Here is a 46,506-nt window from a genome sequence, read left to right as displayed (position 1 = left end):
TGACTGCAATTCCGAGTTCTCGTGCGAGTTCCGAGATATTAGTTCGCTCATTACTTAATTGAACGGCTTTGGTTTTAAAAGCTGGATCGTAGATTTTTCGCTCTCGTTTCATAAGTTAAAATTAAGGTTTTATGCTTAACTTTAACTGGAAGCTAAATTAGGATATCCAGGGTACAAGTGATGGATAAGGGGGCTGCTATAGTAATCGCAGCATCCATTACAACAATTGTAGACTTTTGATACTGGCAGTCTGAAGGTGAAGTAACGGTGACTTTGTAAGTACCTGGAGTTGTAACAGTGTTAATTGCTCCCGTAACCCCATTTGACCATAAAAATGTATCTCCGCTTCCCTGTGCTGTTGCTGTCAGTGTGGTGAGTATTATTCATTTAAGATGAATATTATACAGTGATTTATAGTAAATTACGACATTTATCAATTAAGAAGAAGAGGTCGTAGGAAAATAATTTTGTTATTTGTTTTTGATAGTCGTCTGATTTTTAGGCTATTAACGGTATTGAATCCTATTAAAATAAATTAATCACAAGGAAATTTTGTTTTATTTTATTAAGAGTTAAGTTTTTAACATAAATAGTGGTTATTTCATATGTAATTTGAATTAATTCTACCGTTGTAGTAATCGGTCTATTGGTGTTAATCGAAACAAATCTATTTTTTAATAATATAATTTGCGGATTACCAAAAAAATGCTAACTTTGCAACCCAAAATGAGATGTAAAATATGTTAATAATTCCAGTAAAAGATGGGGAATCCATCGACAGAGCATTAAAAAAATATAAAAGAAAATTTGATAAAACGGGTACAGTTCGTCAATTGAGATCTAGACAAGCGTTTATTAAGCCTTCTGTAACTTTAAGACAATCTAGACTGAAAGCCGCTTACAAACAAAGAGGGCTTAGCAAGGAAGAGCAGGCTTAAGATTTTTCTTAACCACATACTAAATTCACTTCTTAAATATTCGTATATTTGAGAGGTGAATTTTTGTTTTTATACCTTATGTGATGTTGAATAAATATTTAGAATATTTACAGTTCGAAAAGAGGTATTCGCCTCATACCGTTACAAGCTACAAAAAAGATCTTGAGGATTTTTCCCATTTCTACCTCAGGACAGAGGCTTCAGAAGATATTTCCCGGGCAGATAAAAAAGTAATCAGAAATTTTATCGTTGAATTGAGTGAAAATAATATTTCAAAAAGAAGTATCAACAGGAAACTGTCGTCACTCCGAAGTTTTTATTTATTTCTTTTGAAAATAGGGGAGATCAAAGTTTCTCCCACCGAAAGTATCCCTTCCCTTAAGTTTTATGCTGAAAAACAGATTCCTATCTCACAGGAAGAAATGCAGACACTTAGCGACCGTGTTCTCACAGATCAGCATGATCTGCTCGAAAAATGTATTATAGAAGTATTATATCAGACCGGTATCCGTAAAGCCGAGCTTTGTGGCCTGATGTTTGAGTATGTTAACTTAGACGGAAACGAGCTTAAGGTCATAGGAAAAGGAAATAAAGAACGCTTTATTCCTGTCTCCCAAGATTTGTCGGATCTGCTTAGAAGTTATCTCGAAATAAGGAAACCTGAAAGCGAATATAAATCATATTTTTTGGTAAATAAAAAGGGTAAAAAACTCTCAGAAAAATTTGTTTATGTGGTAGTTAATAAGTACCTTAGTCTTGTAACAACGAAAGAAAAAAGAAGTCCTCACATCCTTCGGCATAGCTTTGCTACGCATGTTTTGGATAATGGGGCGGAGATCTCCAAAGTAAAAAAAATATTAGGGCATTCCAGTCTTGCAAGTACTCAAGTCTATACGAATGCCAATATTGAACAATTGAAAAAAGTGTTTAATCAGGCTCATCCTAGAGCATCTAAAAAAGAAGAATTATGAAGATCACAGTTCAATCAATTGGTTTAACTCCACACGAACCATTAGAATCACACATTGACAAAAAAGTAAGCAAGTTGGAAACCTTCTATGATAAAATTCATGAGTGCAAGGTGTTCCTAAAAGTTGAAAACGCTTCGGATAGAAACAATAAAACTACCGAACTTATCCTGGCCGTTCCGGGTGACGATATCGTGGTAAAAAAGACATCTGAAACTTTTGAAGAAAGTTTGGACCTTTGTGTTGATACTGCTAAAAAGCTACTAATCAAGAAAAAAGAGATGGCGTAGAAAAAAAAGATAAAAAAAGTCATAAAAAAGTTTGAGAATTCAAAAAAACCGTTCTATATTTGCACTCGCAAAAAGGGAACAGCGTTCTTTTGAATTCTTTTTAATTATGCCTCCATAGCTCAGTTGGCTAGAGCAGCTGATTTGTAATCAGCAGGTCGTGGGTTCGAGTCCCTCTGGAGGCTCATTTAATATAAACTTTTGGGAAGATTCCAGAGTGGCTAAATGGGACTGACTGTAACTCAGTTGCTTCGGCTTCGCAGGTTCGAATCCTGCTCTTCCCACAATTTATATTAAAAAAAAGTCTTGCAGGTTTCAAGAAGTTTTCTTAGATTTGCAAACCGTTAAACCAATAGTTTTGGAAACAAAATTGCGAAAGTAGCTCAGTTGGTAGAGCGTCAGCCTTCCAAGCTGAATGTCGCGAGTTCGACCCTCGTCTTTCGCTCAAAGAGTCAGACTGAAAAGAATGATTTTTTTAACTACTGAAAAGCTTAGAGTAGAATTTTCTCAAAAGCTTTCAGTCACAACATTAAAATTGCCTCCATAGCTCAGTTGGCTAGAGCAGCTGATTTGTAATCAGCAGGTCGTGGGTTCGAGTCCCTCTGGAGGCTCAATTTTAATATAAACTTTTGGGAAGATTCCAGAGTGGCTAAATGGGACTGACTGTAACTCAGTTGCTTCGGCTTCGCAGGTTCGAATCCTGCTCTTCCCACAATTTATATTAAAAAAAGTCTTGCAGATTTAAAAGGATTTTCCTAGATTTGCAAAGCGTTTACCAATAGTTTTGGAAACAAAATTGCGGAAGTAGCTCAGTTGGTAGAGCGTCAGCCTTCCAAGCTGAATGTCGCGAGTTCGACCCTCGTCTTCCGCTCAAAGAAAATCATGCTTATTTAGTGTGATTTTTTTATTTAGTGCCGACTTAGCTCAGCGGTAGAGTGCTTCCTTGGTAAGGAAGAGGTCACGGGTTCAAGTCCCGTAGTTGGCTCTCGAAATTTCCCGAATTTTTTTCGGGATTTTTTTTTACCCATATATGAATGACAAGTTCATTTTAAATCCCTTCCCAGGGTTTTTATAAAATCAATTTTGCTGTTTTATTATTGACTGAAAAGAGTAAATAAGCGATTGAAAATTTAAGTAAGAAATTCCTCTTAAATATTTTATCGCTTCAGTACTTAAGCAGAAATCATAAAATTTTCGTTAAATTCGTATCAAATATATTTTTGATGAACATTCTTTTATTGGAAGATGACCTTATCCTATCGGCAGAACTCTGTAGGTTTTTGGAATCAAACAGCTTTACCTGTGATAAGATCTATGACGGAGAAACCTTTCTCCGCCAGATCAAAAACAATACCTATGACCTCTATCTGCTGGATATTAACGTTCCTAAAATAAATGGACTTGATGTCTGCCAGACCATTCGTTCTTTCGATAAAAATACGCCGATCATTATCATTTCGGCTTATGGAGATATCTCTGATAAAAAAGATGCCTTTACCAGGCTTGCTGATGATTATCTGGTAAAACCTTTTCAGTTCGAGGAACTGCTGTTAAGAGTCAATTCACTGTTGAGGCGAAAATCTCCTTCCGATGCTGCTGATCAGGATATCATCAGAGTAGATGACCTGATCATCAATAAAACAGAGCAGAAAGTCTATAGAGCAGGCAATGAAATAGCCCTCACCCTGAAAGAATTTCAACTGCTGGTTTATCTTGCCGAAGCACAGGGAAGAACGGTTTCCAAACAGCAGATTACAGAACACGTATGGGAACATAACTTCAATACGAATACCAATACCGTAGAAGTCTACATCAATTTTTTGAGAAAGAAAATCGATAAAGATTTTAAACTTAAACTTATTCATACCCGTTCCGGTTTCGGATATTACCTAAGTACATTGTAAATGTCTTTAAAAAGAAAGATAGCATTAACGATCAGTATCGCTTTTTCCCTGCTTTTTGCAATGGTAATGGCGGTGATCTACCTGTCTTTTAATGATTTCAGAAGAGATGAATTTAAAGAAAGATTCCGGCAGCGTCTGGAATTTACTTCAAACTTCATTTCAAAGTCTAAAGATTTTGAGGAAGAAGCTCCGATTTTTTTTAACGAAAACTCAGACAATATCCTTCTCAATGAAACAATTTTGATCTTTAACACAGATAAGGAGTTGATATACAGTACGATTAAAGATCGTAATGTGACCTGGGATAGTGCACTTCTCAAGGAGCTGGATGAAAAGAAAATCATTTACACCGAAAAAACAGTTCCCGAGATCTATGCCGCGCTTCGGAAGATCAATGGAGAAAATTACTATATTCTCACCAGTGCATTTGATACCAATGGAAAATCAAAACTAGAATTCCTGAAGTATCTTTTGATCACGGCCTATGTGATGAGTACGCTTTTGATCGGATTTTTCAGCTACTATTTTATGGGGCAGTTCCTGCGTCCTTTAGAAGATCTGAATACGGAAATTTCAGAGGTTACAGCCCACAAACTCACCAAACAGATTCCTGTTCAGGATTCGAACGATGAGATCAATGTTCTGGCAAAATCCTTTAACACGATGATTGCAAGGCTGGATGATGTTTTTCAGTCGCAGAAAGATTTTACAGCAAGTGCCTCGCACGAAATCAGAACCCCCATCACAAGAATGGCATTTCAGCTGGAAAACCTGATCAAATTCGAAAAACACTCTCCTGAAACACTTTCTTCTTTAAAGCAGATTCAGAAAGATGTTTATCAGTTATCGGATCTTACAAATTCACTTTTGCTTCTTACAAAATTTGACAAAGAAAATATCCAGAGTATATATGAAGAAGTGAGGATTGACGAAGTTATTTTTGAAGCTTTTGAAGCGGTGGAGAAAAGTTATCCTGCCCTGAAACTGGATTTCCTTATTTCTGAAGATACTTCGGAAAATGGCCTTCTTACAATTAACGGTATACATTCTCTGTTGACTATTGTCTTTATAAATCTTTTTAAAAATGCAGCGGTATATTCAGATGATGCCGAGGTCGATGTTTTGATCACAGAAAGCAATGATGAGCTTATGGTTGATATTACTTCTCGTGGAAATACCATTCCGGAAGAAGAGCAGCCAAAATTATTCGAAGCGTTTATGAGAGGTAATAATTCTCAGAATATCTCAGGTTCCGGTCTTGGACTTCGAATTGTCAAAAGAATCCTTGAATACCATGGCGCGCAAATCAAATATTCTTCTCCGGCTGAAAACGCCAATAAATTTGCGGTCACATTTAATAAACAGCTTTAATCTTATCCTGTTTTAGCACTTTACTCTGTAGTACCATAAGACGTGAAACATCTTAGTCTGTCTTAAATTATTTTTCACGTAAAAATTATGTCTGTCCTTTACTGTGTTTTTTAGCTGGTAATCTTAAATGGGTAGTGATAAATGTAGTATTTATCGCCATTCTAAACCAAATTTAATTTTTTTTTAAGGCTGCTTTAAGGTCATTTTAATCGTATAGGGGCAATTTTGTATCATAAAAAAAGATAGAATGAACAAAATTGCAGGACTGTTTATTGCCATTTCCTCATTCATGGCAGGGCAGCAGCAGATGTCACTATTGGATTGTGAAGAGGCTTTTCAGAAAAACAATCTTCAGCTTCTCGCAGAACAATACAACATTAATATGGCCGATGCGGATATTCTGCAGGCTAAGATTTGGGAGCTTCCGCAGTTAAGCGGACAGATTAATGCCTACAATCCTGAAGGTAAAAAAGCTTTTGATATAGGGCATGCTAAAGGAGCAGAGATTACCCAGCTCATCTATATGGGTGGAAAGAAGAAAAATGAAATTGCTTTTGCAAAATCAAATAAAGAACTGGCCCAGCTCCAGTTTTCACAGCTTCTGGTGGATTTGAGAACCCAGCTTCATACCGGTTACTTCAATCTGTATTACGAAAAACTGAAACTCGACAATACCAATAAGCAATTGGGATACATGAATGATCTCTTAAGTGCTTACCGTGCTCAATCTGCAAAAGGAAATGTTTCCCTTAAAGACGAAGTAAGACTTCAGAGTCTCGTGATCCAGCTCAATAATGATAAGCTGGGTATCAATAAAAATATTCTTGAATTTGAGCAGAATTTAAAAGTACTTACGGGAATTTCAGACGATATAGAACCACAGCTTTCTGATGCTGATGCCAAAGAAATTCTTGCAGCACAACCTTTCGGAGACGAAGATGAATTAAAGAAAAAGGCGCTGGAAAATAATTCTGATTATCAGTATTTCTTAAAATTAATTGACAATAGTAAATTATATGCTCAGTGGCAGAAATCACTGAATATTCCTGACCTTAATGTAGGAGCCGGATGGGATCAGAACGGAGGGACCTTCAAAAATGAGGTCAATCTTATGGTTGGAATTCCACTGCCGTTATGGAAATCCAATCAGGGAAATGTTGAAAAAGCAAATTATGCCATCCAACAAAATCAGAAAAATGCAGATTACCAGAAACTAAACCTTGAAACTAAAGTGCAGTCAGCATATAAAACCTGGAAAAGCCAATATGATCAGCTTGCCGAGATCAAAACCACAGACCTTAGTAATATGGAGCTTGTATACGACGGAATGCTGAAAAATTTCAGAAAAGGAAACGTTAACCTTATAGAGTTTACAGATTTCATGGACAGCTACAGACAAACGGCTCTCCAGATTTACGATATGAAGAATGAGATCATGCAGTCAGCAGAACAACTTAATCAACTAATACAAACGAAAATCTTCTATTAAGCAATGAAAAAATATGTAATCCCTGTACTGATAGCCCTGTCTTTGTTGTCATGTACAAAAAAAGAAGAAGAAAAAGCACCTCAGGCAAAAAAAGGTTTTGAACTGAGCAATACGATGCTGAGCTCGATCTCTTTAGCCAAAGTTGAGAAAAAAAATATAGAAGACCAGTATAGCTTTTACGGTAAAATATCTGCTGATAAAAACAGCTATATTGATGTATATCCTTTGGTCGGTGGAAATGTGTTAAGCGTAAATGCTGAGCTTGGTGATTATGTGAAAAAAGGACAGGTTTTGGCTACCATCAGAAGTACCGAGCTGGCCGAAGTACAAAAAGATGTAAGTGATGCAAAGACCGATATGGTTGTTGCTCAAAATAACCTGCGTGTAGCCAAAGAAATGTACGAAGGTAAATTGAATACGGAAAGAGAAGTTCTTGAGGCCAAAAGTGTATTGCAGAAAGCACAGGACCAGATGCAGAGAGCGACTGCTGTAAGTACAGTTTACAATGTGAAAAAAGGAAATATCTACAGTGTTGTGGCACCTATCAGCGGATATATTGTCCAGAAAAACATCAACAAAGACATGCAGCTGAGAAGTGACAGAAGTGAGAATATTTTTGATGTAGCCAACACCACCAATGTATGGGCAATCATGAACGTCAATGAAGCTGATATTGAAAAAATAAGCCTGGGAATGAAAGCACAGGTTTCTACACTCTCTTATCCCGATAAAATTTTTGATGGAAGAATTGATAAAATATTTAAAATCATTGATCCGGAAACCAATTCGATGCAGGCAAGAGTGGTGCTGGATAACGCCAACGGGCTGTTGATTCCGGAAAGCAAAGCAACCATCAAAGTTTCAAGTTCTGAAAACAGCGCGGCTCTGACGGTACCTTCCAAAGCGGTGATCTTCGATGATAACAGAAGTTTTGTAGTGGTTTTCAAATCGAGGACCGATATCAAGGTTAAAGAAATAAAAATATTAAAACAGGTAGGAGACATCACCTACTTAGCCGGAGGTCTTTCAGAAGGAGAAGAAGTGATCACAAACAATCAGTTGTTGATCTACCGCTCTCTGAACAGTTAACCAATCTTCATACCGAGTCAACAATGTATTGGATTCTGCCGGATGGAGCGTCGTTGCGCTTAAATAGGTATTATATGCACTTGCATTGAAGTTTTTATTATATCCAATATTTCTTTCAACGGCTTTTTTAGGTCATCAATTTAATCGATCATGAATAAATTCATTAAAAATATAATTGCTTTCTCGTTAAAAAATAAAGCATTTACCTTTATCTGGGTCGCTATTTTGGCCATTGCGGGTTTTATAAGTTTCAAAAATATGCCCATTGAAGCTTTCCCTGATGTTACCAATACCCAGATCGTTATTATAACCCAATGGAATGGGCGAAGCGCAGAAGAAGTGGAACGTTTCGTCACTACACCCATCGAGTTGGCTATGAGCCCGGTTCAAAAGAAAACAAGCGTAAGAAGTACCACGATGTTTGGTCTCTCTATTGTTAAAATTCTTTTCGACGATGGGGTGGATGATACTTTTGCCCGAAATCAGGTCAATAACCAATTAAGAACCGTAAGCCTTCCTGACGAGGTGGATCCGGAAGTTCAGCCACCCTACGGGCCTACCGGGGAAATTTTCAGATATACCCTGGAAAGTAAAACAAAAGATTCAAGAGAACTGCTGACCCTGCAAAACTGGGTAATCGACCGTGCTCTGAGAGGCGTTCCGGGAGTAGCAGATATCAATGTTTTCGGAGGCCAGGATAAAGTTTTCGAATTAAGTATTGATCCGAGAGCCTTAGATAAATACAACCTTACCCCTCTTCAGGTGTATGATGCCGTTACCAAAAGTAATTTGAATGTAGGAGGTGATGTTATTGAAAAAAACGGACAGGCTTATGTCGTAAGAGGAATAGGTCTTGTGAAATCTATTGCAGATATCGGAAATATTACCATCCAGAATGACAGCGGAAACCCTGTGCTGGTGAGATATGTAGCAGATGTTCATGAGAGTTCGATGCCCAGAGTAGGACAGGCCGGGCTTAACAAACATGAAGATACGGTAGAAGGAATCGTTGTAATGAGGAAAGGGGAGAACCCCAGAGAAGTTCTGGTTGGGGTAAAGGCCAAAATTAAAGAGCTTAACGAAAAAGTCCTTCCGAAAGATGTCAAAATGGTGACATTCTACGACCGTGACAACCTGATGGATTTTACGACACACACGGTAATGCATAACCTGATTGAGGGGATTATTCTTGTTACCGTGATTGTATTGATCTTTATGGCAGACTGGAGAACAACGTTCATTGTTTCTATTATTATACCACTGTCGCTATTATTTGCATTTTTATGTTTAAAGCTGGCAGGAATGAGTGCGAATCTGCTTTCATTAGGAGCGGTAGATTTCGGGATCATTATTGACGGAGCCGTCGTCATGGTGGAAGGCCTCTTTGTGATGCTCGACCATAAAGCCCTTAAATACGGAACAGAAAAATTTAATAAACTGTCAAAAGGAGGCTGGATCAAGCAGACCGGAACAGGTTTAGGAAAGGCGATTTTCTTTTCAAAATTAATTATCATCACCTCACTTATTCCAATCTTCTCTTTCCAGAAAGTAGAAGGAAAGATGTTCTCACCCCTGGCATTTACTTTAGGATTTGCCTTGATAGGAGCCTTGATTTTTACGCTGACTTTAGTTCCTGTTCTTTCGCATATTCTTTTAAATAAGAATGTAAAAGAAAAGAATAACCCATTTGTGAATTTCTGGGACAGAATTGTCCTGAAAGGATTCAACTATACGTTTAAACATAAAAAAATGAGTTTAATTGTTGCGGTTTCCTTCATGGTAGTAACATTATTCTCCGGGAAATTCTTAGGAACGGAATTCCTTCCGCAGCTGAATGAAGGCTCACTTTGGATCACAGCAGAAATGCCGATGAGTTCCTCATTGAAAGAATCCCTTAAAACAGCAGATCTTTTAAAGAAAGATATCATGAGCTTTTCTGAAGTTACGGATGTTCTGGCTCAGACTGGAAGAAGTAACGACGGAACAGATCCGAACGGATTTGGATTTGTGCAGTTTGCTGTCAACCTCAAACCTAAAGATGAATGGAAACGGAAGATCAGCTACGAGCAACTGATTGAAGAGATCGATAAAAAGCTTAGAACCTATCAGGGAATTACTTTTAATTATTCTCAACCCATTTCAGACAACGTTGCTGAAGCAGTAGCAGGTTTTAAAGCAGAAAATGGAATTAAAATTTACGGTGACAATCTGGAAACCTTAGATAAATTAGCTGATGAAGTATTAAAACAGATCAAAGATGTAGACGGAGTAAAAGATCCGGGTATCATTAAAAATATTGGGCAGCCGGAAGTAAGCGTTGTGCTGGACAGAGATAAAATGGCGGCTTACGGAGTGATGCCGGATGATGCACAATCTGTTTTGGAGATGGCTTTTGGAGGAAAAACAGCTTCAGAAATGTTTGATGGCGAAAGAAAATTTCCGATTCGTCTCCGTTATTCTCAGGAATATAGAAAAGATGAAAATGATATTGCTTCATTAATGGTTCCTACGCAGGACGGAGCAAAGATCCCGCTGAAAGAGATCAGTACCATTGTAAAAGACAACGGGGCCGCATTTATTTACAGAGATGATATTAAAAGATACATTGGGGTTAAATTTTCGATCCGTGACCGTGACTTAGGAGGTACCATTGCTGATGCACAGAAAAAAGTAGCCAATATAGATCTGCCGGATGGTTATTCCATCGGCTGGACAGGTCAGTTTGAAAATCAGCAGAGAGCTTCACACAGACTGGCGCAGGTGGTTCCGATCAGTATTCTTGGTATTTTCTTCCTGTTATTTATTCTGTTTGGGAATATGAAAGATTCGTTATTGGTATTGGCCAATGTACCTTTTGCACTGATTGGTGGAATTATAGCCCTCCATCTTACCAGAATGAATTTTGGAATTTCCGCAGGAGTGGGAATGATCGCTTTGCTCGGAATATGTATCCAGAATGGAGTCATCCTGATTACAGAGTTTCATCAGAATGTCAAAGATGGATTGACTTTAGATAATGCCATATTAAACGGGGTGAAATCCAGAACACGCCCTGTCATTATGACTGCGTTGATGGCTTCAATAGGATTAATGCCGGCAGCCCTGTCTACAGGGATTGGGTCAGAGTCTCAGAAACCTTTGGCGATTGTAATAATTGGAGGTTTAATTACTGCGACTGTATTAACCCTGCTGATTTTCCCGATTATATTCTGGATTTTCAACAGGACGAAAAAGTCCCAACAGATTTAATATTTCTTCTATCTATAATAAGTGAAGCGCGGAAAACATTGTTTTCCGCGCTTCTTGGTATCGAAATAATAATTATGAGTCTTTTAAAATCCTAATCCTACTGCAAAAGCTTTTACAGGATTTGGGTAATCCGAAAGAGGTGTAGCCGCTCCCGATGTCGTGTTGATCGTATAAAGCTTTGTGGAGGCTCCCACAGAAGCCATTAAATAAGCTTTCTGGCTTACGCTTCCAATATCAAACCCATTGGTATTCGTAATATTAATTCCCAAAGAACCGGTTTCCACTAAAGTTCCGTTGTTGGGTGGATTTTGCTGATACAGTTTATCTGTGTTATGATCAATCACAAATAGAGTAGTAGCTGTTGTTCCTGTGAAATTATTCGTGTATGCAGCTGCACTGATCATTGCTCCTGCAGGATTAATGGTTGTGTCCACTGCAGTAATACCTCCGGTAACAGGGTCTAAACGAAGGTTCTGTCCCGTATTGCTGACGACCCGTATTTTGTCAACGACCGGATTAAAATCAAATCCAAAGTCAGTTCCTGCAAGTAAAGTGGCAAAGGGAGAACTTCCCACTGCGGTAGCGGCACCTGTCCCCAGATTAATGGTGTAAATTCTGCTTGAACTTCCCAAAGCATACAGTTGACCGTTCAAAGGACGGAAATCAATACCTAAAATATTTTCCCCGCTTTGCAGGCCTGCTACTGTTTTAGAAACGGGCATTGGGCTGTTCGGATTAAATATCTGAAGATTATTGGAATTGTCAATGGCATAAGCTACTGCTTCAGTAGGAATGGCAAGATCAATAATAGGTTGTTGAAGAGATCCTATAAAAGTTGTTTTACCGTTATTAAGGTCTAAAATATGCAGCTTATCACTTAAAGCCAGTAATGCTGTGGTGTTATCGTATTTAATATCAAAGGCTGCCTGTCCGGAGAATGTCGCTCCAAGATTTCCTACTTCTACCAAAGTTCCGTTGTTGGGAGGATCCTGTTTAAATAATTTTCCGGCGGCAGGATCGATATCATATAAAACAGTAGAGGAAGCTCCGGCTTTGCTGTTGGTATATGCCACTCCGGTAATGCCTGTACCTGATGTATTGGTATCGGTAGCTGCGACAGCCCCTGTTTCTGGATGCAGTCTTAAATTTTGTCCGGAATTACTGACCAATCGAATTCTGTCAACAGTTGGATTAAAATCAATAGAAACGATGCTTCCGGAAACTGCTGGCGTGAATGCTGTAGAACTTACTGTTCTTGCAGAGGCGGAGGATGTATTGATGATATATAATTTACTCGCATTGGATAAAGCGTATAGTTCTCCTGTAGCAGGTCTGAAATCGATACTCATTAATTTTTCACCTGCGGGAATTCCTGTCACTGCTGTTTTTGCAGCAAATATTTTGGGATTATTGGCATTAAAAGAAACGAGTTCATTCATTCCTGTAAGGCCGTAAGCCATAAGATCGGGACCGGTCACATTGGGTTCCGGAATCATCATCTGATCGTCAGAATCATTGCATGAAAAAAAAGTGGTCATGGTAACGAGTACCAAAAAGAAGTGTAATAGTGCTCTCATAATATTATTTTTAATGGTTTATAATATGTACGAGAAAAGATATAAGGCGGTTTTTAAACCGTTAATTTTGATGAAAAAAAAATATTTTTGGGCTCTATATTATTAAGAATTAATCAGATACTTTATAATTTCAAATAAAATCGTTTATGATGATTTTTTTCAATCCGGAAATTTGTGTAAATTTGCAGTCTCAATACATTGAAATATAAGGTTTGTGCTTCTTTGATTTGAATATTGAAATTTTTTTTCAGGAAAAAGGTTTTGGTATTTAAAAAATCATTATATTTGCACACCGAAAAATTGAAAAATAATAAAATAAATAATTTTAAATCATGGCAAAGGAAACGTTTAATCGTAACAAACCACACTTGAACATTGGTACTATTGGTCACGTTGACCATGGTAAAACTACTCTTACAGCTGCAATTTCTGCTGTATTAGCTAGCAAAGGTCTTGCTGAGAAAAAAGACTTCTCTGCAATTGACTCTGCTCCAGAAGAAAAAGAAAGAGGTATTACTATCAATACTGCTCACATCGAATACGAAACTGAAAAAAGACACTATGCTCACGTTGACTGTCCAGGTCACGCGGATTATGTAAAGAACATGGTAACTGGTGCTGCTCAAATGGACGGAGCTATCGTAGTATGTGCTGCAACTGACGGTCCTATGCCTCAGACTAGAGAACATATCCTACTTTGCCGTCAGGTAAACGTACCAAGAATCGTTGTTTTCATGAACAAAGTTGACATGGTAGATGATGCTGAGTTATTAGAGCTTGTTGAAATGGAGCTTAGAGACTTACTATCTACTTACGATTTTGACGGAGATAACTCTCCAGTAATTCAAGGTTCTGCATTAGGTGCTCTTACAGCAGCTACAGCAGCTACTCCTGATACTGAAGACAAGTGGTTCAAGAGCGTTGAAGAATTGATGGATGCTGTTGATAACTGGATCGAGCAACCACCAAGAGATACTGACAAGCCATTCTTGATGCCAATCGAAGACGTATTCTCTATTACAGGTAGAGGTACTGTTGCAACTGGTAGAATCGAAGCTGGTATTATCAATACAGGTGATCCTGTTGATATCATCGGTATGGGTGAAGAAAAATTAACTTCTACTATTACAGGAGTTGAGATGTTCAGAAAGATCCTAGACAGAGGAGAAGCTGGTGATAACGTAGGTCTATTGTTGAGAGGTATTGAAAAAACTGACATCAAGAGAGGTATGGTAATCGCTAAGAAAGATTCTGTTAAGCCACACAAAAAATTCAAAGCTTCAGTTTATATCCTTTCTAAAGAAGAAGGTGGACGTCACACTCCATTCCACAACAAATACCGTCCTCAGTTCTACGTAAGAACTACTGACGTTACAGGTGAGATCTTCTTACCAGAAGGTGTAGAAATGGTAATGCCTGGTGATAACTTAGAGATCACTGTAGAATTGTTACAGCCAATCGCTCTTAACGTAGGTCTTAGATTTGCGATCAGAGAAGGAGGTAGAACAGTTGGTTCAGGTCAGGTTACTGAAATCTTAGACTAATCATCTTAAAATAAATAAAGCTTCCGGAAGGAAACTCTCGGAAGCTTTTTATCTACGGGCATCGTCCAATGGTAGGATACCGGTCTCCAAAACCGTTGATCAGGGTTCGAATCCTTGTGCCCGTGCAAATATTAATTATGAGTTCATTTGTTGATTTTTTAAAAGGTTCTTATAACGAATTCAGACATAAAGTTGAATGGCCAAAGTGGGCTGATCTTCAGTCTTCTACTATTGTAGTAACTATAGCTACAGTGATATTGGCGTTGTTTACCTTTGGAGTTGATGAATTGTTTTCAAAAGCAATCAGCAACATAATTGGAATGCTAATTAACGTGTTCAACTAAAAAAAGTATTTTCCCATAATGAGCGAATTGAAATGGTATGTGCTGAAAGCAATCAGCGGACAGGAAAATAAAGTGAAAAACTATATTGAGACAGAAATCAAACGTTTAGGGTTTGAGCAGTACGTTACTCAAGTGGTTATTCCTATGGAAAAGGTTATTCAGATAAGAAACGGTAAAAAAGTTCCTAAAGAGAAGCCTTACTATCCTGGATACCTGATGATCGAAGCTGATCTGATGGGTGAAATTCCACACGCAATTAAGAATATTCCGGGAGTAATTTCCTTCCTGAGTTTGACGAAAGGTGGTGATCCTGTTCCAATGAGAAAGTCTGAAGTAAACAGAATGTTGGGAAGAATGGATGAGCTTTCAGAATTTGCAAGCGATGTTGAGATTCCATACATTGTAGGTGAAAACGTTAAAGTAATTGACGGACCTTTCAATGGATTCAACGGAACTGTTGAGAAGATTCTTGAAGACAAGAAGAAAATCGAAGTGTCTGTATTGATCTTCGGTAGAAAAACTCCAATGGAGTTAAGCTATATGCAGGTAGAAAAAGTATAATTAATACTTTTAAAATATATTGAGACCGCTTTTAAGCGGTCTTTTTTTGTTTCCAATCCATATTATTTGAAATGTTTAAAAAATCCGTAAGTTAGATGTTGATTATTGCGAAGTTCCTAAAAATGGGGGTTTGTTTTAAATTAGTTTTCACGAATTTGTGATAATTCAGTATATTCTTGCTGTAATAAAGAATTATTTTTTGATTTATTCTCATGTGGCATGTTTCTTGTAAAGAAGTAACCGATTAATCCATAAAGTTTTATTTCTACAACTTTTTATACTATGCATAGCAAGTATAGTGGCTTTGTATGCCTGTTTAAGATTGAAGAAAGAATAACTATACCGGAATTAGTAAAAACAAACACAATACATAGATCCAATGACGAAAATTATTTCGACGGTGCTTTTAACAGGCACTGTACTCATGAATGCGCAGGTTGGTATAAATACTCCTAATCCTGAAAAAGAACTTTCAGTGAATGGTACCATGAAGACCTCCGGTATCGTATTTAAAAGTCCTTTAGAAAAATTGGGAACAGATGAGAATTATACATTCATTATTAAGTCTCCTGCTCCTGAAAATAAAATTACGGCCTACAATGATTCTTTTGTACCTAATTCTCCGGCGCCAATTAATCTTATTCAGTTTAAAATTACCTGCGACCCTACAGATAAAGACTGGGTCAACCAGTTTGATACCAAGATCAATTCGAACAAATTTCTTGTTGTAATTTCTTCTTTTGGATTTACACAGGCAGTACGAACGTATTCTGCAGACTGGCTTACTCCGGTACCCCAGATTTTTGCTTTTTCTTCCGGTGGAACCTGGAAACTGAAAGCTGATTATCAGGGCTTCGCCCCAGACAGTTCTTTTCCTACAGGTGTATGGACACTGAATCTGCTGGTTTTTGACAAAGCCTACGCCAAACAACTGAATACTACCCAAGATCTCGGATCTGCTACTACCGGTTCGGCAGCAGCTCCTTTAATTCAATAAAAACATAATATAATGAAAAAAATGACCACACTCTTCCTTATGGCCGGGACTTTTTTTGCCGCTAATGCGCAGGTGGGTATTAATACCACGACACCTCAGGGAACTTTAGATGTTGTAGGAGAAACATTGGTAGAATCTTACCTTGTAGATACTGTGAATTCTACGGCCAGAGGAAATTATTTTCTTCTGACCCGTTCAAAAGATACTTCTCCTGTGGGGAAAATCAAAATGCTGGATATTTCGCTCCGTAATGTAGCACCTGTCAATATATATACTATTGTTCTGAAAAATGTCAATATGGATAAAGTTGTTAATCTCAACACAGGTCTTGACGCCAGCAAATATGTTGTAGCCGTTACAGGCGGTGTTTTTACAAGTGCTGTTTCAGCTGCGGATACCTCGACGAATCCTAAATCTTTTGGAGCGTATTCTACAGAGGTCACTCAGGTGACCGTAGGAGGAAAAACATATCATGCTATTAATTTAGGTTTTAAAGGAGCCGGTACAGTGTCTTCTGCAAACGGAACCTGGACACTTACCCTGAATGTATTTGAAAAATCCCTGGTTAAAGATTGGGGAACATTCACAGGATCTGTCTCTGCTTCTGCTTCACCGGTGTATTCAGGAGTTTCTGCTAACACGCCTTTAGGGCTTCAATAATGATCAACATGCAAAGAAAAATTTATATTACGATAATTTTGTTTCTGGGAATAGTAATGAATGCTCAGTCGGGAAAAGTTGGAATAAAAACAGCTAACCCCAAAGAAACACTGGATGTGAATGGAGTGACATACACCAATTCACTGTATCTTAGAAATCCTGGAGAGCCTACCATGACAGGAGGGAGCTTTTTAGCGACATCTGAAAATGCACTTCAGCTGTATGATCCCAATTTGGAAAGCAGTGGACTTTTTAACTATCTTAAACTTTCCCTTACCGGAATTTCAGGTGCTGGTGTTACAGATTATGATACTAAAATAGATGCCGATAAATTCCTTATTGTCGTGCACAATTATTCATTTAAAATGAATGATGGTACAACCAATGTTGCTCTTGACTATGGAGATAATGGAACGAATGACAACAGACAGGGTTCTCCTGATGTAGTGGCCTTCAAAAGTAAAGGAACATGGCATATCAGAGCAAGGTTTACAGACAGTAAACTGATAGCTCTTACTTCTGCCAATCCCGGAAGAACGTATAATAATTTTACAATAGACCTCTATCTGATGGCTTATAAAAGGCTCATCACAAAACAAAATATCAATGATATTACGTCAGACCTTGGGGGAACTAACGGCTCCAGCAAGACTGTTAACAGGCCTTCAGGTTTTTAACCGTAGAATAATGATAGAACAAATCAGACGCGGCTGTCCCTTTTGGGACAGCCGCGTCTGAGTGTATGGAGTTCAAAATGGGTATTAATCTTTAATGATTTTTTTAGACAAAGGATTTCCGGACTGATCAGAGGCTTTTAAAATATAAACTCCTTTTGGCAGTTCAGAAATGTCTATCTGATTTCCTTTTGAATTTCTTTTTAAGAGTTGTCCGTCTATGGAATAGATTTCGATATCTTTTAATTCTTTTGAAAAGAACACTTTGTTTTTTACTGGATTGGGATAGATTTTTAAATCGTTTTTGTGAACCTCAGAAGTGGCAAGCATAAGACATTCCGGGTTGTAACTGTCATTGGTGATCGTCCAGTTCTTAGAGTTGGTTAAAGAATTTCTTGCAGCTACTGCCTGTGGAGAAGAATACACCAGTCCGGATGAGCCTATAGATATACTGTTTGGGGTGGCAGATCCGTTTGCCCAGCCAGATAAGGTAGAGTTATAATTAGCACAGGACAAACCGGATGCATCAAGCATAGAATTCATTTGCAGAGCAGAAAGTAAATTCCAACTTCCCAGATCCTGATTAAACATCGCGGCATTTTTAAACATAACACGCATATCTGTTACTACAGCAGTGTTCCAGTTGGAAAGAGGCTGGTTGAAGACCGGATTATCAGCAAACATAGAATACATATTAGTTACATTTGAAATATCCCAGCTTCCTATAGGCTGATTGAAAAGTAAGGCACGGCTAAACATATATCCCATATTGGTAACCATTGAAGTATTCCAGTTTCCGATCGGTTGATTAAATTTTTCTGCTGCAGCAAACATAGAATTCATGGTAGTCACATTAGAAGTGTCCCAGTTGGCTATCGCCTGATCAAAAGCTTTGCTTTCCCTGAAAACACCTTCCATATTGGTCACCGACGACGTGTTCCAATTTCCAACAGGCTGATTAAACTTTGTTGAATTAAGAAACATTCCCCGCATATTGGTTACACTGGATGTATCCCAGCTGGCAATCGGTTGGTTAAACATTGGTGTTGAACCAAACATAAATGACATATCTTTCACACGGGAAGTATCCCAATTTCCAATCGGTTGATTAAACAGCTTTGCATCCATAAACATACCGCTCATATTGGTAACGTTTGAAGTGTTCCAGTTGGCAAGAGGCTGATTAAACTGATGGGTGAAACCAAAAGTACCATCCATATTCGTGATATTGGAGGTATTCCATATTCCTATAGGTTGATTAAATTGCCCGGCATCAAAAAACATAGCCGAGATATCTGTAACATTGGAAATGTCCCAGCTGCTGATGGGCTGGTTAAATAATTTAGCAGAATAGAAACCTTCGTTCATATGAGTCACATGAGAGACATCCCAATTACTGAAAGAAGAATTACCAACTAATTTATAGCATCCTGCAAAAATGCCGGACATATCAGTTACATGTTCCAAAAATGGAAGATCGGTAGCGGTGACATCCATTTCAGTACAGTAATGAAAAGCTCTCTGCATGCTGGACCATTTAATAGCTCCCCACTGGACAACTTCAATGAGTTTATGAACATCTCCGCGCACAGTCAGGTCGGGACCATAAAAACAAATACGGTGAAAACTTCCGTTTTCAGGACTTACTTTTAAAGTATAGGTAGCATTGCCGGGTATGGGATTAAGAGGAGCTCCAAAATCGATCAGAAGAGGTACGCCTACAATTGTCGTTACGTCATTCAGTGTTCCGTTATGGGCAGGATGGCCAACTTCTTCCCAAAAAATTTCATAATCTGTTCCTACTCCGGGGAAGTAAATCTGGGTAGAGGTACTTACTGAAGGAATAAAGCCTGTATTGCTGGGTTTCCATACCGTAATAAACTCATTTTGTGCTTTGAGAATACAACAAAACATTAAAAATAAACTTAAAAGTAAATATTTCAGTTTCATAGATTTCAGTTTTCGTAAATGTAGGAAAAAAAAGTTTTATTACTAATTCTTTCTAAAAATCAACACATTCCATTGGCTAATTCAAAAATATTTCATAATTTTGCAGTCCGAAAAGTAGATTTACTGTATGTGAGTCGGTAATCTGCTGAATAATAAATGCTTCCAAACTCATTAATTATTCAAACTAAAAAAATTAAAAATGGCTAAGAAAGTCTTTAAAATGGTAAAGCTTCAGGTGAAAGGTGGCGCAGCTAACCCTTCTCCACCAGTAGGTCCAGCATTGGGTTCTGCAGGTGTGAACATCATGGAGTTTTGTAAGCAATTTAACGGAAGAACCCAAGATAAGCCAGGGCAAGTTTTACCTGTAGTAATTACAGTATACGAAGACAAATCTTTTGAATTCGTAATTAAAACTCCACCTGCAGCGATCCAGTTGATGGATGCAGCTAAAATCAAAGGAGGTTCCGGTGAACCAAACAGAAATAAAGTAGGTGCTGTATCTTGGGATCAGGTAAAGAAAATCGCTGAAGATAAAATGACAGACCTTAACTGTTTTACTTTAGACTCTGCACTTTCTATGGTAGCTGGTACTGCTAGATCTATGGGATTAAGAGTAACAGGAACTAAACCAACTAACGCTTAAAACTTATTGAAATGGCAAAATTAACTAAAAAGCAAAAAGAAGCTTTAAGCAAAGTAGAAAAAGGTAGAATCTATAACCTTGAAGAGGGTTCAGCTCTTGTAAAGGAAGTAAACACTACAAAGTTTGATGCTTCTGTAGATATCGCTGTAAGATTAGGTGTAGATCCAAGAAAAGCAAACCAAATGGTAAGAGGTGTAGTATCTCTTCCTCATGGTACTGGTAAAGATGTTAAAGTATTAGCTCTTGTAACTCCAGATAAAGAAGCTGAAGCTAAAGAAGCTGGAGCTGATTATGTAGGTCTTGACGAATATTTACAAAAAATAAAAGAAGGTTGGACAGATGTTGACGTTATCGTTACTATGCCAGCTGTTATGGGTAAATTAGGACCATTAGGTAGAGTATTAGGACCAAGAGGTCTTATGCCTAACCCTAAATCAGGTACTGTAACTATGGAAATTGGTAAAGCAGTAACTGAAGTGAAAGCAGGTAAAATTGATTTCAAAGTAGACAAGTATGGTATTATCCATGCAGGTATTGGTAAAGTATCTTTCGATGCTGCCAAGATCAAAGAAAATGCTCAGGAGCTAATCTCGACATTGATCAAAATGAAACCAACTGCTGCAAAAGGTACTTATGTGAAGAGTATTTATTTATCTTCTACAATGAGCCCAGGTATTGCAATTGATACTAAATCTGCTAACTAATAATAATCCTTAAGACAATGACAAAAGACCAAAAAGTTGTAGCAATACAAGAGATCAAAGATTTGCTTCAGGATGCGAAAGTAGTATATGTAGCAGATTTAGACGGTTTGAACGCTGCTAAATCTTCTGATTTCAGAAGACAGGCTTTCAAACAAAATATCAAAGTGAAAGTTGTGAAAAACACACTTTTACAAAAAGCAATGGAGCAAATGGAAGGAGTAGATTACTCCGAAATGTTTGAAACGTTCAAAGGAAATTCAGCATTGATGATTTCTGATACGGCAAACGCTCCTGCAAAATTAATTCAAGGGTTCAGAAAGAAAGAAGATAAGCCGGCTTTAAAATCTGCTTACCTTCAGGAAACTTTCTACGTTGGAGACGAAAACTTATCTGCACTTGCTAACATCAAGTCTAGAGAAGAAATGATCGGAGAAATCATCGGATTACTTCAATCTCCAATTCAAAGAGTTGTTTCTGCTCTTCAAAACAAATCTGAAACTGTAGAAGCTAAAGCTGAAGAAGCTGCTCCTGCGGTAGAAGAAACTCCTGCTGAGGCGGCTCCAGAAGCTCCTGCTGCAGAAAGCACGGAAGAAACTCCAAGTGCTGAATAATTACTCTCAAAAAATTAAATAAATAATCAACAAAAACATTACAACAATGTCAGATTTAAAAAATTTAGCTGAAACGCTAGTAAACCTAACTGTAAAAGACGTAAACGAATTAGCTACTATCCTTAAGGATGAGTACGGAATTGAGCCAGCTGCTGCTGCTGTAGTTGTTGCTGCAGGTGGTGGAGAAGCTGCTGAAGAAAAGACTGAATTCGACGTAATTCTTAAGTCTGCAGGTGCATCTAAATTGGCTATCGTTAAATTGGTAAAAGATTTAACTGGTGCTGGTCTTAAAGAAGCTAAAGATATCGTAGACGGAGCTCCTGCTGCAATTAAGCAAGGAATCTCTAAAGACGAAGCTGAAGCTCTTAAGAAGCAATTAGAAGAAGCTGGTGCTGAAGTAGAATTGAAATAATTCATTTTACGATAAAATAAGAAGCCCGGACAGTAATGTCCGGGCTTTTTTGTGCCATGATATTTCCAAACGGACAAAATTCCCTAAGTGTATTGAAATATGTTTGACACAAACTATTTCATATTCAATTATAATTATTTATTTGATATTAATTAACATAATTAAATACATATTATTCATAGAATTGCATATTTTAACTTAAAATTATAATTAAAATATTGTTTTTGTTGTAAATTAACTATATTTGTATCGAAAAAAAACACACATAACTTGAAAAAGAGTACCATTATTTTTAGTGGCTTTACATTAGCGTATTGCATGAGTATACTGCTTACAATGCAGATTAAAAATTTCGACCGTACATCTGTGGCTGTTCAGAAACCAGCCGTTCCATCGTCTTATACTGATAGGGCAGAATATAGTAGTGACTCTACAGAAAACCACAAAAAAGAGATGGATGCCAATTCTTATATGAAGTTTAGTTCGCCCGTTATTACTCATCTTAAAAATACACGACCAAGTAGGGAACGGAACATGAAAATTTGTAATTCTAAAAACTTAGACCATAATGTATTGCTTTATTCAAGCTCTATTCGTTCAGTAATGTTTTACAGTTCAACGCATAAAACACTTTCTTTTATAAAATCCTGTAAGCAGCGTATTAGTTTTTACTATTTGAATCCTCTATACATGGTTATAGAGGCCATACCACAAAGCCAGTCTGAAAAGTATTCTATAGAAGACTCTAAAAGTCTGGGAGGTTTTGATACGATTGTAGAATTTCCGGATAAATTATCTTAAGCATCCGGCAGGCAGATTCTACCCAATTACTTTATCAAAAAAATATTTCTTTCTTCTCCTTACAGAGTGAAAAAGGGTTTTCATGCTTTCTTTAAAAAAAACAAAAACACACAAAAAAAGACAAATATCAGTACAAATGAAAAACAGATTATTTACGATCGCCGCTTTGTTCACGTATCTTGGAATAAGCGCACAGGTAGGAATTAATACAAATCAGGGGCAGGCAACTCTTGATGTTGTAGGATTTCCTTCCAACACAAAAAAGTTAGATGGAATTATTGCACCCAGACTTACAGGAGATCAGTTAAGAGCCAAAACTTACACGTCTGCCCAAAGCGGAGCATTGGTATATGTGACCGCAGCGGATAGCAGTCCTGCTGGCCAAACAGTACATGTAAACGCTTCCGGTTACTATTATTTTGACGGTATGGTATGGTTGAGAAATTCTACTGGGGTCAATGGAGGAACAGTGACCAACTTTTCAGCTGGGGCTCTTAATCCATTATTTACAACATCCGTTTTGAATCCTTCCACAGCTCCGGCTTTGTCATTCAATTTATCTAATGCGCCAGCGAATACCATTTTTGGAAATAACGGTAGTTCTGCTGCTGCTCCGGGATATTTTTCGACAGGTTCTCTTTTGGTAAATGGAGATGTGGTGGGTGCCTTAGCAACTACAACCGTAGCTAAAATCAATGGTTCACCTCTGGGAAATACTGGCTCCGCGACCAATGGCCAGGTTTTAACATTCAATGGGACCAGTTGGGTTCCTTCCACCCCTATACCTCAGTCAGGAGACTGGAGGGTTAGTGGAAACTCAGACATTACTGCTGCCAATGTGAGTGCTTCAGTGGGAAGTGCAGCAAGTACAGTGACCAATCTTAAATATTTGGGAACTCAAAATGCCAATGATTTGGTTTTAGTGGCGAACGGAACTATTCGTGCAGTGATCAACAGTACCGACGGTTCTTTAACCGGTGGAGGAACGGATGGAGATTCTTATTTATCCTGGGGAAGCAAAAATACACTGACTAAATCTGCAACTTATAATAATGGAATTGTTTTAGGTTATAATAATACGCTGAATTCAAGTGGTCAGCCTTCCCATGCAACGACTGCAGTGGCTATTGGAAAAGGAAATACAATTAATCAGAACGGAACAGTGATTGGGTATGGGAACACAACTCTTGGAGGGTATGTTTTAGGAATTAATAATACAACACAGGGGGGCGTTACTATAGGAACCAAAAATAATTCCGGCGGAAATTTTAATATTATCGGACATGGTTTTAACTCAGGATCTTATCCGGTTAACAGTTTTGTAGGTCCGACAGGATCCAGTCCCGGATCTAATATTTACTCTAATAAATATCACATTTTTAACGCGCAGGATACCAGCACAGGAACTCCATTGACAGCATTTGTAGGGATCAACACATTATTAACAGCTGCTCAGGAGGCTGATCTTAAAGTGTCAAAAGCAGTACAGGTTATCGGAACTGTAGATACGGCAATGGTGTGCAATGGAACCAATGAGGGATCTATCAGATATGTTGTAACGGCTACCTCAGGTAATTTCCAGGGATGCAGAAAAACAGCGTCCGGTACCTGGAGCTGGGCTCAATTAAATAATTAAACAACACTTTATATAACAGAAAAATGAAACAAAAAATGACTAAAAAATTATTTCGGAAACTGACGGAATTAGTATTGATCCTTTTTTCGGCGGTCGTGATGGCACAGGGGTATACGCCTATACGTGGTATGGGGGTAGAAGCTAAGCCTGTCAACAATTCAGGTATATGTTTAGCCTGTTACAACGGAAACATGAATCCTGTAATAGATGCAAATCTTGATAACAGTGTAAGTTTGGGGAATTTTGCTTCTTTGGTGAGTGGTAATGGAATATCCGTAAAGAATACCAATACAATGTATCCTGCAGGGTATATTACAGGATTTAATGTGGATCTGGGGACTAGTTTTATCACGGTAGATCTCTTAAGCTCATTAAGAATCAGTACGTATAAGAATGGGGTACTTCAGGAATCTACGACCAGCGGGACACTTTTATCAGTGCCTGCGTTTGGAGGAAGCAAGAACCGGATTTTTCTTCATTTTAAAACAACCAGAGAGTTTAATGAGGTAAGGTTATATCAAACCAATGTGGTTTCTGTCTTTAGTGCGATGAATGTATATTATGCTTTTGCATTTGATCCTGCTAAAATGCCGGTTGATAACAATGGTATTTGTGATGATATCATTGCTGGAAGCGGTGTAGATGGTAATATATCTGGAAGCAGCAGTTTCCTTGCTCCGCTTTCTTATGTACAGAACAGAGAAAGAATAGGAGATGGAGATAAAAACTCTTATGGATCGATCGTTTTACCTGCAGGGCTTCTGGGGTCTTATTCAGTGGGTGTATTAGATAAAAATCAGGTGTATCCTGCCGGGAACAAAACAGGATTTGTAATCTCTCCTGATGACGAAGGAAAGCTGTTAAGTGCAGAATTTCTAAAAAATATAACAGTAGAAACTTACCTGTACGGTCAACTGCAGGATTCAAAAAGACTGTCAGATGGCGGTGGATTGATCAATATCAAAGTTTTAGGTTTTGGATCAGGAAAACAGAAAGTGGTGCTTACGTCTACAAAACCGTTTAATGAAGTGCGTTTAAAAATTACCCAGACATTAGGGGTTAATTTAGGATCGTTAAAAGTATATTATGCATTTGAAGAACCTGCATCATGCGACTGTAACGATAAGATTCAGACAAGCGGTTCTGCGATTGCCGGTAATTTGACTACGGGAATTAACTGGACTTCCGGTCCCGGACTGTTTGGTTTGATTTTAGCGAAAATGACAAATCCATCCAATATTGTTGATACCAATACCTCTAATTATGCGACTGCGACTATTCCTGCAGCATCATTTCTGAGTATTTTCTCAGCGTACGCGACAGTAGGTACGAATACTATGCTTCCAGCCAATACCTATGCCGGTTTTACATTAGAAAAATCAGCTAATCTGATCGGGGTGAGTGTTCTTGAAAATATTACGGTAACACTTTACAATAATAATACACAAACGGATACTTTTGTAAGTACAGGGAGTTTAATCAGTGGGAATTTTTTCACTACAGATTCCAATAAATTTTATGTAGGCGGGAAATCCACAAAACCTTTCAACCGTATAAAAGTTACTTTCTACAGCGGAACCGGAGTGCGTATTCCTCAGACCTATAATATCTACAATGCATTCGCAAGCAGAGATGATGATAATGATGGAGTCCCGAATTGTTTTGATCAGTGTCCTAACGGTAATGACAGTATTGATGCAAACGGTAACGGAATTCCTGACTGTGCAGAAGGATGTATTGCTGTAAATGACAAATCTCCTACGAGAGATTCTGATGGAGATGGAATTGCTGATGCGTGCGATGGTGACTCAGATGGTGATGGTATTTCGGATACTTCAGAGGAAGATACCAATAACAATGGAATTTATGAAGATGATGACGTGGATGGTGATCCTGCTGTCGTTGCTGTTTTAGGTGATGGTGTTGCCAATTACCTGGACCTGGATTCTGATAATGATGGTGTCTTGGATCTGTTTGAGTCCGGTATTCCAAATGCAGTGATCAACCAGATAGATACGGATCACAACGGAGTTATTGACAAAAACATTCCAGTTGGAAGCAATGGTATTGCCGATGTTTTGGAAACATCTCCGGATTCTGGGGTGATGAAATATGCAATCAAAGATACCGACGGAGATGGTAAACCTGATTTCCTTGATTTAACTTCAAATGGAATAAATTTCGATCTGTATGAAATCGGTAAGGGTAATCTGGATGCATTGGGGTATGGATTTATCTCTACGATCAGCGACTCCGATACAGATGGTATTCAGGCAGTTGTAGATACAGACCTTGTGAAGAGAGGATCACCGGATTCTCCACTTTCACCTTATGCTTCTCTATTAAAGAATGGACAGATGACATCTGCTGCAAAAGGAATCAAAGATTCTGATATTGCTGAAAAGGCTGGTGATATTAAAATATATCCTAATCCTGTAAAATCAGGCGAAAACCTGAATGTCAGATCTGAAGAGGGTGGCATTTATACTTTATTCTCTGCTCAGGGGCAGCTGGTAAAATCAGATAAGTTCTCTGGTAATGCTGAAATCAGCACGGCTTCATTACCGGCAGGTATTTATATTGTGAAAATAGAAACGAAATCAACAGTGAAATCTTATAAGATCATTGTAAAGTAATTTCCCATATTCTCTACAATTGAATGGCTGTCCGTAAAGACAGCCATTTTTATTTAAATAATTTTAACGTTCTCAAAATGAGGGGTTTTATTTGTCTATATAGATAAATTTTTGTACCTTTGTCCCTCTTTTGGCGCGAATAATTGTACGAAAATCTATAAAATATTGGAAATCAGCTCTTTCATGGAAAATAATGAAAGAGGTTTCTTGTGTATAGATACTGCGGCTCATTCTGCCTCAAAAGTAGTAAAAATATTTTGCATTACGCTGTGAAAAGATATACCAGCGTTGCAGTTAGGAATAAGATGATAAGAATAAAGAAAAAAGAGTAAAGACTATTTCTAATAGCGCCAAACATTTGAAGTCTTTTATCTTTTCTCCGTCAGCTTTTATTTTTTCTTGATATTTTTTAATGAATCAAAATATTTTTTAACCCTTTCTTAAAAGTTTTATGAGTAAAACAACAGCAACAACAAGGGGGAATCAGAGAATTAACTTCTCATCAGCTAAAGGAAAAATTATCACTCCTGACTTCCTGGACATCCAGTTAGAGTCTTTCAGAGATTTTTTCCAGCTTGATACCCTTCCAGAAGACAGAACAGACGAAGGTTTATACAGAACCTTCCAGGAAAACTTCCCAATTACCGATTCCAGAAATCAGTTTGTATTGGAATTCCTTGATTATCTGGTAGATTCTCCACGTTATTCAATTAACGAGTGTGTGGAAAGAGGATTGACGTATTCAGTTCCTCTTAAAGCAAGACTTAAATTGTATTGTACAGACCCTGAGCATGAGGATTTCCAAACTGTAGTTCAGGATGTGTATTTAGGCCCGGTTCCTTATATGACGCCTAGTGGATCTTTCATCATCAATGGTGCAGAGAGAGTTATTGTTACGCAGCTTCACCGTTCACCTGGTGTATTCTTCGGACAGACTTACCACGCAAACGGAACTAAACTGTACTATTCAAGAATTATCCCTTTCAAAGGATCTTGGATGGAATTTACAACAGATATCAACAGCGTAATGTACGCGTATATCGACCGTAAGAAAAAATTACCATTAACTACTCTGTTAAGAGCTATCGGTTATGAATCTGATAAGGATATCCTTCAGATCTTTGACCTTGCTGAAGAAGTGAAAGTTTCTAAAGCTGCCCTTAAAAAAGTGGAAGGAAGAACATTGGCTGCGAGAGTATTGAACACTTGGTTCGAGGATTTCGTAGACGAAGATACAGGGGAGGTAGTTTCTATCGAAAGAAACGAAATCATCCTGGACAGAGAAACGATTCTTGAAAAAGAACATTTAGATCTTATTCTTGATGCTGGTGTGAAATCTATCCTGATTCACAAAGAAAACAGCAATGAATTCTCTATCATTCAGAATACATTACAGAAAGACCCTACGAACTCTGAAAAAGAAGCAGTAGAGTATATCTACCGTCAGTTAAGAAACGCAGATCCACCCGATGAGGAAACAGCAAGAGGAATCATTGAAAAATTATTCTTCTCTGAGCAGAGATATTCACTTGGTGAAGTAGGACGTTACAGACTAAACAAAAAGTTAGGTCTTAATATTCCTACAACGACTGAGGTTCTTACAAAAGAAGATATCATTGCGATCGTAAGACACCTGATCGAATTGGTAAACTCTAAAGCAGAGGTTGATGATATTGACCACTTATCTAACAGAAGAATTAAAACTGTTGGAGAGCAATTAGCTGGACAGTTCGGTGTAGGTCTTTCAAGAATTGCAAGAACAATCAAGGAAAGAATGAACGTTAGAGATAACGAAATATTTACGCCACTTGATCTTGTAAATGCTAAGACATTAACATCAGTAATTAACTCGTTCTTCGGTACCAACCAGCTTTCTCAGTTCATGGACCAGACCAACCCACTATCAGAGATCACGCACAAGCGTAGACTTTCTGCACTAGGGCCTGGTGGTTTATCAAGAGAAAGAGCAGGTTTCGAGGTTCGTGACGTTCACCATACCCACTACGGAAGAATTTGTCCGATTGAAACTCCGGAAGGACCAAACATTGGTTTGATTTCATCTCTGGGGATCTATGCTAAAATCAATAGCTTAGGTTTCATCGAAACTCCATATAGAAAAGTAGAGAACAGTAAGATCGATCTTAATGCAGATCCTATCTATCTTAATGCAGAAGACGAAGAAGATAAAGTAATTGCTCAGGCTAACGTTGAATTGACGGATAGCGGAGAATTCTTAACAGACAGAATTATTGCAAGACTGGATGGTGATTACCCGGTAGTTGAGCCTTCTCAGGTGAATCTTATCGACGTTGCACCAAACCAGATCTCAGGTATTTCAGCTTCATTGATTCCATTCTTGGAACATGATGATGCAAACCGTGCATTGATGGGATCCAACATGATGCGTCAGGCAGTTCCTCTATTGAAGCCACAAGCTCCAATCGTTGGTACAGGTCTGGAACAGCAGGTTGCTAAAGATTCAAGAATCCTGATCAATGCTGAAGGTAGAGGTACTGTTGAGTATGTAGATGCTGATCAGATTACAATTAAATATGAAAGAAGTGATGACGAAGATTTAGTACAATTCGAGTCTGCTACGAAAACATATAAATTAACGAAGTTCAGAAAAACCAACCAGAGTACAACAATTACATTGAGACCAAACGTAAGAGTAGGGGAAACAGTGGAAAAAGGTCAGGTACTTTGCGACGGTTATGCTACTGAAAATGGAGAATTAGCTCTTGGTAGAAACTTAGTAGTAGCCTTCATGCCTTGGAAAGGATACAACTTTGAGGATGCAATCGTAATCAACGAAAAAGTTGTACGTGAAGACTGGTTTACTTCAATCCACGTAGATGAATATTCTCTTGAAGTTCGTGATACCAAATTAGGTATGGAAGAATTGACAGCTGATATTCCAAACGTTTCTGAAGAAGCTACCAAAGATCTTGATGAGAACGGTATGATCAGAATTGGTGCTGAAGTGAAGCCTGGAGATATTATGATCGGTAAGATCACTCCAAAAGGTGAATCTGATCCAACTCCTGAAGAAAAACTTCTTAGAGCAATCTTCGGTGACAAAGCTGGTGATGTTAAGGATGCTTCATTGAAAGCAGACTCTTCATTAAGAGGTGTTGTTATCAACAAAAAATTGTTCTCAAGAAACATTAAAGATAAAAAGAAGAGAACTGAAGAAAAACTTAAACTTGAAGAAATTGAAAACACTTACAAGGCTAAGTTTGATGAGTTAAGAAATACTTTAATTGAAAAATTAAACACACTGGTAGGTGGTAAAACTTCTCAGGGAGTTACCAACGATCTTGATGAGGAAATCATCGGTAAAGGTGTGAAATTCACTCACAAATTATTGACTTCAGTTGAAGATTATGTAAACGTAAGCGGTGCAGACTGGACAGTAGATAACGATAAGAATGAATTGGTTAAACAATTAATTCACAATTATAAAATCAAGTTCAACGATATCCAGGGAGTTAAAAACCGTGAGAAATTTGCTATTTCTATCGGAGATGAACTTCCGGCTGGTATCATGAAGTTGGCTAAGGTATATATCGCTAAGAAACGTAAGTTGAATGTAGGGGATAAAATGGCAGGACGTCACGGTAACAAAGGTATCGTTTCAAGAATCGTTCGTGAAGAAGATATGCCATTCCTTGAAGACGGAACACCGGTAGATATCGTATTGAATCCACTTGGGGTACCTTCTCGTATGAACATCGGACAGATTTATGAAACAGTTCTTGGATGGGCTGGTCAAAAATTAGGTATGACGTTCGCTACACCAATCTTTGACGGAGCTACTCTTGATCAGATTACGGAGTACACAGAGAAAGCAGGTCTTCCTAAATTCGGTAACACTCACCTTTATGATGGTGGTACCGGAGAAAGATTTACTCAGCCAGCTACAGTAGGTATTATCTATATGCTGAAACTGGGTCACATGGTTGATGATAAAATGCACGCACGTTCTATCGGTCCTTACTCATTGATTACTCAGCAGCCGTTAGGAGGTAAAGCTCAGTTCGGTGGTCAGAGATTTGGAGAGATGGAGGTTTGGGCTCTTGAGGCATTCGGAGCTTCTAACATCTTGAGAGAGATCTTGACAGTGAAGTCTGATGACGTGATTGGTAGAGCAAAAACTTATGAAGCAATTGCAAAAGGTGAATCAATGCCTGAACCAGGTATTCCTGAATCATTCAATGTATTACTTCATGAGTTACAAGGACTTGGACTTGATGTAAGACTTGAGGAATAATTTTAAATTTTGAGTGTTGAATTTTGAATCAATTCAGAATTTATAATCCAAAATTTATAATCCAAAATCTAAAATCTAAAAAATGTCAAATAAAAATAAATCAAGTAGATTTAATAAAATAACCATCGGTTTAGCTTCACCGGAATCGATTCTTCAGGAATCAAGAGGGGAAGTTTTAAAACCGGAAACTATTAACTACAGAACGCACAAACCTGAAAGAGACGGGTTGTTCTGTGAAAAAATCTTTGGTCCGGTAAAGGATTACGAATGTGCTTGTGGTAAATACAAGAGAATTCGTTACAAAGGGATCGTTTGTGACCGTTGTGGAGTAGAAGTTACTGAGAAAAAAGTAAGAAGAGAGAGAATCGGACACATCAATCTTGTTGTTCCTATCGCTCACATCTGGTATTTCCGTTCTTTACCAAACAAAATCGGTTACCTTTTAGGAATTCCCTCTAAGAAATTAGACATGATCATCTACTACGAAAGATATGTAGTGATTCAGCAGGGTATTGCTAAAAAATTAGACGGTTCGGATTTCGATAACATGGAATTCTTAACAGAAGAAGAGTACCTTGACATCATGGAAACTCTTCCTGTGGAAAACCAGTATCTTGATGATTCTGATCCAAACAAATTCATCGCCAGAATGGGTGCTGAAGCTGTTGAAGATCTGTTAAAAAGAATCAACCTTGATGCATTGTCTTTCGACTTAAGACACAAAGCTCACAATGAAGGTTCTAAGCAAAGAAGAACTGAAGCTCTGAAAAGATTGAACGTTGTAGAAGCATTAAGAGGTGCCAATACAAGAATGATCAACAGACCGGAGTGGATGATTATGCGTGTACTTCCTGTTATACCACCAGAACTAAGACCATTGGTTCCATTGGATGGAGGACGTTTCGCAACTTCTGACTTAAATGACCTTTACAGAAGAGTTATTATCAGAAACAACCGTCTGAAAAGACTATTGGAGATCAAAGCTCCGGAAGTAATCTTGAGAAATGAGAAGCGTATGCTTCAGGAATCAGTAGATTCATTATTCGATAATACAAGAAAATCTTCTGCTGTAAAATCTGAATCAAACAGACCATTGAAATCACTTTCAGATTCATTGAAAGGTAAGCAAGGTCGTTTCCGTCAGAACTTACTAGGGAAAAGGGTAGACTACTCTGCACGTTCCGTAATTGTTGTAGGTCCAAACTTACAGCTTCACGAATGTGGTATTCCTAAAGATATGGCAGCAGAACTTTACAAACCGTTCATCATCAGAAAACTGATCGAAAGAGGTATTGTAAAAACTGTGAAATCTGCAAAGAGAATCATCGACAGAAAAGAGCCTGTAGTATATGATATCCTTGAAAACGTGATGAAAGGTCACCCTGTTCTACTGAACAGAGCACCTACCCTTCACAGACTGGGTATTCAGGCATTCCAGCCTAAGATGATCGAAGGTAAAGCAATCCAGCTTCACCCGTTGGTAACAACAGCATTCAACGCCGATTTCGATGGTGACCAGATGGCAGTACACTTGCCGTTAGGCCCTGAGGCAATCCTTGAAGCTCAGTTATTGATGCTTGGTTCTCAGAACATCTTGAACCCTGCAAACGGTTCTCCTATTACTGTACCTTCTCAGGACATGGTACTTGGTCTGTATTTCATGACTAAAGAACTGAGCTCTACAGAAGATATGAAAGTGAAAGGTGAAGGCCTTGCATTCTATTCTCCGGAAGAAGCGGAAATCGCTTACGCTGAAGGAAGAGTATCTTTAAATGCTAAAGTAAGATGTAGACTGCCGGTTAAAGAAGACGGAGAATTGGTAACAAGACTTATCGAAACTTCTTTAGGTAGAATCCTATTCAACCAAATTGTACCAAAACAGTCAGGATACGTTAATGAACTATTGACGAAGAAATCACTGAGAAACATTATTGGTAGAGTTTTAGCGGATACTGATTTCCCTACAACAGTGAAGTTCCTTGATGCAATGAAGGACTTAGGGTATTCAAACGCATTCAAAGGAGGTCTTTCATTCTCACTTGGGGATATTGTAGTTCCTGTTGAGAAGAAAAAGATGATCGCTACATCAATTGAAACTGTTGATGAGATTAGAGCCAACTATAACATGGGTCTAATTACAGATACAGAACGTTATAACCAGGTAATCGACGTTTGGACAAATACCAACGCAGGATTAACTGAAATGATTATGAGCAGAATGAAATCTGACCAAGGTGGATTCAACTCTGTATATATGATGCTTGACTCTGGAGCGAGGGGTTCTAAAGAACAGATCCGTCAGTTATCAGGGATGAGAGGTTTGATGGCAAAACCGCAGAAAGCTGGTTCTACCGGTGCGGAGATCATCGAAAACCCGATCCTTGCAAACTTTAAGGAAGGTCTTTCGATCCTGGAGTACTTTATCTCTACCCACGGTGCCCGTAAGGGTCTTGCGGATACCGCACTTAAAACTGCCGATGCTGGTTACCTTACCAGAAGATTGGTAGACGTTGCTCAGGACGTTATCGTTACTGAAGACGACTGTGGTACTTTAAGAGGTACTGAAGTAACTGCACTTAAGAAAAATGACGAGATTGTTGAAAAAATCTCTGAAAGAATCTTAGGTAGAGTTTCTCTTCATAACATCTATGATCCGGAATCAGATGAATTAATCGCTGAAGCAGATCAGGTAATTAATGAAGTATTAGCTAAGAGAATCGAAGGAGCAGGTTTAGAATCTGTAGAAGTTCGTTCTCCACTTACTTGTGAAACCAAGAAAGGAATCTGTGCGAAGTGTTACGGTAGAAACCTGGCAACTGGTAAGATGATCCACATGGGTGAAGCAGTAGGAGTTATTGGTGCACAGTCAATTGGGGAACCAGGTACTCAGCTTACGTTGAGAACCTTCCACCAAGGGGGTACTGCAGGTAACGTATCAGAAAACCCATCTATCGTTGCAAGAAGAGACGGTATCGTTGAAATGGACGAAGTAAGAACAATTACTTCTGAAGATGAAAACGGTAAAACTGCTGAGGTAGTTGTTTCACGTTCAACAGAATTCAGATTGGTAGCGGATAACGAAACCAGAACACCATTGATGATTGCTAACGTACCTTACGGTTCTGAATTAGCAGTGAAGCCTGGTGATAAAGTGAAGAAAGGAGATGTGATCTGTAAGTGGGATCCGTATAACGCGGTAATCATTGCAGAAACTGCAGGTAAGGTTGAATATGAAGACATTATCCAGGGTATCTCATTCCAGCTTGAAATTGACGAACAGACAGGATTTGAAGAGAAAGTAATCTCTGAATCTAGAAATAAGAAAGCCGTACCTACTCTGAAGGTGGTAGATTCTAAAGGAGTTGAGCAGAAAGCATACAACTTACCGGTAGGAGCCCACTTAATGGTAAACGATGGTGAAAAAATTAAGGCTGGTAAAGTCTTGATCAAGATCCCAAGAAAATCTGCAAAAGCAGGGGATATCACCGGAGGTCTTCCGAGAGTTACCGAACTATTCGAAGCAAGAAACCCTTCAAACCCAGCGGTTGTTACTGAAATCGACGGGGTAGTTTCTTACGGAAAAATTAAGAGAGGTAACCGTGAATTGATCGTAGAAGCTAAAACTGGTGAAAGAAAGATTTACCTTGTAAAACTTTCCAACCAGATCCTTGTTCAGGAGAATGACTTCGTAAGAGCAGGAGCACCACTTTCTGACGGTTCTATTACACCGGATGATATCTTAAGAATCAAAGGTCCAACGGCGGTTCAGGAATATCTTGTAAATGAGATTCAGGAAGTTTACCGTCTTCAGGGGGTAAAAATCGACGATAAGCACTTCGAAATCATCGTAAGACAGATGATGACCAAAGTATCAATCGTAGATGGAGGTGATACTCAGTTCCTTGAAGGAGCTCTTGAGCATAAGTTTGACTTCCTGGAAGAAAACAACAGAGTATTCGGTCTTAAAGTAGTTGTGGAAGCTGGTGATTCTAAAGAATTCAAACCAGGTCAGATGATTACAGCAAGAGAATTAAGAGACGAAAACTCTAAACTGAAGCGTGAAGATCAAGCCTTGGTTGAAGTAAGAGAAGCACTTCCTGCTACAGCAACGCCTGTACTACAGGGGATTACAAGAGCGGCTCTTCAGACTAAGTCATTCATGTCTGCAGCATCGTTCCAGGAAACTACTAAAGTTCTTAACGAAGCAGCAGTAGCTGGTAAAGTTGACTTCTTAAGTGGTCTTAAAGAAAATGTAATTGTAGGACACAGAATTCCTGCAGGTACAGGTCTTAAAGAATATCAGAATGTAATTGTAGGTTCTAAGAAAGAATTCGAAGACCTTAACTAAAATTAATGATTTGAAATTTGAGGTTTGGATTTATTTTTATATTTTCACAATCTCAAATTTCGAATTTTAAAAACATATTTTATAACAATGGACAACAATCAAAATCCACAAGACGGAAACATCAACATCGAATTGAACGAAATGGTAGCTGCTGGAGTTTATGCTAACTTAGCATTGGTAAACCACTCTCCATCTGAGTTCGTAGTAGATTTCATCCAGTTAATGCCGGGGGTACAGCAGGCTAAAGTAAGATCAAGAATCATTCTTGCTCCACTTCACGCTAAAAGAGTATTATCTGCTCTTCAACAAAACATTGCTAACTATGAGCAGCAATTTGGAGAAATCAAAGAAGTTGAGCCTTTCGTATTAGGAGGTAACAACGTACAAGCATAAGATTTTTCTTACAATACATAAGAATGCCCCGGTTTTACCGGGGCATTTTTTTATGACATCAATGCTATATAAATTTAAAGTCAACGGATCACAGAATTTTACAGCCCAATCATACAAACATATAAGGTGAAAAAACTGCGAATATGTTTTTACTACAATTAAATTCTCACAGACATTAAGATTCTTTATTTAATATTTTAAACATTTAAAACCATTTTGATTGAAAAAATACTGACAAATTAATAGATTGTTAAATTTTAAATAAGGATAATCACTTAATGTTGTTTTTATGGTATGCAAATCCTTCAATTTTATATATTTGTTTGAAAATGATAAGCAGATATGGTTAATGATAAATTTATTCTAAATAAATTTGGGTTTTTAGGTGAAAATTTTTTAAACGAACTTCATGCAAATGCCGTTATAACATATATAAAGGCAAAAACCGAAATTATCAGAGAAGGACAAAAAAATAAGTATGTCCCTTTTCTGCTTAAAGGCTCTATAAGAGTTTTTACTCTTAATGATGGGAGAGAACTTATTTACTATTATATAAGGCCCAGCGACAGCTGTTTGATGACCTTCTCGTCGATCTTTACAGATTATACCAGCAGAGTCTATGCGGTTGCTGAAGAAGAGTCAGAAGTGATGCTAATACCAATCCCTGTCATCCATGAATGGCTGATTCGCTTTCCGGAGATCAACAGAGTATTCTACCATGAATATGATAAACGCTTCTCTGACGTTATGAACATGGTGAATGACGCTGTATTTCACAGACTGGATAAAAGGGTTTTGAATTATATAAAACAGCAGATTTTGGTAACCGGAAATAATCCTCTCAAAATTACTCATAGGGAAATAGCCAATAATTTGGGAACTTCAAGAGAAGTAGTCAGCAGAGTTTTGAAAAAAATTGAAAATGAAGGGGAAATTGTTCAGACCAAAGAAGGGATCAAAATTCCTGTAAATGAAAATGTTAGATCAGTGTAACATATCATGTTTTAATCATTTTATATTTATCATTGATAAAAACAATTTGTCCGGTGACTTTTATCACACATTTTTGACTTTATAACTCAATAAGTTTGTCATATCATAATTTAATTCAAATTGTATATGACAAAAACTCTCTTATTTTTGTCGGTATTGGCCTCAGGTCTTGCCTCAGCGCAGGAGGATCTGTTGAAAGATATTGACACACTCAAAACTAATCCGGAAGTATCACAACCTGCATTTAAAGCCCTGCAGATTGTCACAGGACAGTCCACAAAACTTTCTGCAAAAAAGGAATGGTATATCGTTGTAGCCCATCGTTTCGGGGATATCAGCACCGGATTCAAAAACTTTTTCGGTCTTGATGATGCATCCACCAAGCTGGGGGTGATCTACGGAGTTACTGACGGAATTTCAGTCAGCCTTTCCAGAGAAACCAATCTGAAAACATTCGAAGGCGCCGTCAAGTATAAACTTATAAAGCAGACCGAAACCAGTCCTGTCGATATCGTAGGCTATAATGTGATGGCTTTGAATACAGATCTGGATAAAGACAATTATCCTTATCTCAAATTCGGTGACAGACTTTCTTACCTTACCCAGGCTTTGATTTCAAGAAGATTCAATGATAAGTTTTCATTACAGTTCACGCCTTCATTCATTCATAAAAATCTTTATGATCCTGCCATTGAAGACAAAAACCAGTTTCTGACAGGATTGGGAGGACGTTATAAAATTTCCAAAAGAATTTCGATCAACGCAGAATATTTTGTGAATTTTGACAATCACAGTTTCTATAAAAATCCTTTGTCTTTAGGCATGGATATAGAAACCGGGGGACATGTGTTCCAGCTTTTATTTTCCAACTCCCAGATCAATTCGGATATCGGCTATCTCTCCAATGCAGTAGGAAAATGGGGAAAGGGACAGATATTTTTTGGGTTTAACCTTTACAGAGTTTTTTAAAATGAAAAAGATAATGTACTTATGGTCATCAGCAGTTTTGTTAATTGCCTGTGACAGCAGGACCTATGAAGAGATTTCGGATAATACACCCATTACGGTACCTGTGAGATACAATACTGAAGTGAAAACTATTGTGGATAATAACTGCCTCGGCTGCCATGGAGCAGGAAGCTTTAAACCATTGACGACTTACACAGATGTTAAAAATAACATCGAAGGCATTCTGGACCGGATACAGAGAGCCAATGGTGACCTGCAAAAAATGCCTCAGGGCGGATCCCTTTCACAGACCCAAATCAACACCTTCATCAAATGGAAAGCCGACGGGCTTACTGAAAATTAAAAAATATTGGATATGAAAAGATTAGTATTAATGAGTGCCGTATTGTTTTTCTCAGGCTTTGCTTCTGCCCAGAAATACAGTTCCAAAACAGGCAGTGTAACCTTTGAAGCATCCGTACCGCTTTTTGAAGATGTGTACGCGAAAGATGATAATAATGTCGTGATTCTGAATGCCGACAGCGGAGAAATGGCCTCTGTTTCAGTCGTGAAGAACTTCCATTTTAAAACCAAATTAATGGAAGAACATTTCAATGAAAGCTACGCAGAAACCGCAAAATATCCGAAAGCTACCTTTAAGGGCAAGATCATCAATTTCGACAAAACGAAACTGAGTACTTCTCCGCAGAAATATACCGTTCAGGGAACCCTTAATTTTCATGGAGTAGATAAAGCCGTTTCCTCTGCAGCTTCCGTTTATGCCAAAGATGGCAAGATTTATATGCAGGGAAGTTTTATGGCCAGACCTGTAGATCACAACGTGACTATTCCCAAAATGGTAACCAAAAAAGTCGCGGAAAATGTAAAAGTGGAATATAACTATGTAATGGTAAAGCAATGAGAAATGTCATCTTCATCATAAGTATATTCATGACCCTTTCTTTCATGACCGCTCAGGAAAAGGCAAAGTCCATATTTGATATTGCCAGAACCGGAACAGTAGCTGAAGTGAAAGATCTCATGAAACAGGATCCTGATATCATCAACAAAACCAATGAGAACGGCTTTTCACCGCTTATCCTGGCCTGTTACAGAGGGAACGTGGAAGTTGCTAAATTTTTAATGGATAACGTAAAAGATATCAATTATAAAAGTCAGGAAGGAACCGCACTAGCAGGACTTTCTGTAAAATATAATAAAGATCTGGTAACCTATTTATTAAATAAAAATGCCGATCCCAATATCACAGATTCTACCGGAGCCACACCCCTTTTTTGGGCCGTGAAATTCGGGAATAGAGAGCTGACAGAGCTGCTGATTAAACACAAAGCAGATCAATCTAAAAAAGATTCAATGGGAATGACCCCTTTTGAATATGCATTACAGACCAACAACAAAGACATCATCAACCTACTAAAAAATTAAAATGAAAAAAGTTTTACTAACATTCAGTTTAGCTCTTGCCAATCTGGTATGGGCACAGTTTTCGACAGGAACGGTCAATCTTCCGGCTGCCGGCATGACCGTAAAGATTGTAACAACGGCTACTCAGGTGACCCTTACTTTAACCGGTGACAGCAATTCGATGCTGGGAATAGGTTTTGGAGGAAACGGAGCAGATACAGGCGGAATGGCCAACGGATCAGATGGATTTATCTACAATTCAAATTCTGCCAGCAGAGATTTTACTTTTATTGGAATGACGACTCCGCCGGCAGATCCTGTACAGGACTGGACCGTTACCACTGATAATATTTCTGGAACTACAAGAACCGTCGTGGCAACCAGAAGCCTTACCGGGGGAGCAGGAGATCATGTGTTTACCAATGACGCTTCCACCATCAATGTATTCTATGCCCGAAGAGCAGGGAATCAGTTATTAGGTTACCATAACGCAGCCAGAGGATATGCTGCACTTACGAGAGGCGTACTGGGTACAAGTGAGACTGTTGCAGAAAGCAAGAAAGTGGGTCTTTATCCAAATCCTGCCAAAGAAAGAGTGAGCTTTAAAAATGCAGATAAAATAAAATCTATCGATATTTATGAAACTGCAGGCAGAAAGATCAGAACCGTGCAGCCTGACGGAGAAACCATAGAGGTCAGAGATCTGAAGCCGGGAATTTACTATTTGGAGATCACCTTAAAAGACGGGAGCCTTTCTTATGAAAAGCTGATCAAAGAATAAATTAACATACACTTAAAAAAGCTCTTGTAAATGCCTCTGTTTTCAGAGGCATTTGCTATATACGCCGCAATTTTAACAGGGCTGTCTGCTGAAGAGGGGTAATGGTTTTTATATCTTTGTTGCTAAGCAGTACACCATCGAAAAAGAATTGCAATCCGGTCAATAATTTTTTATACCCTATCACAATCAATATGAGAAAAGATTTAAAAGAAATAGCACATCAGTTCGCAAAGGCAACTGTTCTTAATGACTTTATAGAATACGGAGGCGTGGCAGCAGCGATAGAAACAGCCAAAGGAAATGTGTTTACAGGAATCAGCATTGATACCGTATGTTCTATGGGGTTCTGTGCAGAACACAGTGCGGTGGCTGAAATGTTGAAACATGGAGAGTCACATATTAAAGCGGTGGTAGCAGTTGGCAATGACGGCAATGCAGTTCCTCCATGTGGAAGATGCAGAGAACTGATGAGCCAGTTGTCTAAAGAAAATCTCAATGCAATAGTTGAGGTGAAGAACGGAATATTCTTAACCTTAAAAGAACTTTTACCCTATGACTGGAAAGAAGATCTTGATCGCAAATGGTAATCATTTATTTGGTAAATATTGAACAGTTAAAATTAATGTATGGAAATCAGAAATTTAAAAAATATTACTACAGAAGAACTCTTATCTGTGTTTAACAGGTCTTTTTCAGATTACGTCGTTCCCTTTCACCTTTCGCTGGAACAGCTTGAATTAAAAATCGAGGCAGAGGGTATTGACATGGAACTTTCCGCAGGTACATTCGAATCAGAAAAGCTGGTGGGGTTTATTCTAAGTGCAGAAAAGGAGGAAAATGGAAAACGAAGTATTTATAATGCAGGAACCGGCATTATTCCTGAATTCAGAGGGCATGGGCTGGTAAGAAAAATGTACGATGCGATGCTTCCGGTATTTAAAGAAAGAAAAGCAGATATCCTGATTCTCGAAGTAATTGTGGGAAATGATCCGGCTATAAGAGCCTATGAAAATTTGGGATTCAAGATCATGAGGAAACTTCTCTGTTTTAATGGAATTGTGAATGTTGAAAAACAGAATCCTGAAGTAGAAATAAAGGATATGGAAGATTTTCAGTGGGACCTGTTTCAGTCTTTTTGGGATATAGAGCCATCATGGCAGAGTTCAGTACCCGTTCTTGGCAAAATCAGAAAAGAATGCAGGATTCTGGGAGCCTATGTAAACGGACTGTTGGTGGGATATGTAATCTACAACCCCAAAGCAAGAAAAGTCTATCAGATTGCTGTCGATAAAAAATATAGAAAACAGGGAGTTGGAGCAGAGCTTTTCAGAAGGGTCGGGCATCTATTTGAAGGGCAGACGGTCTCTGTTAATAATGCTGAGGATACATCAGAGCATACTGCTGCTTTTCTGAAAACTGCAGCCGGCCTTGAAAACAGGGTGTCGCAGTTTGAAATGGAAAAGGAAATTTAAAAATGTAATCTGTTTTAATATACTTTTAATCTCAGAAACTTTTCCTGCACAGGGATAGGCCGTAACTTTGCCAAAAAATTTGATAATGAAGCGAGGAATACAAATTGTACTGCTGTTTTTTTCACTGGCAATATATGCCCAGCAAACCAATATAGATACAGCTCAGGTCGTGATACCCGGCCGTACCAACAGTAGTGAAGCCCAGGCTAAGCCTTATGTGATCATGATTTCCACAGACGGTTTCCGTTATGATTATGCTAAAAAATATAATGCGGAAAATTTACTGAAATTATCATCTGAAGGCATTCAGGCTGAAGCAATGATCCCGAGTTACCCAAGCATTACCTTTCCCAATCACTGGAGTCTGATCACAGGACTTTACCCTTCCCACCATGGTTTGATCGATAATTTCTTCTATGATTACAAAAGAAAAGAGACCTATGCCATGAGCAATAAAAAAAATGCTGAAGACGGAAGCTGGTATGGTGGAACTCCCCTTTGGGCGTTGGCAGAAAAACAGGGTATGGTTTCAGCTTCCCTGATGTGGGTAGGCTCTGCGAGTGATGCAGGGGGAATGAGACCTTCTTATTATTATCCTTATCACGAAAAATTTAAACCTTCAGAAAAAGTAGAAAAGGTTGTTAACTGGCTGAAACTTCCGGTAGAAACCAGACCTCATTTTATTTCGCTGTATTTTCCGGAAGTAGACGGAAGCGGACATCATTACGGTCCTGATACCCACGAAACAGAAACGGCTGTTCACCTGATTGATCAGGCAATAGGGGATTTAGTTCAGAAAGTAAAGGATTTAGGATTAAAAAATGTCAACTTTATTTTTGTTTCCGACCATGGAATGATCAAAGTAGACGGTGGAACTCCATTGGAGATACCAGCTGTACTTTTAGATAAAAACAGATTTGATTATTATAATTCCCAGACACTTCTCAGAGTTTATGTCAAAAATCCTGCTGAGGTTAAAGCAGTTTACAAACAACTGAAGTCCGGCAAAACAAATGACTACGAAGTCTATCTCGATAAAAAACTGCCTAAGTACCTGCATTTTGCCACTAGAGATGATAGATATGACAGAATAGGACAGATCCTGCTGATTCCGAAAGCCCCGAAAATATTTCTGGAAAAAGGAAAAAAAACATCTGTAGGAAAACACGGTTACAATCCCAAAATTGTCCCTGAAATGAAAGCTACTTTCTATGCGTGGGGACCTGAATTTAAAAGCAACATAGTTGTTGATGAATTTTCAAATGTTAACGTGTATCCTTTGGTGACAGAAATATTAGGTTTGAAAATCGAGCAGCCTGTTGATGGAAAATTGAAGGTCTTAAAGGAAATATTGAAAGAGAAGCAATAGGTTGAGTTTAAGATTCAGACTTAATTTTTGCTGAACACTTAACTGAGCGATTGATTTAAAGATAAAGTTTCGGCGCACCGCAGGTGCGCCGAAACTGTTTTATAGAAAAGCTGTTAATCAACAAGCTGGAAATTAATAGCAAAAAAATGCGGTACACGACACACAATTAGAGTCGAAGAACCCACGTTTAATTCGCGCGAGTTGAGGATTTTTAGCTTCTGATTCCAGTCTTGAACTTTTGATTCTTTTATTTCAAAACAAAAGTATTTGAAAATTTTAAGAATTAAATTTAGCAGAAAACTCTTTCGAAAACTCTTCTAATTTCGTCTTCCCATCAACAGAAGATCCATGCTCAATAAAGTCCTTCTGTACGACACCTGTTCTCACCCCTCTTCCCATTTCAGTATAAAGCTCGGCCATTTCCTGTGGAAGTCCAGCCTGAAGCATTCCATTTAATGAATCCGCATCCGAAAACTCTACCCATGGGAGTTCAGGTTTTCCAATAGCTGCACCAAAAACTTTGGCAAAATCAGCTGCTTTCCGGACATCGCTCACAATATATCTGATGTTTTTACCGACAGAAGTCTTAACCAGTTCTTCAGCTGCCGCCTGAGCAATGTCATTAGGGTGAACCAGCGGAATACTTATTTCTGCGGAATAATTTCCTCCGATAATTCCTGCACCTTTAACCAATGGAATATCATTAAAGAAATTAAAATAAAAATAACCAGCTCTCAGAAGAGTCACCGATGTATTGTCAAGTTCGGTATACAGCTTTTCAATATGATGAAGACTTTTAATAGGGCCGTTTTCTACCGGAGATTCTGCTCCGATACTGCTTAGCATAACCAGTCTTTTGACATTATTTATTTTAACAGCTTCCGCATAGTTTTTTCCTGCATTTACTGTATTTTCAACAATATTTACACCACCCATATTAGGAGGTGTCATCGCAAAAACAGCATCAGCACCTTCAAAAGTTTTAACTAAAAAATCTAAATCCGTGATGGAACCTATTGCAGCTTTAGCTCCTGTTGATTCTATTTCGTTGACCTTTGATTCATTGCTGCTGACAACAGTGATGTCGTGTCCTTCTGCAGCTAACTGCTCTGTTAAAGGCTTTGCTACATTTCCCAATGAACCCGTGATGATAATTTTCATAATAAATATTTTTTTATTCTGATAACAAAGGTATATTTGTACTTACTTTTATACAAGTACTTACCCTAAAGTATGTATCATTATGACAGCCATTAAAGAAAGCTCTACCATTCAGCAGAACAAAAAATATGCACTGGACAAGTGTCCGGTTACCTATGTTATGGAAAAGATTGGGGGGTACTGGAAGCCGATTATTCTGTATCAGCTCTCCAACGGTGATAAAAGATATAGCGAACTTAAGCGCGCTATTCCTGCCGTAACCGAAAAAGTACTCATTCAGCACCTGAAACAGCTGGAAGCAGACGGACTGGTCATCAGAACCGCAAAACCTGTAGTTCCACCTCATGTTACCTACAAACTAAGTAATGCAGGAACCGGCCTGATCCCCGTGATTGCTGCTTTAGCTGACTGGGCGTTCCTTGATATGAAAGGGGAGTATAAATGATTTTCTTTGTAAAATGTATTCACGATGGGGAAGTATATTAAAACAGAAAAGACTGCCCAAAGACAGTCTTTCCATTACAATATACGAGTCATTACAAAGATTGCATATCAATGACAAAACGGTATTTCACATCGCTCTTAAGCATTCTTTCATAGGCATGGTTGATATCCTCCATTTTGATCAGCTCAATATCTGAAACGATATTATGCTTTCCACAGAAATCAAGCAATTCCTGAGTTTCAGCAATACCGCCAATCAAAGATCCCGCTACAGAACGGCGTTGGAAAATCATTGGTCTGGTACTTACCTCAGTTTCGCTGAATTCACCTACAAAACCTACCAGAACTAAAGTTCCGTTAAGGGTAAGCGTCTGCATATAAGGATTGACGTCATGCTCATAAGGAACCGTATCAATGATAAGATCAAATTTTCCTTTTACGGTGTCCATTTGTGAATCGTCGGTAGAAATCACAACGTGATCAGCTCCCAGTTGTTTTGCATCTTCCGTTTTTCCCGGAGTTCTTGAGAACAGAGTAACTTCAGCACCCAGGCCTTTGGCTAATTTGATCGCCATATGTCCCAGTCCGCCTAGTCCTACAACCGCGACTTTAGAATCAGGTCCTACGTTCCAGTGTCTTAATGGAGACCATGTTGTAATACCTGCACAAAGAAGAGGTGCTACTGCGGCCAGATCCAAATTTTCAGGTACGCTTAAAACGAAATGTTCATCAACAACCACTTTCTGAGAGTATCCTCCAAAAGTATGGCCACCCAAATGTTTGTCTTTACCGTTGTAGGTTCCTGTAAATCCGTTTAAGCAATATTGCTCAAGGTCCTGTTTGCAGCTGTCGCAGTGTCCGCACGAGTCTACCATACATCCTACTGCAGCAAGGTCACCAACTTTAAATTTGGATACATCACTTCCTACACGGGTAATTCTGCCGACAATTTCATGTCCGGGAACTACAGGATACAAAGATCCGCCCCAGTCATTTCTTGCGGTATGAAGGTCAGAGTGGCATACTCCGCAGTATAGAATTTCAATTTCTACATCTTTTGGAGTGGTTTCTCTTCTTTCAATATTCATTTCTTTCAGGTCTGCCGTTGTAGACTCAGCTCCGTAGGCTTTTACTGTTAATGTGCTCATTGGTTTATTTGATTTAAGTTAGTAAGTTCCAGTTATAAATTCTTGTATTCTTCATCGGTTACAGGTTCCATCCATTCCACAATGCCATTTTGAGTATTGGGATTAATGGCAATATGTGTGAATTCACTGTCAGGGCCTGCACCATGCCAATGGATAACATCAGGAAGAATATTCACAACATCTCCTGCCTGTAAAACCTGTGCCGGCTTTCCTTTTTCCTGATAAAATCCTGTTCCTGAAGTTACAATTAAAATCTGTCCGCCACCGTGAGAATGCCAGTTATTTCTGCATCCGGGTTCGAAAATAACGTTTCCGATCTGGCAGTTCAGGTCATCTTCATTAGGTTTTAAGATCTGTACCCAGGCTGTTCCTCCCGAAAAATAAGCCTCAGGGGCTTTTTCTCCTTTAGGGAAAATGTTTGTATTAAATGTTTTCATAACAGTACAAAAGTCGATACTTTTAGATAAACACAACTTATACAGATTACCGAAATACTTACCAATTTTACAGACCCTGTAAAAGGTACGTGGGAAAGTGGTAATTTTGAATAAGTTTAAAAATACAGTCAATGGAAGATCAGGAAGTTGAGAAAGTGAAAAGCGTTTCAGATTACAATAAAATGGTGAATCATGAAACCCTTCATCCGCTGGTAAGCGTGGTGGATTTTGCAAAATCTGATCCCATATGCCAGTACAAACGGACATAT

The 46,506-nt window shown here is 38.4% G+C and carries 40 protein-coding genes and 8 tRNA genes (1 of these 48 cut by a window edge); 43 read left to right on the top strand and 5 right to left on the bottom strand.

Translation table 11 applies throughout. The annotated features are described in order from the left end of the window. The first annotated feature begins 740 nt into the window (after positions 1-740). From rpsU to IW16_RS21940, 15 genes are all read left to right on the top strand, one after another. Positions 741-938, top strand: a complete 198-nt coding sequence (gene rpsU / locus IW16_RS22010) for a 30S ribosomal protein S21 (protein WP_034723363.1) — start codon at positions 741-743, stop codon at positions 936-938. 83 nt (positions 939-1,021) lie between these two features. Further along, positions 1,022-1,909, top strand: coding sequence for a tyrosine-type recombinase/integrase (locus IW16_RS22005; RefSeq protein ID WP_034749689.1), 888 nt, complete (start codon positions 1,022-1,024; stop codon positions 1,907-1,909). Further along, positions 1,906-2,196 carry an HPF/RaiA family ribosome-associated protein gene (locus IW16_RS22000; RefSeq protein ID WP_034723368.1) on the top strand — a complete coding sequence of 97 codons (291 nt, stop codon included), beginning with the start codon at positions 1,906-1,908 and terminating at the stop codon, positions 2,194-2,196. The genes IW16_RS22005 and IW16_RS22000 overlap by 4 nt, the downstream gene beginning before the upstream one ends. A 108-nt stretch (positions 2,197-2,304) precedes the next feature. After that, positions 2,305-2,378 (top strand) — tRNA-Thr (locus tag IW16_RS21995). An 18-nt stretch (positions 2,379-2,396) separates the two neighbouring features. Further along, a tRNA-Tyr gene (locus IW16_RS21990) sits at positions 2,397-2,477 on the top strand. A gap of 88 nt (positions 2,478-2,565) precedes the next feature. Then, positions 2,566-2,638 (top strand) — tRNA-Gly (locus IW16_RS21985). 92 nt (positions 2,639-2,730) lie between these two features. Further along, positions 2,731-2,804: transfer RNA gene (locus IW16_RS21980), tRNA-Thr, on the top strand. 20 nt (positions 2,805-2,824) lie between these two features. Continuing rightward, positions 2,825-2,905, top strand: a tRNA-Tyr gene (locus IW16_RS21975). Positions 2,906-2,991: 86 nt separating this feature from the next. Then, positions 2,992-3,064: transfer RNA gene (locus tag IW16_RS21970), tRNA-Gly, on the top strand. A 42-nt stretch (positions 3,065-3,106) separates the two neighbouring features. Then, positions 3,107-3,178, top strand: a tRNA-Thr gene (locus tag IW16_RS21965). A 238-nt stretch (positions 3,179-3,416) separates the two neighbouring features. Then, positions 3,417-4,097, top strand: a complete 681-nt coding sequence (locus IW16_RS21960) for a response regulator transcription factor (RefSeq protein ID WP_034749686.1) — start codon at positions 3,417-3,419, stop codon at positions 4,095-4,097. Then, the gene (locus IW16_RS21955; RefSeq protein ID WP_034749683.1) at positions 4,098-5,468 is read left to right on the top strand and encodes an ATP-binding protein; all 1,371 of its coding nucleotides are present in this window, start codon (positions 4,098-4,100) and stop codon (positions 5,466-5,468) included. Between the two features lie 247 nt (positions 5,469-5,715). Next, on the top strand, positions 5,716-6,957 hold the full coding sequence (locus tag IW16_RS21950) for a TolC family protein (RefSeq protein WP_084694598.1): 1,242 nt from the start codon (positions 5,716-5,718) through the stop codon (positions 6,955-6,957). A gap of 3 nt (positions 6,958-6,960) precedes the next feature. Beyond that, positions 6,961-8,046, top strand: a complete 1,086-nt coding sequence (locus IW16_RS21945; RefSeq protein ID WP_034749681.1) for an efflux RND transporter periplasmic adaptor subunit — start codon at positions 6,961-6,963, stop codon at positions 8,044-8,046. A gap of 150 nt (positions 8,047-8,196) precedes the next feature. Further along, complete coding sequence (locus tag IW16_RS21940) at positions 8,197-11,295, top strand: efflux RND transporter permease subunit (protein ID WP_034749679.1); 3,099 nt, start codon at positions 8,197-8,199, stop codon at positions 11,293-11,295. 83 nt (positions 11,296-11,378) lie between these two features. Here the strand turns inward: IW16_RS21940 and IW16_RS21935 are convergent, their stop codons facing one another. Next, complete coding sequence (locus IW16_RS21935; protein ID WP_034749676.1) at positions 11,379-12,872, bottom strand: DUF4394 domain-containing protein; 1,494 nt, start codon at positions 12,870-12,872, stop codon at positions 11,379-11,381. A gap of 332 nt (positions 12,873-13,204) precedes the next feature. On the opposite strand from IW16_RS21935, the gene tuf reads away from it, so the two are divergent. The 7 genes from tuf (at position 13,205) to IW16_RS21900 (ending at position 17,655) form a co-directional block, all read left to right on the top strand. Then, the gene (tuf, locus tag IW16_RS21930; RefSeq protein WP_034749673.1) at positions 13,205-14,416 is read left to right on the top strand and encodes an elongation factor Tu; all 1,212 of its coding nucleotides are present in this window, start codon (positions 13,205-13,207) and stop codon (positions 14,414-14,416) included. 54 nt (positions 14,417-14,470) lie between these two features. Beyond that, positions 14,471-14,541 (top strand) — tRNA-Trp (locus IW16_RS21925). A gap of 12 nt (positions 14,542-14,553) precedes the next feature. Next, positions 14,554-14,760 carry a preprotein translocase subunit SecE gene (gene secE / locus IW16_RS21920; protein ID WP_034702507.1) on the top strand — a complete coding sequence of 69 codons (207 nt, stop codon included), beginning with the start codon at positions 14,554-14,556 and terminating at the stop codon, positions 14,758-14,760. A gap of 18 nt (positions 14,761-14,778) precedes the next feature. Continuing rightward, positions 14,779-15,321: a transcription termination/antitermination protein NusG gene (gene nusG / locus IW16_RS21915; protein WP_034749670.1), complete on the top strand. Its 543-nt coding sequence runs from the start codon at positions 14,779-14,781 to the stop codon at positions 15,319-15,321. Positions 15,322-15,700: 379 nt separating this feature from the next. Next, positions 15,701-16,318, top strand: a complete 618-nt coding sequence (locus IW16_RS21910) for a hypothetical protein (RefSeq protein WP_034749667.1) — start codon at positions 15,701-15,703, stop codon at positions 16,316-16,318. Between the two features lie 12 nt (positions 16,319-16,330). Then, entirely contained in the window at positions 16,331-16,978 is a 648-nt protein-coding gene (locus IW16_RS21905; protein WP_034749664.1) for a hypothetical protein, read from the top strand. An 8-nt stretch (positions 16,979-16,986) separates the two neighbouring features. Next, entirely contained in the window at positions 16,987-17,655 is a 669-nt protein-coding gene (locus IW16_RS21900; RefSeq protein WP_034749786.1) for a hypothetical protein, read from the top strand. A gap of 84 nt (positions 17,656-17,739) precedes the next feature. On the opposite strand, the gene IW16_RS25890 is transcribed toward IW16_RS21900, so the two are convergent. Then, a complete protein-coding gene (locus IW16_RS25890; protein WP_051890574.1) occupies positions 17,740-19,602 on the bottom strand; it encodes a BspA family leucine-rich repeat surface protein in 1,863 nt (620 codons plus the stop codon). A 199-nt stretch (positions 19,603-19,801) separates the two neighbouring features. Here IW16_RS25890 and rplK point away from each other — a divergent pair, with 199 nt between their 5' ends. From rplK to IW16_RS21800, 19 genes are all read left to right on the top strand, one after another. After that, entirely contained in the window at positions 19,802-20,245 is a 444-nt protein-coding gene (gene rplK, locus IW16_RS21890) for a 50S ribosomal protein L11 (protein ID WP_034749661.1), read from the top strand. 11 nt (positions 20,246-20,256) lie between these two features. Continuing rightward, entirely contained in the window at positions 20,257-20,949 is a 693-nt protein-coding gene (gene rplA / locus IW16_RS21885; RefSeq protein WP_034749658.1) for a 50S ribosomal protein L1, read from the top strand. A gap of 17 nt (positions 20,950-20,966) precedes the next feature. Then, entirely contained in the window at positions 20,967-21,560 is a 594-nt protein-coding gene (gene rplJ / locus IW16_RS21880) for a 50S ribosomal protein L10 (protein WP_034749655.1), read from the top strand. Positions 21,561-21,606: 46 nt separating this feature from the next. Further along, positions 21,607-21,972 carry a 50S ribosomal protein L7/L12 gene (gene rplL / locus IW16_RS21875; protein ID WP_034749652.1) on the top strand — a complete coding sequence of 122 codons (366 nt, stop codon included), beginning with the start codon at positions 21,607-21,609 and terminating at the stop codon, positions 21,970-21,972. A 270-nt stretch (positions 21,973-22,242) separates the two neighbouring features. Next, on the top strand, positions 22,243-22,773 hold the full coding sequence (locus tag IW16_RS21870) for a hypothetical protein (protein WP_131327955.1): 531 nt from the start codon (positions 22,243-22,245) through the stop codon (positions 22,771-22,773). A gap of 136 nt (positions 22,774-22,909) precedes the next feature. After that, positions 22,910-24,409: a hypothetical protein gene (locus IW16_RS27015; protein WP_228376978.1), complete on the top strand. Its 1,500-nt coding sequence runs from the start codon at positions 22,910-22,912 to the stop codon at positions 24,407-24,409. A gap of 35 nt (positions 24,410-24,444) precedes the next feature. Continuing rightward, positions 24,445-27,045, top strand: a complete 2,601-nt coding sequence (locus tag IW16_RS21860; protein ID WP_165572020.1) for a T9SS type A sorting domain-containing protein — start codon at positions 24,445-24,447, stop codon at positions 27,043-27,045. Positions 27,046-27,496: 451 nt separating this feature from the next. Continuing rightward, positions 27,497-31,318: a DNA-directed RNA polymerase subunit beta gene (gene rpoB / locus IW16_RS21855; protein ID WP_034749641.1), complete on the top strand. Its 3,822-nt coding sequence runs from the start codon at positions 27,497-27,499 to the stop codon at positions 31,316-31,318. Positions 31,319-31,400: 82 nt separating this feature from the next. Continuing rightward, on the top strand, positions 31,401-35,666 hold the full coding sequence (rpoC, locus tag IW16_RS21850) for a DNA-directed RNA polymerase subunit beta' (RefSeq protein ID WP_034749639.1): 4,266 nt from the start codon (positions 31,401-31,403) through the stop codon (positions 35,664-35,666). 87 nt (positions 35,667-35,753) lie between these two features. Beyond that, positions 35,754-36,059, top strand: a complete 306-nt coding sequence (locus IW16_RS21845) for a DUF3467 domain-containing protein (protein ID WP_034723398.1) — start codon at positions 35,754-35,756, stop codon at positions 36,057-36,059. Positions 36,060-36,401: 342 nt separating this feature from the next. Next, positions 36,402-37,052 carry a Crp/Fnr family transcriptional regulator gene (locus IW16_RS21840; protein WP_034749636.1) on the top strand — a complete coding sequence of 217 codons (651 nt, stop codon included), beginning with the start codon at positions 36,402-36,404 and terminating at the stop codon, positions 37,050-37,052. A 126-nt stretch (positions 37,053-37,178) separates the two neighbouring features. Beyond that, positions 37,179-38,021 (top strand): DUF5777 family beta-barrel protein, encoded by an 843-nt coding sequence (locus tag IW16_RS21835; RefSeq protein WP_034749632.1) that lies wholly within the window; start codon positions 37,179-37,181, stop codon positions 38,019-38,021. A 1-nt stretch (position 38,022) separates the two neighbouring features. Beyond that, entirely contained in the window at positions 38,023-38,364 is a 342-nt protein-coding gene (locus IW16_RS21830; protein WP_034749630.1) for a c-type cytochrome, read from the top strand. A 12-nt stretch (positions 38,365-38,376) separates the two neighbouring features. Then, positions 38,377-38,922 carry a YceI family protein gene (locus IW16_RS21825; RefSeq protein ID WP_034749628.1) on the top strand — a complete coding sequence of 182 codons (546 nt, stop codon included), beginning with the start codon at positions 38,377-38,379 and terminating at the stop codon, positions 38,920-38,922. Further along, positions 38,919-39,446, top strand: coding sequence for an ankyrin repeat domain-containing protein (locus IW16_RS21820; RefSeq protein WP_034749625.1), 528 nt, complete (start codon positions 38,919-38,921; stop codon positions 39,444-39,446). The genes IW16_RS21825 and IW16_RS21820 overlap by 4 nt, the downstream gene beginning before the upstream one ends. Before the next feature lies 1 nt (position 39,447). Further along, positions 39,448-40,206: a T9SS type A sorting domain-containing protein gene (locus IW16_RS21815; RefSeq protein ID WP_034749622.1), complete on the top strand. Its 759-nt coding sequence runs from the start codon at positions 39,448-39,450 to the stop codon at positions 40,204-40,206. A 191-nt stretch (positions 40,207-40,397) separates the two neighbouring features. After that, positions 40,398-40,793, top strand: coding sequence for a cytidine deaminase family protein (locus tag IW16_RS21810; protein ID WP_034749619.1), 396 nt, complete (start codon positions 40,398-40,400; stop codon positions 40,791-40,793). A 39-nt stretch (positions 40,794-40,832) separates the two neighbouring features. Next, entirely contained in the window at positions 40,833-41,678 is an 846-nt protein-coding gene (locus IW16_RS21805; RefSeq protein WP_034749616.1) for a GNAT family N-acetyltransferase, read from the top strand. 85 nt (positions 41,679-41,763) lie between these two features. Continuing rightward, on the top strand, positions 41,764-43,047 hold the full coding sequence (locus IW16_RS21800; protein WP_034749613.1) for an alkaline phosphatase family protein: 1,284 nt from the start codon (positions 41,764-41,766) through the stop codon (positions 43,045-43,047). A gap of 276 nt (positions 43,048-43,323) precedes the next feature. Here IW16_RS21800 and IW16_RS21795 read toward each other — a convergent pair whose 3' ends face one another. After that, positions 43,324-44,208 (bottom strand): NAD(P)H-binding protein, encoded by an 885-nt coding sequence (locus IW16_RS21795; protein WP_034749609.1) that lies wholly within the window; start codon positions 44,206-44,208, stop codon positions 43,324-43,326. 82 nt (positions 44,209-44,290) lie between these two features. Here IW16_RS21795 and IW16_RS21790 point away from each other — a divergent pair, with 82 nt between their 5' ends. Then, positions 44,291-44,653: a winged helix-turn-helix transcriptional regulator gene (locus tag IW16_RS21790; RefSeq protein ID WP_034749606.1), complete on the top strand. Its 363-nt coding sequence runs from the start codon at positions 44,291-44,293 to the stop codon at positions 44,651-44,653. A gap of 91 nt (positions 44,654-44,744) precedes the next feature. Here the strand turns inward: IW16_RS21790 and IW16_RS21785 are convergent, their stop codons facing one another. Next, entirely contained in the window at positions 44,745-45,800 is a 1,056-nt protein-coding gene (locus tag IW16_RS21785) for an NAD(P)-dependent alcohol dehydrogenase (protein ID WP_034749603.1), read from the bottom strand. 32 nt (positions 45,801-45,832) lie between these two features. Then, the gene (locus IW16_RS21780; protein WP_034749600.1) at positions 45,833-46,237 is read right to left on the bottom strand and encodes a cupin domain-containing protein; all 405 of its coding nucleotides are present in this window, start codon (positions 46,235-46,237) and stop codon (positions 45,833-45,835) included. A gap of 131 nt (positions 46,238-46,368) precedes the next feature. Between IW16_RS21780 and IW16_RS21775 the strand changes: the two genes are divergently transcribed. Continuing rightward, positions 46,369-46,506, top strand: partial view of a helix-turn-helix domain-containing protein gene (locus tag IW16_RS21775; RefSeq protein ID WP_034749598.1) — the 5' end (the start) only. 765 nt of this gene lie beyond the right edge of the window; 138 of the gene's 903 nt are visible here — the first part of the coding sequence; its start codon is at positions 46,369-46,371; its stop codon lies beyond the right edge, outside the window.

The organism is Chryseobacterium vrystaatense (genome assembly GCF_000737765.1).
Taxonomy (GTDB): Bacteria; Bacteroidota; Bacteroidia; order Flavobacteriales; family Weeksellaceae; genus Chryseobacterium; species Chryseobacterium vrystaatense.
The sequence above is the reverse complement of the archived record's forward strand: the minus strand, read 5'-3'. Positions and strand labels throughout refer to the sequence as shown.

Bases quoted from the DNA above. Each gene is read 5' to 3' on its own strand.
- rpsU (WP_034723363.1), top strand. From the start codon at position 741: ATGTTAATAATTCCAGTAAAAGATGGGGAATCCATCGACAGAGCATTA.
- IW16_RS22005 (WP_034749689.1), top strand. From the start codon at position 1,022: ATGTTGAATAAATATTTAGAATATTTACAGTTCGAAAAGAGGTATTCG.
- IW16_RS22000 (WP_034723368.1), top strand. From the start codon at position 1,906: ATGAAGATCACAGTTCAATCAATTGGTTTAACTCCACACGAACCATTA.
- IW16_RS21960 (WP_034749686.1), top strand. From the start codon at position 3,417: ATGAACATTCTTTTATTGGAAGATGACCTTATCCTATCGGCAGAACTC.
- IW16_RS21955 (WP_034749683.1), top strand. From the start codon at position 4,098: ATGTCTTTAAAAAGAAAGATAGCATTAACGATCAGTATCGCTTTTTCC.
- IW16_RS21950 (WP_084694598.1), top strand. From the start codon at position 5,716: ATGAACAAAATTGCAGGACTGTTTATTGCCATTTCCTCATTCATGGCA.
- IW16_RS21945 (WP_034749681.1), top strand. From the start codon at position 6,961: ATGAAAAAATATGTAATCCCTGTACTGATAGCCCTGTCTTTGTTGTCA.
- IW16_RS21940 (WP_034749679.1), top strand. From the start codon at position 8,197: ATGAATAAATTCATTAAAAATATAATTGCTTTCTCGTTAAAAAATAAA.
- IW16_RS21935 (WP_034749676.1), bottom strand. From the start codon at position 12,872: ATGAGAGCACTATTACACTTCTTTTTGGTACTCGTTACCATGACCACT.
- tuf (WP_034749673.1), top strand. From the start codon at position 13,205: ATGGCAAAGGAAACGTTTAATCGTAACAAACCACACTTGAACATTGGT.
- secE (WP_034702507.1), top strand. From the start codon at position 14,554: ATGAGTTCATTTGTTGATTTTTTAAAAGGTTCTTATAACGAATTCAGA.
- nusG (WP_034749670.1), top strand. From the start codon at position 14,779: ATGAGCGAATTGAAATGGTATGTGCTGAAAGCAATCAGCGGACAGGAA.
- IW16_RS21910 (WP_034749667.1), top strand. From the start codon at position 15,701: ATGACGAAAATTATTTCGACGGTGCTTTTAACAGGCACTGTACTCATG.
- IW16_RS21905 (WP_034749664.1), top strand. From the start codon at position 16,331: ATGAAAAAAATGACCACACTCTTCCTTATGGCCGGGACTTTTTTTGCC.
- IW16_RS21900 (WP_034749786.1), top strand. From the start codon at position 16,987: ATGCAAAGAAAAATTTATATTACGATAATTTTGTTTCTGGGAATAGTA.
- IW16_RS25890 (WP_051890574.1), bottom strand. From the start codon at position 19,602: ATGAAACTGAAATATTTACTTTTAAGTTTATTTTTAATGTTTTGTTGT.
- rplK (WP_034749661.1), top strand. From the start codon at position 19,802: ATGGCTAAGAAAGTCTTTAAAATGGTAAAGCTTCAGGTGAAAGGTGGC.
- rplA (WP_034749658.1), top strand. From the start codon at position 20,257: ATGGCAAAATTAACTAAAAAGCAAAAAGAAGCTTTAAGCAAAGTAGAA.
- rplJ (WP_034749655.1), top strand. From the start codon at position 20,967: ATGACAAAAGACCAAAAAGTTGTAGCAATACAAGAGATCAAAGATTTG.
- rplL (WP_034749652.1), top strand. From the start codon at position 21,607: ATGTCAGATTTAAAAAATTTAGCTGAAACGCTAGTAAACCTAACTGTA.
- IW16_RS27015 (WP_228376978.1), top strand. From the start codon at position 22,910: ATGAAAAACAGATTATTTACGATCGCCGCTTTGTTCACGTATCTTGGA.
- IW16_RS21860 (WP_165572020.1), top strand. From the start codon at position 24,445: ATGACTAAAAAATTATTTCGGAAACTGACGGAATTAGTATTGATCCTT.
- rpoB (WP_034749641.1), top strand. From the start codon at position 27,497: ATGAGTAAAACAACAGCAACAACAAGGGGGAATCAGAGAATTAACTTC.
- rpoC (WP_034749639.1), top strand. From the start codon at position 31,401: ATGTCAAATAAAAATAAATCAAGTAGATTTAATAAAATAACCATCGGT.
- IW16_RS21845 (WP_034723398.1), top strand. From the start codon at position 35,754: ATGGACAACAATCAAAATCCACAAGACGGAAACATCAACATCGAATTG.
- IW16_RS21840 (WP_034749636.1), top strand. From the start codon at position 36,402: ATGGTTAATGATAAATTTATTCTAAATAAATTTGGGTTTTTAGGTGAA.
- IW16_RS21835 (WP_034749632.1), top strand. From the start codon at position 37,179: ATGACAAAAACTCTCTTATTTTTGTCGGTATTGGCCTCAGGTCTTGCC.
- IW16_RS21830 (WP_034749630.1), top strand. From the start codon at position 38,023: ATGAAAAAGATAATGTACTTATGGTCATCAGCAGTTTTGTTAATTGCC.
- IW16_RS21825 (WP_034749628.1), top strand. From the start codon at position 38,377: ATGAAAAGATTAGTATTAATGAGTGCCGTATTGTTTTTCTCAGGCTTT.
- IW16_RS21820 (WP_034749625.1), top strand. From the start codon at position 38,919: ATGAGAAATGTCATCTTCATCATAAGTATATTCATGACCCTTTCTTTC.
- IW16_RS21815 (WP_034749622.1), top strand. From the start codon at position 39,448: ATGAAAAAAGTTTTACTAACATTCAGTTTAGCTCTTGCCAATCTGGTA.
- IW16_RS21810 (WP_034749619.1), top strand. From the start codon at position 40,398: ATGAGAAAAGATTTAAAAGAAATAGCACATCAGTTCGCAAAGGCAACT.
- IW16_RS21805 (WP_034749616.1), top strand. From the start codon at position 40,833: ATGGAAATCAGAAATTTAAAAAATATTACTACAGAAGAACTCTTATCT.
- IW16_RS21800 (WP_034749613.1), top strand. From the start codon at position 41,764: ATGAAGCGAGGAATACAAATTGTACTGCTGTTTTTTTCACTGGCAATA.
- IW16_RS21795 (WP_034749609.1), bottom strand. From the start codon at position 44,208: ATGAAAATTATCATCACGGGTTCATTGGGAAATGTAGCAAAGCCTTTA.
- IW16_RS21790 (WP_034749606.1), top strand. From the start codon at position 44,291: ATGACAGCCATTAAAGAAAGCTCTACCATTCAGCAGAACAAAAAATAT.
- IW16_RS21785 (WP_034749603.1), bottom strand. From the start codon at position 45,800: ATGAGCACATTAACAGTAAAAGCCTACGGAGCTGAGTCTACAACGGCA.
- IW16_RS21780 (WP_034749600.1), bottom strand. From the start codon at position 46,237: ATGAAAACATTTAATACAAACATTTTCCCTAAAGGAGAAAAAGCCCCT.